This is a genomic window from Veronia nyctiphanis (assembly GCF_004116385.1).
Classification (GTDB): domain Bacteria; phylum Pseudomonadota; class Gammaproteobacteria; order Enterobacterales; family Vibrionaceae; genus Veronia; species Veronia nyctiphanis.
The window spans coordinates 1-42291 of the sequence record NZ_PEIB01000038.1 but is presented as its reverse complement, the minus strand read 5'-3'; the positions used below and the strand labels follow the sequence as shown (position 1 = coordinate 42291).

Genomic DNA, 42291 nt, shown 5'->3' with positions numbered 1-42291 from the left:
CACCACCCTCGGTGGGCAAAATATCTCCGACGATGGCACGGCCACCATCAACGATAGCGACGACACCCCGACCATAACCAGTATCGATGTTACCAATACAGGCGATCAAGTTGTCGAGGGAGGTATACTTAACTATGAAGTTACGATTACGGGAACTTCGTCTGTACCAACTACATTTGATCTCGAACTGAATGGTGACGCTGAACAAGGCACCGATTACGGTAACCTTACTTTTACTAACAATGTGACTTACAACCCTCAAACGGGCCAGATCACCGTTCCTGCAGGTGTAACAAGTTTTATTGTCAATGTACCGACTATTGATGACTTCTTCGCCGAAGAGACAGAATCAGTGATTCTTGAGATAGGTGGTCAGAGTGCGACAGGTAACATCGTTGATGACAATGATACCGTCAATGTATCACTCAGTGGACCGACCCAAATTATAGAAGGGCAAACTGCGACTTATACGATCACACTGGATCAACCCGCCACACCGGGCTCGATCATCAATATCAGTTACTCGTTCGCTGGCGGCGCGACAACAAGCGATATTATTGAAACGACTCAGGCCACTGTTGGTGCTAATGGCACAACGATTACCTTTGATGTTGTTACTGTTGATGACTCGCTAAATGAGGTTGGTGAGGAGTACACAGTATCCATAACCAGTATTGAGCTGAATGGCTCAGACCTCTTTGAGGACCTTGATGTATCGGGTGCGTCGGTTACCACCGCAATAATCGATGAGACAGGTAACTCACCGGTTGGTCCACTTGTCGACCGCGATTTCTCTATCGGTCCAGATCCAAGTAGTACGGGAGGTGCTAAAAATACCACCATTGCGGGTACGGATGGGCAGAATGTGGTTATAACAGGCTCTGTTATTTTTGATTTCAAAAACACGGCAGGGAGCACAATCGGCCTGACCCTCAAAGCGACAGACCCTGACAGCTCTGACACCGTCACTTATTCGTTAACTGACAGCTACAATGGCCTCTTTACTGTTGATCCAAACACTGGTGTTGTAACGCTGACAAGGCCTGCCACTGCAGCTGACATCAATAACCAAGAATGGGATGTAATAACCATTACGGGTCAAGCGACGTCGTCTGATGGCTCTACGTCAGAAGCGACGTTCAATATTACTATCTCTAACTGGGCAACTTTTAGTGGTCCAACAATCACGCCGCTAATTATCGATCTTGACGGCGATGGCGTGAACACCATCTCAATCAACGAAGGCATTGAATTCGATATTGATGCAGACGGGACGAAAGAGAGGGTTGGTTGGGCGAGTGCCGGCGATGCACTGCTTGCTATCGACCTCAATGGTGACGGTGTTATCAACGACGGCTCTGAGCTGTTCGGTGAAGCATCACCAAAACCTGTAGACGTCGAAGATGGTTTCCAAGCACTCAGTGTCTACGACGAGAACAACGATGGCGTTCTTGATGCCAATGACAGTGCCTATGATGACATTATCGTCTGGCAGGACAAAAACTCTGATGGCGTCTCGCAAGCAGATGAAATGGTCAGCCTCTCTGAAGCAGGCGTAGCAAGCATCGACTTAACACCAGAAGACTCGTTCATTGTCGACAACGGTAACCTGATTGGTCTCCAGTCTACGTGGACAGATAATGATGGGCAGACACATGCTGTTGATGATGTTTGGCTACAGGTTGATGAAATCATTGATACCAACGTCGTCACGCTCGGTGGCACAGCAGGCGTTGCTGGCTCGGCAGAAGCTGACCGCTTTGTTGTTGATGCTAACAGCAACACAACGAAAGTAACAATTGAAGACTTTACCATTGGTGAAGACCATATTGACCTTTCCGACTTGCTCGAAGGTGACCAGCTAAGCGCTATTTGGGTTAGCGAGGCGGATGACCAAGTCACCATCAACATCGACATGGACGGCGACCAGGTCAGTGATCACGAAATTGTCCTCGACAATATCAGTCTGTCAGATTTGAACAATCTAGGTGGTGTCATTAACACCTTATTCGACAGTGAAACCACTGCTCTCATCACCAGTGATGAAGCCAACGTAGTTGTCGATACAGCGTCTGTACTCGTAGAAATCGATAAAGATCCAGAATTATAACAATACTTAGGCTGGAACATGGCTTTGCCATGTTCTGGCTTTTTTGCCATCTGGGATTAACACTTTATGTGACCCAGATCGTTATGTGTTTCACAAGGAAAATGCGTGACCAACAAAAATATTGAGAGTCAGTGGAGTATTCCCGCTTCGGCTCAAGTGATGGCAGACCCTTTATTGGACAGTCTGGTGTTGCTTGCCGAATCGTATGGGAATCCTTGTTCTAGAGAAGCACTGATCGCAGGTTTGCCGCTCAACAAAGCCAATCTTACGCCGGATCTTTTTCCGGAGGCCGCTGCGCGCGCCGGATTTACCACTCGACTAATTCGAAAACCGTTAACGGCAATTTCACCTCTTCTGCTTCCTTGTGTATTGATGCTCGTTGATCAAAAAGCCTGTGTACTGCGTTCAGTCGATAAGGAAGAAGGCACGGTAACCGTTCAAATACCTGAGAGTGGTGGAGAATCCGAATTATCCATTTCAGAACTTGAAGAGGTCTATACCGGTTACTGCTTCCTGGTCAAAAGGCAATTTCGTGGTGATACTAACGCCAAACTCCACCAGCATGCCGAACAAGGCCACTGGTTGTGGTCGATGGTCAGAACAGCAAGCCCACTTTACAAAGATGCCCTTCTCGCTTCTATCGCAGTGAATTTCTTTGCCCTCGTTTCGCCGCTGTTTGTCATGAATGTTTATGACAAAATTGTACCGAACTTAGCCTTTGAATCTTTATGGGTTTTGGGTGTAGGTGCCGCAATTGCGTTTGCATTTGACTTTATCCTTCGTTCAGTGAGAAGCGCACTAACCGACATTGCAGGCAAGAAAATTGATATTGTGGTGTCAGCTCGCCTGTTTGCCAAAGCAATGGGCATACCACTGAGTCAACGCTTCCCAAGCGTTGGCGGTATGGCTAAGCAACTCAACGAATTTGATAGCGTACGTGAAACCCTCAGTGCCGCCACGGTGATGACACTGGTCGATTTGCCGTTTGCCATTTTGTTCTTGGTTGTTATCTACTTTGTGTCCGGCAACCTGGTTGTCGTGCCTGTCGTCGCAAGCGTTCTGATTTTACTGTATACACTCAGTATTCAACGCAAACTCAAGCGTGCTATCGATCAAAGCAACAAATTCGGCATTCAAAGAAACGGTCACCTGATAGAAAGCCTGACAGCCCTGGAATCCATAAAAGCACATGTGCAGAAGGCATTGTGCAAAGAGGTTGGCAACAGATGACGGCGCACACGGCTAACTGGCAGTTTGAGGTTAAACGCATTTCTCAGTCGGTGTCTTATATTGCGTCCTTTATTTCTCAGCTAACGACCGTTGCACTCGTTATCCTTGGTGTTTATGCCGTCTCTGAAGGTGATATCTCCATGGGAGGGATCATCGCCGCTGTCATGCTGTCTAGCCGTATTCTCTCGCCCATGAGTCAATTGGCCTCTTTGCTGGTGAAAACAAACCAGACCAAGAACGCCATCAGACAGCTTGATGACCTGATGAGCAAAGAAAGCGAGTTTGAAGACAAAGCTCACCTCGTTAAACGCACTCGTCTCAACGGTCATATTGATGCCGATAACATCAGCTTCGATTATGCAGGCGCTACCCAATCAGCGTTATATCCGATGTCCCTTTCTATCGAGGCGGGAGAAAAAGTGGCCATCATCGGGAAAAATGGCTCGGGTAAAACGACCTTACTCAAGTTGCTTGCAGGCCTTTATCATCCGTCAGAAGGTAACCTGCGCTTTGATGGTACCGAATGCCGTCAGATACATCCTGCTGATTTACGCCATAACATCGGTACATGCCTCAAGACATCATTTTGTTCAACGGCACGATTCGCGACAACATCATGTTTGGCTCCCGCCAAGTAACCGAACACCAGCTAAACCGTGCAACATCATTGGCAGGTGTCAACCTTTATGCCGAAGGTGACAGTGAAGGGTTGGACAAACAGGTGGGTGAACGCGGAGAAGCGCTTTCAAGAGGCCAACGTCAAACCGTAGCGCTAGGTAGAGCGATTCTCAATGATCCACCAATTCTTCTGATGGATGAACCCACCGCCAGTATGGATGCCACTACAGAGCGACAGTTCATCAATACAATGAAGCGCATTGGCCATAATCGAACCTTGGTATTGATTACACACAAAATGTCACTGATGAAATTAGTCGACAGGATCATCGTTCTTGAAAAAGGCCGAGTACTTGTTGATGGCACTCGCGATGAAATATTGGCAAGACTAGGCTTGATAAAACCCAATCGCGAGGTGATGAATAATGGCAAAGCATTCAAACCTCAACCAAGACGAGCTTGAGATGGTCGATGATGTGTATAACGCCATGTTGACCGACTCCCCGATAAAGTATCGCTTCGTCATTTGGATACTCGTTACATTTCTCGTGTGCTTCTTGCTGTGGTCCAGCCTGTCGTCACTTGAACAGGTCACCCGTGGTGAAGGGAAAATCATTCCTTCATCTCAGGTTCAAATCATTCAGAGCCTCGATGGCGGTATTCTTGAACAGATGTATATCAAAGAAGGCATGCTGGTTGAAGAAGGTCAACCTCTGGCCCGCATCGATGATACGCGCTTCCGGTCTGACGTTGCGCAGCAAGAAGTCGAATCTGACTCTTTGAAGGCTAACATCATCAGGCTACAAGCTGAGCTTAAAACGATAACTCTGGCACCTGTCACGAGAGACTGGCGCAAACAAATTTCACTGAAAAGGGTCATGATTCAATTTCCTGACGACCTAAAAGCAAGCAAGCCTGAGCTGATCGCTCGGCAGCAGAGAGAATATAACGGCAGAATCAACGATCTTGAGAACAAGTTGGCGATCCTTTCTCGTCAGGTTGATCAAAGACAATCAGAATTAAAGGAACTTAAGTCGAAGTTAATACCACTCAGGAGTAATTACTCCTCATTTAAGCGTGAACTTGAAATAACTCGTCCTTTGGCAAAACAGGGCGTGATACCTGAAGTTGAGATGCTCAAGCTTGAGCGCGAAGTCAACTCATTAAGCGGCGCAATTGAGGCGATTAAGGATTCTCAGAATAAGGTTATTGCTGCTCAAGGTGAAGCCATATTAAAACGCAGAGAAGCGGCTCTGGCGTTTAGTAGCGAGGCCCGCTCCGAGCTGAATAAAATGCAGTCCCTCTTGGCCCGTTTAGATCAGGCGCAATTGGGAACACAAGACAAGGTCAACAAGGCTGTCATCACATCGCCGGTTAAGGGCACCATCAAGACCATCCATGTGAATACGCTGGGAGGCGTAGTAAGGCCGGGTAATGACCTGATTGAAATCGTTCCGGCTGAAGATCAGCTGCTGATCGAAGCAAAAATATTGCCGAAGGATATCGCTTTTCTCTATCCCGGGTTACCCGCGGTCGTGAAAGTGACAGCCTATGACTTTACCCGATACGGCGGTCTTGACGGCATTCTGGAACATATCAGTGCAGATACGACCCAGGACGATAAAGGTAACAGCTTCTATTTAGTAAGAATTCGTACAAATGAATCAAGTTTGAAGAAGAAAAACGGGCAGACTTTGCCCATTATCCCGGGAATGTTGACGTCAGTTGACATCATTACCGGCAAACGAACTGTAATGGAATACATACTCAATCCAATTTTACGCGCTCGGGAAAACGCTCTACGAGAGCGATGAATTCAGTCGTAAAGCATGGGTAACGAATGACTAGGAGTAACCAAACATGTCAATAAAAGCCAACCACCGAAAGCGACTACTAGCCACTGCTATTAGTTGTTCTCTGTTGGTCTCTTCTGCCGTTGACGCGATGACTCTTGAGCAGGCTGTCAGTCAGACGTTAGTGACTGAGCCTGAAATTCAGCAAGCTTTCCAGCGTTATAGAGAGAGCGAAGAGCAGATTAACATCGCGAAATCTGATTACCTTCCATCTGTTGATTTGGCCGGAGGTTACGGGCGCGAAGTAACGGATAGCCCTGCGTCTCGCGCCAGTAACAATAACGAACGAGTCTCTCTTAATCGTCGTGAAGTTGGCATCAGCATTCGCCAAATTCTCTTCAATGGTTTCTTCACGATTAACGATGTTGAACGTGCCAGCCGCATTGCCAAATCACAACACTGGGATTTGATTAATATTGCTGAAGACAAAGCCTAGATGTTGTTGGCGTGTATACGCAATACCTTCGTGCAGAACAAGTTCACAAACTCTCACGACAAAACCTTGCGAACCACGAGCGTATTTTCAGGCAGATCAAAAAGAAAACGAATTCGGGTCTCGCATCCACGTCTGATTTATCACAAATTTCAGGTCGCCTTGCACGTGCAAAAGCGAACTTAGTCTCGGCGAACAACAACCTTCAAGACGCAACGGTTCAATTTAAACGCCTAATCAACAGCCGCCCTGACAACATGTTCAAACCAAAGCCTGACAGTCAGTCGTTGCCCGGCACACTGCAAAATGCTCTTCGCAAAGCAGCAGAAAACCACCCATCGCTTAAAGGTGCAGGAGAAGAGATAGAAGCGATCACGGCACAACGCAATCAGACTGAATCACAGTTCTACCCCAATGTCAGCCTTGAAGTTACCAGTAACTGGAATGAAAACCTTGATGGTGTTCGGGGCGAAAACAATGACCTGCAAGCGATGGTCAAGTTTGACTATAACCTGTTTTCCGGTGGTAGCGACATTGCAAGATTTCGCCAAAGCTCTCATCAGGTGAATCAAGCAAAAGAAAGCCGTGAGCAGATTTACCGTCAAATCGTTGAGGGAACCAGCCTAGCGTGGAATGCTCATGAAAACTTGCAAGAGCAAAGTGAATATGTTCGTCAGCACGTTGTGGCTGCAAAAGCGAGTCAACAAGCCTACGAAAAGCAATTCAGTATTGGCAGAAGAACACTGATTGAGCTTTTAGATTCAGAAAATGAGCTGTTTGAAGCGCGTATTGACTATATCAATATTGAGTTCGACACCTTGAATTCAGCATTCCGTTTGCTGCATTCAACCGGACAACTGCTGTCGTCAATGAATGTCGCGTTGCCATCAGTCTGGTCGAAATCAGAGGGCGAGTTCTGGGAGAAATTTATGGATTTGGGTGAAGGCGCGAACTTTACCTTCCTAGAGTAAACCCGACAGCGAATTAGATTCAGCTTATGTAGCAAAGAAGAGGCAGTCATGCCTCTTCTCGTTTCTTACACTTATGCAGTCGATAAATAATGATTGTGGAGCAACAGTAATGAGTGGAAAGGAATACAAAACATTTGCAGACTTTTACCCTTTCTATTTGTCTCAGCATACTGACCCCACCTGCCGCAGACTTCACTTTGTCGGAAGTGCATTACTTCTTTTTGTCTTGGGCTATTCTTTGGCTACCTCACAATTCCTTTTGCTGCTATCGCTCCCTGTTATCGGGTACGGCTTTGCTTGGGTAGGACACTTTTTCTTCGAGAAAAATCGTCCGGCGACCTTCACATACCCGATGTATTCTTTCATAGGTGACTGGGTGATGTTCAAGGACATGTTGGTAGGTAGAATTCGCTTTTAACTGTCAGCCCGTCTTATCGAACCGATAAAAACTAATCACCTGTAACGCTGACCCACTTTGTATTCACACATTTACTGCCGAAAAGTTGGCGAATATTAGTAATCAACCGCTACTCATGTTTTTTGACCGGAACTCATCTTTTTTCCCCGCTCGTTGTTCACATCCGTAAAGTAAAAAGCATCAAAGGAATGCAGCAACGAGGAAAATATGGAGTTTTTAACTGAAACTTATCAATCATTTATGAGTGCACTAGACGGCCTTGATCCTGTTTTCATGACCGTTGTCATCGTGTTGACGATAGTCGTGTGGTTCGTTCCCACCATCATTGCGATATTCTGTAACCGCAAACATCTTGGCAAGATTTTTATCGCCAATGTGCCAGCTGGCTTATCTTGGATTGCATGGTCTGCCCTAATTATCTGGGCTGCCACAGGCAAAATGAAAAGTAAAAAAACAAAAGACGAAGCCGCTTCAGCGTAACCCTATAACGTTCCGTTTCTTGTTCTTCTTTTGGCCGAATAAACTTCGGCCTTTTTTTGTGTTTTTTCTGTTACTCACCGAGCTTACAATAGCTCACGAGACTTCACTCTCTTCCTCTTCAAAGAGAGCGCGAGCGGGTGACGACGTTAACGTATTCAGACAACTGCAAAAAGGGGATTCAGTTGGCGTATTCCAGATAGAGTCTCGCGCACAAATGAATATGCTGCCAAGAATGAAGCCTGAGTCTTACTACGATCTGGTTATTCAAATTGCGATTGTCAGGCCAGGCCCTATTCAGGGCGATATGGTTCACCCTTACCTTAGACGCCGATGGGGAAAAGAACCCGTGAGGTATCCTTCTGATGAGGTTGCTGCTGTGTTGTCACGAACATTTGGGGTACCCATCTTTCAGGAACAGGTCATCCAGTTAGCCATGGTCGCAGCAGGCTTCAGTGGCGGAGAAGCAGACCAGCTCCGGCGAGCAATGGCTGCTTGGAAACGACACGGTAAATTAACCTCTTTCAGAGATAAACTTGTAAGCGGTATGGCAGAAAGAGGCTACAGTGATGCCTTTGCAAACAGGCTATTCAGACAAATCCAAGGGTTTGGAGAATATGGTTTTCCTGAATCTCACAGTGCTTCGTTCGCTCTTCTTGCATACGTGTCAGCATGGTTAAAAACATACTACCCTGCCGAGTTTTATTGTGGCTTACTTAACAGCCAACCAATGGGGTTTTACTCGCCTTCCCAATTACTTCTGGATGCCCAGAGGCATAATGTTGAATGTCTGCCTGTGTGCATCAATTCCAGCGCTCAAGAAAATACTTGCCACCGTTCTAACAAAGGCACAGCCATAAGGCTTGGGTTGTGCATCATAAAAGGGTTAAACCAAGAAACTATCAAGACTATACTCTCCCATCGACCTGATGGTGGATACATATCAGTTCATCAATTAAAAGTGCTAGGAGTCAGTCATCAACAGCTTGAAGCGCTGGCAAGTGCTAATGCTTTGCACAAAATATCTGGTGACAGATTTAATGCAAGATGGGAAATCATGGATAACAGTGAGACTCTCAGCATACTCACTGAAAGTAATTCATCAATCAGTACTGGGCGTTGCAAAATAACTCCGTCGTCGCTGATTGCTCCCACAGAGATTGAAGACACGCTTGAGGACTACAACGCAACGGGACTAACGTTGAACAAACACCCGATAGCGTTGCTTGATGAAGCGCATAAGCTTGGTAAACACATCTTGGCAAAAGACCTTCGCCACTGCCGTCATGGAAGTGTTGTAGCTGTCGCTGGGCTTGTAACAGGCAGACAGAGACCGGGTACAGCTTCAGGAGTGACTTTTATCACTCTGGAGGACCACACTGGAAACATTAACGTAGTCGTTTGGCTTAACACAGCGAGAGAACAGGCAAAGCCTTTCATCTCAGCGAAAATACTCAAAGTGAAAGGCATAATAGAAAAAGAAGGCGATGTTATTCATGTAGTCGCAGGAAGGCTGATTGACCTCACTCAAAGTCTCAACGAATATTGTTTGCAGCAAAAGTCTGCATTGCCGTTCAGGTGAAATCAATAAGTTATTTATCGCTTTGAAGCATAAGTCTGCATAGATTTTAAGCAAAAGCCTGCATAAAATTTGCCATATAAGTAACTACTTGCTTGACCTAATTAATGAATGCAAAAAAGATAGGTTGAAAGCTTCACTTAATTGAAACTAGTTTCGCCAAACAAACTGACACGAATTTGGGCGGTTTCGAGTTACGCCAGACGAACTGGCGCGGAATTGGACAAAATCCAGTTGGCAAGATGCCTTATCCGATTGTTTTTTTGATAATAAAAACTAATGGATTCTTGGCTTAGTGCTGCATGGTCTAGTTTTTGGGGGGCAGGTCACCAGATGAAGGCAGAAATCGTATTCGAGCACGGAAAGGGTTCGGATGACTGCATCGTTTTTGGAGCTCATGAACTTTCTGATGTTGTGAACAAACGATGCTTTCTTTGTTTGGTCAAACATATTGTGCATAGCCGTACGTTATCTAGTTAACTATAAACGTAGGCTATGCAGACTTACGATTCAATATGCAGACTTATGTTGCAAACATTAACGAACTTGAATTTCGGTCCAGACGCTTTCATTAACTCGGGCCCAACACTTCCTCAATGTCGATCACTTTTGACCTGTTGACTGTAATTTTCCAACGCTGAATCGTTTCTTTGCCGCAATGTTCTATTTGTCGGGTAATCAAATTGAACTGGTAGCGCTTCTCTACTGACTCTCTTTTTACCTGACCTTTACTCAGCGTATAAAGTTTCTCATTGGCCTGAGTCATCAATCTAGCGAAAGGGCGAAAGTCTAACTTCCAAATTTCACGTGTCATCTGATAGCCACTGAGAAAACGCGTCGTCGACATTTGGGTGGAGGTTTTTAGCTTGATCACCGATTCCTCACGTTGCCTGAGTTTGCCCCTTCGCAACTTTCTTATCTCAGGCGGAACTTTATCTAACGGGATAAAATCCAGCCATTCCAACTGACTGCCAATTTTCTTACCAGACGTTGGATCGATAAGCACCTTGCGCCACTTAGGCCTGCCCTTTCCAATCCAATCACCGATAATGTCACGCAAATCATCTTTAAATATCTCACGCAAGGCATACACACCGGCCATCGCCATTGCAAATGACATAGTTATCTCGCCCAACCAGCCTCGGGTTCTTACAATCAACAATGTCACAAAAATCATCACTAACCCCGCTGCGGCTCCTTTTGCCAATTTCGCAAGATTCCCCCCCAGACGTATCGCGTTTTGCCTGATAGTTATCGGGTATTCAATTAACCGTCTTGCCAAACGCATTTTGTTCGTCATTCGGATCGGGTCTTTCAACGATTTAGCGGAGTTGTAATTTCGTTGTTCCCTGTATTCCGATTCAGACTCACAAATCTCGATCAGCTTTTCTTTTGACGACTGAAACGACGCACCTTTTGGCATATGCGCGATAAGTGAGAGAAAACGTTGCTCTGTCAGCCATGAAAGGTAATTATCGATATTGCTGTAATATTTGGTGAGCTTTTCGTCTTTTGGCACGTTTCTTCTTAATCGCTTAAGAATGTCCACCGCCATTTCTGTGACATCCTCCAGCTGTTCGACCGCTTCCTCGTCTTCAACGTCTCCCATAAGATCAAAGAACTTATGGGTTGTTTTCTCAAGCGACAGTGCGTATTGAAAGGCATATAAGCTCAAAGAAACCCGATATTGCTCCGATGGCAGTTTATCCCGGCTAGCTAATCGTGAATGTACCAATGGCAAGTGATATTGAGACGTAAAATACGTTCTGCTATTGGTAAAAGCGGTTTTGTGAAACGCGTACTCATCAATGATATTCCTAGAGAAATTTAGCTCTCCAGGCACAAATAGGTAGTACTCAACTAAGTGAGACTTCACTTCTTCGTTGACGGTTGCAATACGGGATACCAAGCCGTCATATTTCTCTACGGTGATCAATCGTGACTTCCTCCACTAAGAAACGAAGTATCAGGTTTAGGCCTGATGACTTGATAGAAAACGTGGATTTAAATCGCCCCCACATGAATTCGAACCTATAAGCTGTGTTTACGAATGGCGAAACACTCACGCGATGCAAATATATCTTGTATTTATGTCTCTACGTCAATCAAAACAAGATGAAGGTATAAAGGCGTCTTTTGCAGTTCGTAGCTTGGGGGTTTGATTTGTAACACTTTAAGTTTAGCTGTTATTGATCAACTTATTGATTTTTATTCTTATCAGTAACAGAGAATAGACACAAAAAAAGCAGCCAACGCTGCTTTTTCTGTCAGTGCGTTATTCTACACAGCTTCCGCTTCCATCATGGAACGAATTCGTTTTTGGACGACATCGACCAGAAGATCAGGTTGGAACTTGGAAATCAGGATATTACAACCGACTTTCTTAACCATTGCCTCATTGAAACTGCCACTGAGTGATGTGTTCAGCGCCACATAAAGATCATTCATGCGTGGGTCGCTTCTTACTTCGGAGGTCAGTTTATAACCATCCATTTCAGGCATTTCTGCATCAGTGATCATCAACAGTATTTCATCTTTTACGTCTTTGCCTTCTTCACACCAGCCTTTAAGCCTGCGAAGCGCCTCTGCGCCATTTTTCATCTCAATACATTCGATACCAAGTTGTTCTACTGTTTCACGAACTTGGCGCCTTGCTGTTGAAGAATCATCAACAAGCATAATTTTTCGGCCAGACAAATGCGGCAAGAGACTTCTATCAAGTACATCTTCTGAGATGTTAATACGGTAAGAAATGATTTCAGCCAGCACTTTTTCTACATCGATGATTTCAACCAACTGGTGCTTGCCTGCTTCTTCCACACGTGTGATCGCGGTGAGGTAATGAGAGCGTCCCGCACCTTTTGGCGGCTCCGTGATTTCATCCCAGCCCATGTTCTTGATGTAAACAACCTTTCCAACCATAAACGCCTGAACTGAACGGTTGTACTCAGTAACAATCAGATTGCACTCAGACGTTCTGTCAATGGGTGTCATTCCAATAGACTGTCGAAGGTCAATGACGGGAATGGAGTTGCCACGAATGGTCGCAACACCACAAATCTTTGGGTGCGAGCCGGGTAGATGGTTCAACCGAGGAACCTTCATGACTTCCCGGACCTTAAATACATTGATTGCAAAAAGGTGGTGGGTGCCCAACTGGAACATCAAGAGTTCGAGACGATTTTGACCGACAAGGCGCGTCCTTGAGTCAACAGTTGCTAAAATACTTGTCATAACTTCACTAACCCACTAAATCTGGTTCCTGACTATTCTGGATACCGTATGGTATCGGCAAGTTAACCATAATCTTGTGGTAAGTTGATCAGATTGATGCAAAAAAAAGACTTGTGTCAAAAGTATTGAAATGATCACATCATTCCATTACCTATTTACAGCTATTTGCAGGCAAGATCTGGGGTTAATGGATTCAAAACCTTGGATTAGTCGAATCGCTAGATGCCAGAATATGTGCTGAAGAGACGTCAAACACTTCGTTGTAGTCGACGAATTGGTCGCCCCACCGTGTGTTAAACGCTACACTTAACCAATAAATGAGAAAATTATAAATAAGCGAAAGATTTGAATTATGAAAAGCAAAGCTAATCAATCGCAAGGCATGTTGATTTTTAGGATTACCCAAACACAGATGTTTGCTATTGGTACTCTTAAAGTGCGTGAAATAGTCCCTTTCTGCACCCTCACCGCATTACCCGGTTCACATCCCACCGTCGTTGGCACCGCAAATTTACGTGGAGTGACAACACCCGTCATTGATATGTCTATGGCAGTCGGTTATCGCCCTATACCGGTTGAAGAACGAAAAGACTGCTACATCATTGTCACGGACTGTCAGCGCAAAGTCGTTGGCTTTATGGTCCGGGGCATTGAGAAAATAAGTGAATGTGATTGGAAGTCGATTTCCCCGCCTCCTGATACCTTAAGCACAAAGGCATTATTGACGGGTGTAATGAATGTTGATGCCAAGCTAGTGCAGCTATTAGATGTAGAGTTTGTCATGGCGAATATCTTCCCGCTGCCCAATGATAAGCTTCATCCGATTCTTGCGGACATTGATCGTGAAAAGCTCAAGCCGATGAATATTTTATTGGTTGATGACTCTAAACTCGCCCGTAGACAGCTATCAGACGCCTTAGACAGCATCAATATCCCTTACAAGGTATGTAACAATGGTCTTGATGCATTGAAAGTCATGAAAGAGCAGGCAAGTGCTGGTCATCCTGTCGACGTACTTGTCAGTGACATAGAAATGCCAGCCTAGATGGCTATGAGCTTACGACAGAAGTCAGGGGACATGCTGGGCTTGTTGATTCGTATGTCATTCTACATACGTCTCTCTCGAGTGAAATCAGCGTCGAGAAAGCCAAGCAAGTTGGGGCACAAGAAGCTCTAACGAAGTTTGATGCTAACGAGCTCGTTCAGGCGATGCTTCGTGGTGCGCACAGAAAAGAAGAGATTGAAGAAGAGAAAGCCAAAAAGAAAGAAGCAGAAAGTCAGTAGTTTCATAAAAAACTATATTTCAAGCCAGATTGTCAGATCTGGCTTTTTTATGTCGTCAAAATCAGATATTCCTAAAAAAGTGTAACAAACCCATCCCATTTAATTTTTGTAGCGAAATAACTAATCAGCATTGATCGAAACGCCTGTTTCCCTCTCAGCGACTGTGGTTTAATGCCTATGTTGGATAGTTTGTAGTAATCAATAAGGATCCCCTTCATGAATAACGTATTCGAAATCGTTAAATTTTCCCGTCAAAAGAATAAGTTAAAGCGAGAGATTCAGGACAACGAGAAGAAAATCCGAGATAACCAAAAGCGCGTCACCCTTCTTGAAAACCTTCTGGACTACATTCACCCAGAGATGAGCCACGACGATATCGTCGAGATCATCAAAAACATGAAAGGTGATTACGAAGACAGAGTAGATGATCACATCATCAAAAGCGCTGAAATCTCAAAAGTTCGTCGTGAAATAAGCCGCCAAATCAAAGACCTGACGAAAAAAGAGAAAGAAGGCAAAAAATAACTGCTAGTTGCCAATGTGGCTGGAACCATAAAATGACATTTGGGACATAGTAAGTGTCATTTTGGACAGGTAAGTTGTCATGGTCTACTTTTATGTTGTAAATTTACAACTTCGGGTAGGCCATGTATCCACGCAACATCAAAAAGCCGCACGCTAAGAAAAATATCTTCAAATTCATTAGCGTGAAAAATAGCGCCATCATCATGTGCGAATCATCGCTCGAGTTTGACGCCTGTTTCCATCTTGAATACCACCCCAACGTCATTTCATTTGAAAGCCAACCCTTCTATCTGCGTTACCAATTAGAAGATGGGGCACACAGCTATACGCCCGACTTTCTCGTCACACTCAATAGTGGTCATAAGTCACTGCAAGAAATCAAAGATTCAAAGTTCTCCCTAACACCTGAATACCTCCATATTTTCGAAGCCATGAAAAAAGGTAGCGAAGCTATTGGGTTTCCTTTGCACCTAGTCACCGAGCGACAAATTCGTAAAGGATTCGTCTTAGACAACCTTAAATTGATTCATCGTTATGCAGGATCAAAACATATTTGTGATTTCAAAAAGTCAGTGATTGAAGTTATTCAGAATCAGGGGCTGTCGACCTCTGGCAAACTTGCCAGCGTTTTCGGTAAGTCCATTGGCTTTATGAACAGAGAGCTATTGGAACTCATGAGCCTTGGCTTAGTTAAAGCCCATCTTGAGGACTCCCTGTTTAATGAACACACGGAACTGTGGGTGAAAGAATGAGCGATAAAGGCCCATTCGATGACGAATCTCAACGTAAACTGCTAAGTAACAGCAAAAATCATATCGATGATGTTTCCAAGGAAGACCCAGATCTTTGTTACCGTCCTCTGAATGAAGTAACGGTTTATGAACGAGATTTAGACAGTTTCCCTGAAGAACGAAAAAATGAAGCCTTAGAGAGATTTAAGCTTCTGTCACTTATTGGAAAGGAACTTAACGGGCCTTGGCCGTTAGACCAAGTAAAAGCGTTAATCGAAAAGCATAAACATGACATCACGATTTCTACTCCAAGCCCAAGAACAGTTTTGCGCTGGAGGGAACGCTATGAAAAAAGCGACGGCGATTTGAAATCTCTAATCGTAAGAAATCATGCCAAGGGCAACCGTAAACCGAAGATCGAGGGCGATGAGTATTACTTCGATCTGGCCGTGCAAAGTTGGCTTCAGGCGGAAAGACCAAAGATTTCTAAAGCCTATGAACGCTACTCAGACTCTATTGATGTCGCCAATGAAAACATTATTGCCGGAAAAATACCCTGCGTCAGCTATAAAACGTTCTCAAGAAGGCTCAAACAACTCCCACCTTATGCTGTCGCCCTTCAAAGGCATGGCAAATACTTCGCAGATCTCTGGTATCGCCATAATGCTAAACATAAACCGCCGACGCGAGTGTTAGAACGCGTTGAAATCGATCATACACAACTCGATTTGATGCTGCTCCATGATGAGTACCTTGTCCCTATTGGGCGCCCTTGTTTGACCATGCTTATCGATGTCTTTAGCGGCTGCATCATTGGTTTCCATCTGGGTTTTCATGCACCTGGATATGCGACAGTTGCTAAGGCGTTACTAAATGCCATGAAGCCTAAAGACTACGTTAAAGACTTACCGATTGAGCTTAACAACCAGTGGCTTTGCGAGGGGAAAATCGAAAGGCTGGTGATGGACAATGGGGCTGAGTTTTGGTCCAAAAGTATCGATGATGCCTGTACAGAACTAAACATTGCGGTCCAATATAATCCTGTAAAAAAGCCTTGGTTAAAACCTTTCATTGAAAGGTCATTCGGTATTCTGAATCAAACGTTACTCGACACCATACCGGGAAAGACATTTTCAAATGTCCTTGAAAAAGGTGACTATGACGCTGCCAACAAGGCGGTTATGAAGTTCTCCACCTTTGTTGAAGAACTACATCGATGGATTATCGATGTTCACAACGCGAAGGCCAATTCAAGAAACAACCGCTTGCCCAATTTGTATTGGAGTCAAAGCGTGAAAACACTTCCTCCTCCCCGTCTGCCAGTGAAGGACAACAAGCAACTTTCTATTGTCATGGGGCTGTTAGATAAACGGAAACTAACAGAGAAAGGCATTCAATATGAAGACTTGTTCTATCGCAGCCAAGCCCTCGCTGACTACCGCGCGAGGTTTCCTCAGACTCAAGAATCAGCGATAAAAACCATCAAAGTCGACCCCGATGACATGTCGAGCATTTTCGTTTTTCTTGAGGAGTTCGATGGCTATATTGAAGTGCCATGTGATGATCCCGTCGGCTATACCAAGCATCTTTCGCTTCATGAACACCTCATTATCAAACGCGCTCACAAGTTATACATAAAAGGACATGTAGACACGCTTTCGCTGGCAAAAGCTCGTCTGGCATTGGCGGCCCGAATGGAAGATGAAACCGAAGATTTACGTACTTTTAAAAGAAAGCGTAAACCACCAAAAAATATGAAAAAGATGGCAGAGTTCTCAGGTATTAGCAGTGCAGCAATCGAATCCCAAAGAGCCAAACCCCAAAAAAGTACATCAAAGAAAAACAAAGGGGAAGAGCTCCAAAAGGCAGCAGACTTCCTAGAGGATTGGGAGGAAATACTTGGAGATCTCGATGAAGAATAACAGCGTGAGTGAAGTTGAATTTCTAGTGTCTAATTTCAATCAATCTTTCGCATTATTTCCGCCCTTTGATGCGATTCTTAATGACCTTGAAAAATTACGAAGTAAAAGTGCCAGAGCAGGTTTTAAACCTTCAATGTTGATTTTCGGTGATACAGGTGCGGGTAAATCTGCACTGCTTGAGCATTTCACCAAATCAAGCCAGACAAAAACTGGTCCAAAGGTACTAAGAACGAGAGTGAGACCATCACTGCAAGAAACACTTAGCTGGATTCTGCACGATTTAAATCCTCACCGCAGAAACAATCGATTTGTAAAGCAGGCCTCTGAAATCGGCTTAACGGATATGGTTATCCGAGAGTTGAAACAGTCTGATATCGGCATGGTAATTATTGATGAGTGTCAGGAGTTTGTGGAAATTCGTTCAAGCGACGACAAAAAAGACATCAGTAATCGATTAAAAATGATCAGTGAAGAAGCTTCGGTCTCGATGGTGTTTGTTGGTATGCCATGGTCAAAGGAGATTGCTAGGGATAGCCAGTGGGAGTCAAGAATACGCATCGTTCGGGAGCTTCCTTATTTTAGAGTTATCAACAATGACGGGACTAACAACAAAGAAGAGATGAAGCGGTTTGCGCAGAGTCTGAGAGCGCTATCTAAGTCAATGCCTTTTTCTAATCCCCCCGAGTTAGAGCTGCCCGAGTTCAGTCTCCCCCTTTTAGCTTATTCTCGGGGGGAAATGAGAGCGTTGAAAGATTTGCTAGCGGATGCTCTGGAAATTGCATTACTTAAAGGGGCTAACACACTGACTAGAAAACATTTAAAAGAAGCCGCCGACCTTACTGTGGATGGAAAGAATCCTTTTGATAACAAAGCAAACGTCATAGAAATTCAAACAATTCAGCAGTACACACGATTTGAACTGGATGACCAAACAGGAAAAAGGGAGAGATTTGATCGCGCCTTCACAGCATTGAAGTCAATTCCGATTAGGCAACTCATTAGTAAACGTTAACGCTCACTATCCAACTTCTCAATTAACGCGGCCTTGTCCTCATCGCTAAGCTTGTCCACCAAGCAGGCAAGCTCAGCACTTAACTCACTCTCACAGAAAAAGTAATTGAGCGGCACGCCAAGTTCATCGGCCATGCGCCGAAGCGTGCCAATATCTGGTGTGTGGCGGCCTTTTTCATAGTGGTTCATTCGCCCACTTGCAGAACTCGGCTCCATACCAATTCTTACACCCAGATCTTTCTGGGTGATACCGACTTTTTTACGGGCCTCTTTAAGCCTCGTTGGGATTGGATTGTCTTTTTGCACTGAGTCATATCTGGTTGACCTATGTCGACTTAGATTGTCTAAGTTTTACCGATTTCTGTATACTTAGCAATCCTAAGTTTTTATTGAGTGTTTAAGTCAAGATGAAGCAAACGGTACCCCTGAATCAATGGTTGTATAAAGCATTGATAGAGAATGAAATGGATGGCTTCTCGGTATTGGAGATCAGAAATGATTTACTCGAGGACACCGCGGAGCTTTTCGATAAGCAGGCACTAAGAAAGATTATCTACCGCCAAATCTACAAACTGGTAGATCGCGGTTTTCTCGAAAAACGTCAGGATGAAGCGCAGGGAAGCAACCGTTACTTCAAAACTGATCGCTTCAAAGCACTGCATTTCGTTTCCGCCAAACGCACAATTTTGCCGCCCAATAATGTTGAGTCGCAAAAAGAGCCCTTACGATCTTTTCTGGGGTATATCTGCGAAGAAAAAGCCCAATCTGAGGCTGAACTTCGTGTCATGCTGGGAGAAGCGGATGAATATAAGCGAGTACTGGCTCACTTTCCTGCACAGTCAACGTTTATCCACCCGCTCTACGAGAAATCAAAAGCATACTCGTCAGAGTTACTGGGAAGAATTAACGCTCTAAGTAAATTGGTTGCAGATGCCGTTAAGCGAGACCCAAGGTCACAAAGTGCTGACAACCAAACCATATTCAGAAATTACAAAGGGATACTCTTTGAAAGTCCAACCAATGACGCTGCCAGTTGGAGTAGCTACCAACCTCAGGACTTTTTAGTACTCGAAGACTTGAAACAGAGAGTTATTTCCCATCTCACGTAAGTCTATTGATGAATTAGCAATTTGAACCAACAACAACCTGATACCCAGAAGTTCAAACTCAGTTATAATGCCAACATCCAGTTAGTTGTACAGTTGGCACTATGACCTCTACCATCAACAAGTCTCAGCTCTCCGAAGCCGACATCATCAGCAAATTTATCCTGCCAAGCATTCAAGGTGCAGGCTGGAACCCAATGACTCAAATCCGGCAGGAAGTAAAACTGCGTGACGGCAAGGTCATTGTTCGCGGGCAAATTGCTGCGCGGAAGAAAGTGAAATCGGCAGACATCGTGCTTTACCACAAACCCAGCATGCCATTGGCAGTGGTAGAGGCTAAAGCCAACAAGCACGAAGTGGGTAAAGGAATGCAGCAAGGGCTGGGTTATGCTGATTTACTACAAGTCCCCTTTGTCTTTGCGACCAATGGTGATGGGTACATTTTTCACGACAAAACGAACCCATCAAAAATTGAGACTGAAATAAGGCTTGAAGACTTCCCCTCACCAGAAGCGCTATGGGAAAAGTATCGCAGCTGGAAAGGCTATAACGACGATCAAATGTCGTTAGTAACGCAAGATTACTATGATGATGGCAGCGGCAAGTCTCCACGTTATTATCAGATGCATGCCATCAATAAAACCATTGAAGCCGTATCTCGTGGGGACGACCGTATTCTCTTGGTCATGGCAACAGGGACAGGTAAAACCTATACCGCATTTCAAATCATTTGGCGGTTGTGGAAAGCTCAGGCCAAAAAACGCATCCTGTTTCTGGCTGACCGTAATATCCTTGTCGATCAAACCAAAAACAACGATTTCCAACCCTTTGGTACCGCGATGACCAAAATTGGCAATCGCACCATAGACCCCGCTTTCGAAATTCATCTCGGCCTTTATCAGGCGATGACAGGCCAAGAAGAAGACAAGAAAATCTTCAAAAAAGTCAGTCCCGATTTCTTTGATTTGATTGTTGTTGATGAGTGCCACCGGGGAAGCGCATCTGAAGATAGTGCCTGGCGCGAAATACTGGAATACTTCAGTTCAGCCACCCAAGTTGGCCTAACCGCGACACCCAAAGAGACCGATGAAGTTTCCAACATCGAATACTTCGGCGAGCCTGTGTATACCTATTCTCTCAAAGAAGGTATCGAAGATGGCTTCCTTGCTCCTTACAAAGTGGTGCGTGTGGATTTGGATGTTGATCTCCAAGGCTGGCGACCAACTAAAGGTCAGGTCGACAAACATGGCGAAATCATCACAGATCGCATATACAACCAGAGCGACTTTGACCGAACCATGGTGATTGACGAGCGTACTGAGCTTGTCGCCCAAACAATAACTAACTACCTAAAACGCACTGACCCGATGGCGAAAACCATCGTGTTCTGTAATGACATCGATCACGCAGAGCGTATGCGCCGAGCAATTGCCAACTGCAACACTGAGCAAATGGGAAAGAACGAAAAGTACGTCATGAAAATCACCGGCGATGATGAGAACGGCAAAGCGCAGCTTGATAACTTCATCAACCCGAAAAAGCGATACCCAGTGATTGCGACGACGTCTGAGCTGATGACTACAGGTGTTGATGCAAAAACCTGCAAATTAGTAGTGCTGGACTCCACCATTAAATCGATGACCAAGTTTAAGCAAATTATCGGCCGTGGTACTCGAATCGACGATAAATTTGGCAAGCTATGGTTCTCTATTCTCGATTTCAAAAAAGCCACAGAACTCTTTGCAGATGAACGCTTTGATGGCACTCCAGAGCGGGTAAAAGTCACCAAGCCGGAAGACTTCGATAATGAGGATGACCTCAACGATATAGTGAACGGTACTGATGGAACAGACGGCGATCAGGACTCACCATTTGGCGATGAAGATATCGACCCGGGCACAATTCAAGAGCCAGAAGTACCTTACGGTAACAGCGGGACTGAAGCTGGCACCGAAGGGAGTGGACAATCAGACCCCGACCCCGTGCAGGAAGAAGTGAAAAAATTCCATGTCAAAGGCGTACAAGTCACCAAAGTCGCAGAGCGTGTTCAATACTACGACAGCGATGGCAAGCTGGTAACCGAGTCATTCAAAGACTACACCCGCAAAGCCATGGCCCAGCAGTTTGACTCCTTGGATGACTTCACCAAAAAGTGGAATGACGCTGACCGCAAACAGGCCATCATTGATGAGCTTGCCCAGCAAGGCATTATTTGGGAAGCCTTAGAGCAAGAAGTTGGCAAAGACATGGACCCGTTCGATATGGTCTGCCACGTCGTTTACGATCAGCCCCCCCTCACCCGTAAAGAGCGTGCAGAAAACGTCAAGAAGCGTAATTACTTCACCAAGTATGGCGAAACAGCCCAACAGGTGCTCAATAACCTGCTTGATAAGTACGCCGATGAAGGTGTCAGTGAGATTGAAAACATTGCTGTGCTGAAAGTTGCTCCGTTTAGCGATATCGGCAGCCTTCCAGAAATTATCAAAAAAGGGTTTGGCGGAAAGCCGGAATATCTTGAGGCGGTCAATGAATTAGAAGCCGCGATTTACGAAAGCGCATAACATTCGAGTTTACAGGGTCAGCACCAGACTGACCCTGCTCCCACCATAAAACAGGCAATTCCGTGTATACTTTTTTGGTAGCCGCAACGTTAATACCTCTTGTCTTTTCCAGCAGTGACCGCGCCACCTTCAGACAATAATCAGTCTAAATCAAAGTCGAAAACGGCGAACTTCTGTTCAGTTATCATCAAACCCCGGTTAACCTCAGATAAATCGGGGTTATCGGTACTGAACTGAGAGACTATCTGGGCTATAATTCCGGCCAATTTTCCCCTCAGTTAGCCGAGAAATTATGTCTATCAGTTCAGTAATCAAGTCTATTCAGGACATCATGCGTAAGGATGCGGGTGTAGATGGCGATGCACAGCGCTTGGTCAGTTATCCTGGCTGTTATTCCTTAAAGTGTTTGATGCACAGGAGGAAGGGCTTGAGATGGAACAGGATGACTACACCTCGCCCATCCCTGAGAAGTTTCTCTGGCGCGACTGGGCGGCGAATGCCGAGGGGATGACGGGTGATCGCCTGCTTGAGTTCGTTAACGATGAGCTGTTTTACACCCTGAAAAGCATGTCCGCGCCAGTCGATACCAACCCACGCGGTTTTGTGGTCAAAGAAGCCTTCAGCGATGCTTTTAACTACATGAAAAACGGTACCCTGTTGCGTCAAGTGATCAACAAGCTCAACGAAATCGATTTTACCGATACCAACGAGCGTCACCTGTTTGGTGATATCTACGAGCAGATCTTGCGTGACCTGCAAAGTGCAGGCAATGCGGGTGAGTTTTATACCCCCCGCGCCGTCACCCGTTTTATTGTTGACCGCCTAGATCCTAAGCTGGGTGAAAACGTGTTTGACCCCTCCTGCGGTACAGGTGGCTTCCTGACCTGCTCGATCAATCACATTAAGAAAAACTACAAACCAACCAGAAGCGAACAATTCGACACCTTTCAAAAGCAGTTCCATGGCGTCGAGAAGAAACAGCTGCCGCACCTGTTATGTATTACCAATATGATGCTACATGGCATTGAGGTGCCGTCACAAATCAGACACGACAACACGCTGAACAAACCGCTGTCGAACTGGGACAGTGATATCAACGTGATCGCCACCAACCCACCATTTGGCGGCACCGAAGAAGACGGTATCGAAAAGAACTTCCCTGCTGAGCTTCAAACCCGTGAAACGGCAGATTTGTTCCTGCAATTGATCATCGAAGTGTTGGACCCGGGCTCTGAGACCAAGAGTGGCGGCCGCGCTGGGGTGGTACTGCCAGACGGCACCCTGTTTGGCGAAGGCGTAAAAACCAAAATCAAAAAGCTGCTGACCGAAGAATGTAACCTGCACACTATCGTGCGCCTGCCAAACGGGGTGTTTAACCCGTACACAAGCATTAAAACCAACATTCTGTTCTTCACCAAAGGCAAGCCGACCAAAGACGTGTGGTTTTACGAGCACCCTTACCCAGAGGGCGTGAAAAACTACAGCAAAACCAAACCGATGAAGTTTGATGAGTTCAAAGAAGAAATCGAGTGGTGGGGCAATGAAGAAGACGGCTTCGCAAGTCGTGTTGAAAACAACCATGCGTGGAAGGTCTCGATTGATGAGATCATCGCCCGCAACTTTAACCTTGATATCAAAAACCCGTATCAGGGCGAAGTGGTCAACCACGACCCGGACGAACTGCTTGCCGCCTATCAGCAACAACAACAAGAGATCACTGCGCTGCGCAACCAACTGAAAGGTATCCTTGGTGATGCGCTCAAAAGCTCCGTAGCTGGAGTGGTTGAACCCGTTGTGGAAGAGGTGAAGTAATGCCTGCGGAAAAATTGATCACAGACCATATCGACCTCTGGACGTCTGCCGTAAAGGCCAAGTCAGCGTCTGGCCGAGGCAGCAGCAAAAAGCGCGAGCTGTATGGCATTAAAAAACTACGGGAGCTGATTCTGGAATTGGCAGTGCGTGGGAAGTTGGTGCCACAGGATCCGAATGATGAGCCTGCTGAAAATTTACTTTCAAAGTCAATAGCGACAAAAGAGTCGCTACTTAGTCAAGGCAAAATCAAAAAGTCTCGGGCAAAAAAAAATATCAAAGATGAACATTTCTTTGAGTACCCACAGAGCTGGAAAACGGCAAAAATCGAAGACCTTATCCACGTTATTAATGGGCGGGCATATAAGAAAGCAGAGATGTTAGCAAGTGGTACCCCGATACTCAGAGTTGGAAATCTCTTCACATCAAATGACTGGTATTATTCTGACCTGAATTTAGAGGCCGACAAGTATATCGACAATGGCGATCTTATATATGCTTGGTCTGCTTCATTTGGTCCGTTTATCTGGGATGGTGGGAAAGTAATTTACCACTACCATATTTGGAAAATGGATATTTTCAGTGAAACTTCGCTTGATAAGCATTTCTCGAGACTGTTCCTCCAAGCGATCTCAGAGAGAATAAAAGCGAGTGGTAACGGTATAGCGATGATCCATATGACTAAGGAACGTATGGAGAAAGTTGTTCACCCTCTGCCACCTCTCAAAGAACAACACCGCATTGTCGCTAAAGTCGACGAACTGATGACGCTGTGCGACCAGTTAGAGCAGCACACCGAAGCCAGCCTTGATGCGCACAAAGTGTTGGTGGAAACCCTGCTCAACACCCTGACCAACAGCGCCGATGCTGATGAACTGATGCAAAACTGGGCGCGAATCAGCAAGCATTTCGACACCCTGTTCACCACAGAAGACAGCATCGACCAGCTCAAGCGAACCATCCTGCAACTGGCGGTGATGGGGAAACTGGTACCGCAAGACCCGACCGATGAGCCAGCCTCAGAACTGCTGGCCCGTATCGCGGAAGAAAAAGCACAGTTGGTGAAAGAGAAGAAGATCAAAAAACAAAAAGCCCTGCCACCGATAGCTGAGGACGAAAAGCCGTTTGAATTGCCGGAGGGCTGGGAGTGGTGTCGTTTACCTGATCTCGGCGAGCTAGCCCGCGGAAAATCAAAACACAGACCTCGGAATGACCCTCAGCTTTATGTTGACGGAGAGTATCCACTTGTTCAAACAGGAGATGTCGCTCGTTCCAACGGCTTCATAGAAACATATACGGCTAAATATAATGATATTGGGCTAGCACAAAGCCAGTTGTGGCCGAAGGGTACTTTGTGTATCACTATAGCTGCAAATATTGCTGACACTGGCATCTTGGGGTTTGATGCTTGTTTCCCTGATAGTGTTGTCGGCTTCACTCCATATGAGAAGTTGATACCAACTGTTTATTTTGATTACTTCATACAAACAGCAAAAGAAAACTTGGAGAAATATGCACCCTCTACAGCACAAAAGAACATTAATTTAGAAATTTTGAGTAACGTTTTAGTGCCATGCCCACCTACCCAAGAATTCAGACGTATTGTAAATAAAATCAATAGCCTGAATATATTATGTGATCAGCTAAAACAAAAACTAAATGATATTAATCAAACTCAATTATCACTGACAGATGCTATTGTCGGTGAGTTTGTTAGCCTTCCTGAAGATGAAGTGAAAGAACAAAATAATTCGGACAAAAGTATGTTGATTTCGACTATTCTGACTACCACCGATGCCAACATCGATAGTCTCTCGCCACTCGCATATTTAATACATCAACAAGATGGAAAAGCTGACGCTCGAGAAGTTTGGACCAAATCCAAACTTTCGCTACCTGAATTCTACAAACAACTGAAAAAAGAAATCGATGCTGGTTATATTGAAAAACCAGATCCAGCGGTAATCAAGTAATTAGTTAAGGGCTATCTTTTGAAGTTAAAAAGATTAGTGATTCCAAACCATAAAGGCTTTGTGGAATTCGAAACGACATTTGACACAACAACACCCATTACAACAGTAATAGGCGTAAATGGCGTGGGAAAATCAAATTTAATAGAAATAATCGTTTCTATTTTTCGTGCATTAGAATTAGGTGAATCCACGTCATTTGACTATACCTTGAGCTATGAGTGTCGAGGTCATAATATCGATGTGTCATATTCGACTACTGATAAGGCACGTAGCTCTGTCGTTATTGATAGTGTGAACCGCTCGTTTGCCCATCTTAAAAAAATGGCCAATGAGTATTTGCCTCTTAACATATTTACTTATTACTCTGGAACAAACGAGCGTGTTGAGCAGCTATTCACCAAGCACCAAACTCGATTTTACAATGCGTTGACAAACGGTGATAGCCAACTCATGCGTCGCTTTTTCTATTGTCGCGATGTACACAGTTTCTTCGTGTTATTGGCATTTCTTGTTGATGATGATCCTGCATGTAAAGAGATTCTTGGCCGTCTGGGGATAAAGTCTCTCGACTCGGTTCTATTTTGTCTAAAGAAGCCATACTGGTTCAAAAATAAACCATCCCAAATCATGCTCGATGACGGAGACCATCGCTTCTGGTACTCAAGAGGAGTTGTTAAAGATTTCCTCAGCACAATGTGGAAATATTCAATTGCCCCCATCGACAATAAAGAAAGAAAGACTGTCGATTTCAGAGGCCGTTCAGAGAATCAGGAAAGGCTTTACCTCTTTTTGCCCGATGATGACTCACTCAGGGGCCTTGCGAGTGAATATATCGATACTACTGAGTTCTTTATGAATATTGAGAGCACATATATTGCCGATTTGCTCGAAAGTGTTGAAGTAACGGTGACGTTAGAGAATGGGCAACAAGTTACCTTCGATCAACTTTCAGAAGGTGAGCGACAACTCCTCACTGTTCTTGGCCTAATGAAATTTACCCGAAATGATGAGTCACTTTTTCTTCTCGATGAACCAGACACTCACTTGAACCCTCGTTGGAAACTGAAATATTTTGATAGGATAAAGTCCATCCTTGATTTCAACATTGAAGGCTCAGATAAAACAGCACTGGACTCAAGCCAGGTATTACTGACGACGCATGACCCCCTGATGCTCACTGCTTTGAATGCAGAACAAATCAGGGTGCTCTCTTGGAATAAAGAAAGAACCAAAAAAACTTCTGAACTGCCAGAGATTGATCCAAACACCATGGGGGTTGAGGCGATAATACAGTCTGAGCTTTACGGCATACGAACCAGTCTAGATATGTCGATTCAAAATCTAATTGACGAAAGAAATGAACTATTGAATTCAATAGAGCTAGAGACTGACCCCGAGCGTAAGGAAGATCTTGTATCGTCACTGAAAGCTAAAAATATAGAGCTTGATAGCCTTGGACAGTCAATATCACATCCTGATCCTTATTTCTCTAATTTTGCAAAAGCAATGAGTCAGTCTGAATTGTTCCGTAGACCACATTATACACAAGACGAATACCGCAAACTCCAAGAGCTAGCTGTCAGAAAATTAAGTGAAGTATTGTCTAAGGAAGGTGGTAAGTGATTCATATTAACACACCTTTCTCAACCAATGACTTTAGGAGCCTCGAGACACTCGATTTACCTCAAACTATAAAAACCTGGTTAGCTAAAGCGCAAGAACATGAAAAAGTAATGTTGGACCCGAATATGTCACTCGAAAAGAAATACGAGTACATAGAGAGTAAGTCGAGTTGCTGGCAATCGAAGAAATTGATGAAATGGCTTCTGGGTCTTAGTCACAATAAGTGTTGGTACAGCGAAGCAAAGTTTGCTGGTGACTCTGCTGAGCTTGAGCATTGGCGCCCCAAAAAGAGGACTAATGACTTACAAAGAAATAAAATTCATGATGGTTATTACTGGCTTGCATTTAATTTAACCAACTATCGTATAACCAAAGGACGATTAAACCGTGTAAAAGGAAATTATTTTCCTTTAGTTAATGAACAATTTCGCAGTCAAAACGATTCAATGCCTCATACTGCAGAAAAGCCCTTATTTTTAGATCCAATCTCGCCGATGGATTATCAATGCCTGAGCTTTAATGAACTAGGTGAGGCTATAGCTAACTCAGGTGTTGTTATTCCAAAATCTGAAGAGAAGGCAAAGTTGACTATAAAACACTTTGGTTTAAACAGTTCTTGCTTAGTTTTGGAAAGAAAAACTCTTTGGACCGTAGTTAGACAACAATACCATGAGTACATTAAGTGCTTGCATATGGCTAGTAACGGCTGCCCTGTGTCTGAGCTAAAGGCTGAAACACACGCAAATGAAATTCTTTATTTAGTTCACGAATCTTCAGCTTTTTCGTCAACGGCAAAAGCTGCATTGAGAACTCTTGGGGAAGCAGCAGCTACAGCCTTCGCAAATAGTTCGGGAAAGCCACGAATAATAAAAAAAGCCGCTTAAAGTTTCTATTTTTCGGGATACGCAAAAATTGAGCCTCTACAACATCTCAAACAAAAACCTGACCGCATTAAACCACACCACTTTTGCAGCCGAAGGGCTGCAAGAGCGGCAGGATTTACAAGAGGCCCTTAAAGCTGCATCGACGCCATTGCACCTGATTGCTTGGTAATATCTGAAGAGTTTTCAGATTGGGAAGACAGCCGAAGACGTATTGATTTGCTGGCCATCGATCGAAATGCCAATCTTGTCGTGATTGAGCTGAAACGCGATGAAATTGGCGCACACATGGAGCTTCAAGCGCTTCGCTATGCGGCCATGATCTCTACCATGACGTTTGATAAGGCTTGTGAGTACTTCGAGCAATACATTGCCAAGGAAGAGCTGGAAATCAATGCCCGCGAAACCATTCTTGAGTTCGTCGATCTAGATGAAAACAGCCTCGATGATTTCGGTAATGACGTTCGTATCGTGCTCGCATCTGCGGATTTCGGTAAAGAACTGACTACGTCTGTTCTGTGGCTTCGCGACAAAGGCATTGATATCAGTTGTGTACGCCTCACACCCTATCGCTACAAAGAGGACATACTGATCAACGCAGAGCAGATCATCCCGGTACCTGAGGTTGAAGCCTACCAAGTTAAATTCCGCGAGAAGCAGGCAGAGCGGCGAACCAGCAAGAAGGGACAGCGCGACTATTCCAAGTATCGATTTAACGGCCAGGTTTATAACAAACGCAATCTGGCTTTAGCTGTGATTACTCATTGGCTCAATAACAAGCAACCAAAAAGCCTTGCTGAAGTTCAGCGTTATCTGAACATTTTCAACTTGCACAGAGTCGTGTCGCTCTTTGAACACATCCCTAAGAAGAGCTTAAACCGCTACCACTCATCAGAGAGCGACCTTCTCACCCTAATTTCCGGTGAGAAAATCGCCATTTCTAACCAGTGGGGCGGCAATATCTCGAAACTACTGCAGGCAATGGAGCCTTATGGCTATACCATTGAAAAGGTGGAGGGGTAATGACAACTGCAAACAAACAAAAACTTTCGGAAAAAGTTTGGGCGGAGAGCGTAACCGAAAAATTACATGACTTCATAACAAGGCTTGATTCAAATTTCGCTGCAGATACGTCGCAAAAATTAGCTTATTCCAATGAAATTAGACAATACGATGATGAAACTACATTGTCTGAAGAGAACAAATTTGAAACGGATATATTGATATACGAAAAGTCAGAAGGTAAGACTTGGAAACCTCGGCTAGTCATCGAAACCAAGATAAATAGCGTAAATACGCATGATTCAATCACCTATAGCCACAAAGCGCACTTGCACAAAACCGTTCACCCTTACCTCAGATATGGCATGTTTATTGGCGCAATGGGGGATGGGGGATTGCCTGCAAGAGTGTTAAGGCATGGAGAACAATTTGATTTTATGCTTGCTTGGCGTGACACTGATGGAAGTAAAAAGGAATGGGATGCGCTGTTTAGTATTGTCCGTCAGGAGCTAGCAATATCGCAACGGCTGGAAGAATCGCTTTATGAGAACCGGGCAAAAGGACGAAAACGTTTTTTTGCCTACCATCGTCCTCTGGTTCCATATCCGATAGATTGATACCTCATTTCGACTATTTATCTTGGTTTCATTGACAACACACCATTCTATACCACACTCATAAACTTAGTAATTCTAAGTTTATGAGTGTTCAATGGACTGGATTAACACACCGCCCCCCTACCCCGATGAAGCGCTTGAAAGTTATCTACTCCGCTTGACCAATCATCTTGGTTTCCCGGAGTATTCTGACTTCGCAGAAGAAATTTGGGCATTGCTTGTTGAGAGTACACCTGATGCTTTTGGCAATTATCCGCTATCTCTCCATCAAGCCAACATCTACCGCGCAAAAGTCGCCAGTAAACTGTGGGCGCAGGGACTATTGTTCGTAGGAAAGCAAAGGGGTGTCGAGGAGTCAGAGCTGCTTAAACTGGCTTTAATGCATTCCAAAACCGTGTATTCCCCAAACTACAAAGCAGTTTTCAGAAACGGTGTCGATTACCCCTTTGCGTTTCTGCGTAAAAATCACACGCCAGTCTGCCCCGAATGTATAGCTGAAAGCCCCTATATTCGCCAACACTGGCAATTCCTAACACATCAAGTCTGTCATCGACACAAAGTGCATTTACTCACCCATTGCCCTTCCTGTCACGCACAGCTCGACTATCAATCCTCTGGGTCCATAACCTACTGCGAATGTGGGTTTGACCTTACAACAGCCGAAACGACTGAAGCAGGACAATGTTTGATTGCGCTCAGCCAGTGGTTACTTGGGGAGAAGATTGCCGAACAGGGAATGTTTGCTTTGTCGCTCGATATACCAGCCCGTTTCGGGTTACTGCTTTGGTACACGCACCGCTATGGAGACAAGGAAAATGGTGATTTAACGCAATGCTTTACCTATTTCAAAACTTGGCCTGAGTCGCTTTATGACGAGCTAGATGAGGCTTTGCAGAAAGGTGATGCCGTGCGTATTCAACCTTGGAATAAAACGACGCTGTCAGCGGTGTTTGGCAACCTTGTTAAAGAGGCCCGTAGTCTACCGAGTCGCGATATGAGCCGAAACCCCATCCTGAAAGCCATTGCTGCTTACCTTTCATCGCTCGTTCATGGACATGCTGGGCAACACGCAGACAACCCTTCCAATATGCTCGTCAGCACTTTAGAGGCATCAACACTTTTAGGCTGTACGACAGATGAGGTGAACCGTTTGAACGATCATGGTTACCTTCAAACAGCTTTCCGACTCAAGCTGCATGAGAAGATTGAATCTCATAAGCCTATTTATCATTTGCGTGACGTGATGACGCTTGGGATCACACACATGCAATCCTCAACCGATGGTCTTAATATTTTTTTACCGGAGTGGTAAGCATGGAAACGCTGCAATCTCTGTTAGCTGAAAAAAATATGAAGGTGAGAAACGCTCAAATCAAAAGAGCATTCATGCCTTACACTGCCCCAATATGCGTTAATGGCTTTGAAGAGCAAACCATAGTGGTACTGCTCAATCTCGCTTTGTTAAACGCCAACTGTAAAGACTATTTAAACGCTGATACCGCTAGGGAGTTTCTGCAGAGCGAAGACAATATAAACAGGTCGCTCACTGCGATATCCTGGTTTCACACCCATAACCTCAAGTATCCGGACTGCCGAGTCAACAAGCAAAAACTTCTTTGTTTGGAATCCAGCAAATACCCAAACTTGGTCAGCCACTATTCATCCTCAACTGAGTTAGGCTGGGCCAACAACAGTAACCAATACCAATATCCTCTTTGGCTACTATCAAGCTTCGTCTGGCAAGGAAAAGTCACCTCTTTATTTAATTTTCTTATAGAAAACGATGCTACTTGGATGCCCTTACTGGCTAAATTTGGACTCACTAAAAAGAGGGCTTCTTTGATCAAAAAATCACTCAAGGAAGCGTTATCCAAATCGTCTTTTCCTGATTCAGTGCACCCGCTTTCAAAGAGGTTACGCTTTCCATGGAAAGGCGAAGAACTCACTATCACGCCGGTTGTAAATCATGGGTTTCAAACGGCGTTAGAACGCTATTTTCGCTCACCAGAGTGCAGATTCAACACTATCAGGTTGCTATTGCCCAACTCTGCCGCAATAGGCAGTCTCGCGGGTGCGCTGGGTGGAAACATGCGGCTGCTCAACTATCCCTTGAGCGTTCGTCCTCATTCAAAAAGAACCTTATCTTCGAGCCGGGAAAAAACACATCGCTTCTTTGATGATTTTGCCATGGTGAACAAAAAGACGTGCGGATTGCTCCGTCGCCTCTCAGGAGAGTCGCCTCTTGCTACGCCAAAAAAGCAAATGCAGGTTCGGCGATATCAAATACTCGCATTGCGGCGTCAGATCGGTGTTTGGTTGATGCATTAGTCGAGTTGCGAGATCACATCGAGGAGAGTGGTGAATCGTTCAATACGGAAAATACATTGGTGCAGGCATTCGTTTTAGGAGACCTTTCTGAACTAGAGACGTTCACCACTGGGTTAAACCAGCAGCTTCAACTGACGTTGCAGGAAAGCAAGTTTGGCTGGCGATATGCTTATCATTATAAGCTGATGCCACTAATGAAAAGACAGATGCGGTGGATACTTAAAAGGCTAATTCGAGCGCCGAATGATAACCATACAGCTGGCGATGAGCAGTATATTTATCTTTCAAAAATGCGTGTCTATGATGCGTCAATGATGGGCTCACCTTATCTCGCTGGGGCACCATCTCTTACTGCCATTTGGGGATTCATGCATGCATACCAGCATCGGTTTTTAGAGTTACTTGGGCCCGACCAAAGTTGCCTGTTTGAAAGCTTTGCAATTTTCTTTCGAAGCGAATCCCGACATTACACAGCGAAGCTACTGAGCTTTCTAAGCCCGTCCAAAAAAGAAACGTTTCTCCCATCAAACGAACAACCCTTCGCTCTGAGCATGTGCTGATCTTGAGTTTGATATGGTGATCAAAGTGAAATCTGAGGCACGGGTTTCAGATTTCATTAAGGCACTCAGAGCCGCTTTGCCCGTCAACTTTGCAGGTGGCGGCTTGTTCCCTCCAGAGCTAGATATTTCTCGGTACTGGCTTTCTACATATCCCGATAGAGCATCTCTTTTTCACTGCGTTAGCCGTTTACCGAGCAGCGGTTGTTGGCTTATACCCACCAAGGAAAGGCCACAGACACTGTCTGAACTGGATGCTTTCCTAAGCGCCGACCATACCCAACTTCCTTTGCATTGCGGATATGCGTTTTTGGAAAACCCCAAAGCGCGTTTAAATAGTCTGACAAAGCATCATTGCTATGCGGACAATGTGATTGGTTTAGGGAAGCGGTTGAACCCCATTGAGGTTCGTTGGGGCAAGCAGGATAACTTCTTTCGTCTTGCCTTCTGGACACTGACAGAAAACGACGCAGCTATTCTGATTGAAAGTGTAAAGGAGGACTAACTATGGAACGGTGTGACAATTTATCTTATACGCGATCACTTTCACCAGGAAAAGCTTATTTCTACCGACTTAGCGAGAAGGGAGAAATGTTACCTATCAACGTGGAGCAGACACGTATTCTTGGGCAAAATTCTGACTTCCAAAAGGGATACAAACCCGACTACAGCCCTAAACCAACCTCTGCGAAAGATTTTGGGTATGGTAATCCTCAGTTTATTGAAGCCTGCTATGTTCCCGTGGGGGCAGATGACATCTACTGCAGATTTTCTTTGCGCTTACAAGCTAACACCTTGAAACCAAATGCTTGCTCTAATGACTCAGTTCGACAGGTGCTTGAAACGCTCTCAAAACAATACAGCAAGTCTGGGGGCTTTAATGAACTGGCAGAGAGGTATGCCAAGAACCTTTTGATGGGAACATGGCTCTGGCGAAACCGTGATTTTCGGAATGTTGAAATCGAAGTGAAGTGCGGCGACGATTCCGTTCTTTCTGTCAAACGAGCACATCGACTAGAGTGGGATGAAAAGTGGCCGAAAGAGGCGCAAAGTGCCTTAAAAGCACTGACTGGGTATATCAGTAAAGGCCTAAGCGATAAGTCAGACAGTTACTACATGGATATAAGCGCAAAAATCTCTGTGGGATGGGGAGATGAACTTTACCCTAGTCAAGAATTCTTGGATGAAAAAGTAGAAGGAAAACCAACCAAGCAGTTAGCGAAAACCTTTCTCTCAGAGGGGCAGCAAACCGCCTCTTTCCATTCTCAAAAAATTGGTGCTGCCATTCAGAGTATTGATGATTGGTGGGCACCTGACGCAGATGTTGCCATACGCATCAACGAATATGGTGCACATCGTGAATACGGAACATCCCGCCGCCACCCAAGCACGCAGCAGGATTTCTATGCATTACTTAAAGACGCAGACCTGTGGCTGGAAAGGTTATCAGACGCCGACAAGATCCCTGATGAAGTTCACTACTTGTTAGCAGTGATGGCCAAAGGTGGTTTGTTTAGTAACGGCCAGACAAAGACAAAGGGGTAGGATCATGAGTAACCGATACTTCTTCACTATAAAGTTTCTTCCTGCTCAGGCTGACTGCGCTCTTCTTGCCGGACGGTGCATTAAGACTCTGCATGGGTTTATGGCAGTCAATGACGCTGTGGCAAATAAAGTTGGTATTTGTTTCCCCAAGTGGAATGAGAGAAATATTGGGAGTGCAATCGGGTTTGTCTGCTACGATGAAACGACGCTAACAGGGCTTTCCTATCAACCCTACTTCACGCTGATGCGCTCAGAGGGATTGTTCGAAGTATCGACAGTTAAAACCGTTCCCGAAACAGCTCCTGAGGTCAGGTTTGTCAGAAACCAAACTATCGACAAAAGCTTTCTAGACTCAAAAAGACGTCGTTTAAGACGCGCTGAAAAACGAGCATTAGAGGCAGGCAGAGATTTCACACCCGCCTCCGAAGAAGAAAGAACGTTCCTGCCATTTCACAGCATCCCAATGGGCAGCAAATCATCGGGAAGAGACTTCGTTCTCCAGGTTCAGGTTGAAGGTGAGGAGAGTCCGCGCGATGGTGGCTATAACATGTATGGCCTCGCCACCAACGTCGATTGGCGAGGAACAGTGCCGCTAATCGAGTTATGACCCTTTTCTTTGAAGGCAAACTCCAGCCTATTAAAATCAGTAGGTTAGAGAGGTGTCTCAAAAAAGGGTTTTCTAACAAAAATTGCCCTCACGCCAGAGAGGACAAGATATCTTAGTCTATCTTTAACGGTGAACCGCCGTATAGGCAGCTAGGAATTTGAAGGTTTGGATAATTAGGGTCAGGACAATGTGAACCGCCGTATAGGCAGCTAGGAATAGCTCACACTCTAGAAGCAAAAGAGATGGCACGTGAACCGCCGTATAGGCAGCTAGGAATAATATTGACAATGAGATGTTATGCAGAGTCATGTGAACCGCCGTATAGGCAGCTTGTAAACTCTTGAGGAATGTTAATTCAGCATTAGTATCAGAGAACCGCCGAAAAGGCAGCTAGGAATAAGGTCCGCCGTGAAATAAGCCGTCAAATTAACGGAACCGCCGAAAAGGCAGAGAAACAACAAAACCACCGAAAATGGTGGTTTTGTTGTTTTTTATGTTTTACAGCACTTCGAACATCTGGCCAATGCCATACCAAATTAGCTTTGAGTAAAAATTTGCCGAAGCTCGCGTGAAGCGGTTCATGCTGGAACGGTTCTGCCCCAAATCGCGTTAGATTATTTGCACACTTTAACCTTCTACACTAACGAGAAGTATTAGATAAATTCATCCAAACTGGCAACTAAAAATCGCCCCAAAATGGTTTAGCGTGATGCCATAAACTGTCTTTACCTCTTTATCAATTTTGTCCAACAAAATCCCGTTCGGAGACAGCACGAATTTGCCTAAATAAAACTATTTGCACTGGCTTTTAATTTTAAACTTGAGTGCGACAGTGTATCGGCTTTGAGAGCAGATACGTGTTGGCAGTGTTCCTAAGTGTTCAAGTTCACCACAAAAGATAACGAATCTCCCAGGCTTGGGCGAGATTGCATATTTCGACTCGCCATATTCGTAGAAGATCGTTTCCCCTCCCCACTCTTTATTCCATGACATCATGGGGTAGTATAATACTGTTACTGCCCCTTCTCCCAATTCACAATCCCTGTGTGGATACTCCATGTCGCCATAGTGACATAGGTTCACGTAGCTCTTTGAAGATAAAAGTCCGCTTTAAAATAAGAGTGCACTAGCTCAGTAGCTATGATACCAACATTGTCACATGAACTAATTTCTTCCGGTTCAAAATCGAAACTAAATATCGGATATTCATCTTGGTCAGAATCTCGTTCTTGTCGGAAAAATGCCTGACTTGATATATTCGTATAAAAATTCTCTATGGATATCTCATCCATTAAGCCGTCAACCACAAATACAGTATAATCTTCGACAAGCAGCTCTTTTACTTTCATGTGAATACCTTTGGTTCTCGGTCTTTGATGAATGAGGAAATATCTTCATCAAAGTTAGCTTTGACAAAATTACCGAAGCTCGATAGTTTCTCCGGCCTAATGAAGTTTTGTGTGATGCTTATGGTAGCCTCAAGATTTTCCACGCTGTGCCACCAGTTCGCCGGTGTATATATAAGGTCGCCCGGGTTTTGTATACAAATAGTTGGTTTGTCTCTATCTGATTCTGGGTTGAATTCTGGACAAAAGAAACTCCATGATTTTCTTCCATAAAGAGAGACATTCCATGCGGATGTGTCTGCCACATCTTGGTGAAGTGTTGTGTGGCTACCTTTCAGTCCTATAAATGCCCAGCTTAATAGCAAGGAGCCTTCTAAAGCGATATGTTCATTGAGAGAAAATTCATCTAGAAAACACCTAAATTGTTTGGGTACAACAAATGTATCCGCTAGTTCAGGTAAATCGAGTAAGAACTGCCAGTTCTGTATGTACGTATTTTTATCGGCTCTATTTCGCTCAAAAAACTCTCTTATATTGGCCCAAAAAACGGTCTTATCCACCATATCAGTTTGAGGCACTACCACATTTTTGAATACACTTTGTAGATTTTCAAAGGTGAGAATATCTCTTATTAACCAATGAGCCCCATAAGATCTGACAATAAAGGGAATGTCCAAATTTACGTTGTCAGGATCGAAGTCTGATACGTTATATTCAATCATACTTATCTAGCGCCTTTAGCAATCCAATTTTAACTTCTGTATAAATACAAACGAGTTCCTCTTCCGTAATTTTTTTAAACGCTTTGCGAACGCCTGATTCTGTGATACCGCTTATTTGTAACAGTGCACTCCTGAAGTCTCTACCAAAGTTCAGATAATGGTGGTCGAAATTATTTATTGCTGATGTACAGTAGTCACAAAGTTTAAACCTCAAGGGAAAGAGCTCTTGCGTTCTAACGAAACTCAACAAAGCGTCCAAATTCTCAGACTGAATAACTATTCGATCTGTAAAAAAATCGAACCATATATCAAAATTGTAACCCTTTCCGCTTAGCCGAATATCATACTGATAATTGACAACTAGAATTCGTAATAATAAGCCCAACTTATATTTGTCAACGTTTCCACAAAGCCTGCCATATGTAGTATCGGTTTCGTCGCTTACTATTGGATAACCTTTAAAGTCAGGATTGCGTCGAATAAAGGTATCCCCTTCAATCATATGGTGAGTGTTAACAAGGTCAATTACGTTTATTCTTCGCTCCAAATCGGAGGTGTTTGAGCTCTTTAATCCTAAGAATAAATTTGTGTTTTGGCATAGAAGCATAACTCCACTACACCAAGAATTAGGTTCGTATGCATAACTCATAAGCTCCCCTACATCTTCTTGAACTTCGATGTGCACGTTTAGGGCTACTTCATTAGAAACCACTCCTGCTTGATCGAATCTGGAGGGCATCGACAAGGTTGCATTTTTATGCGTGGGTAGTTTTGGCAGCGATGTTGACACCATAGATATTGATTCATCACAACCCAGGTTCTCGATGTTTTCGAACAGTGCTTTTGCGACATCGCTTTGAGTTAGACCAGGTTTAAAGGTGTGGGAACATCCCGTGTACTCAATGTGATAAGAGTCTAAAAAGCGAATTAGATGCTCCCATACTGTGTACTTAGTTGGTGAGGCAAGTTTTCTAAGTGTGTCGATCTGGTAATAATAACTAGAGCAACTAACTGTTTTTTGCAACATGTACTCTAGATCAGAGATATTTAGAAAATGCAACCGCATTGACATAAAGTACCTTTCAATGGAGGTCATCAAGGTTTGTACTAGTCTATGGGTATAGTTGTCGAAATAACTGTTGACTATTAAAGTCAGTTTTCCTGCAGTTTCACTAACAACTTCGATCTCGCAGTTGGGGACTGCGTCATGTAATGCGTTGCTTATAACGTTTTCTAGAATCAGAGATGTAACTTCGTCAAGCGAGTTGTACACGACTTTATAGGCGCTAAAGTGAAGGGCATTCTCACCAGCCCACGATTCCACATGAGCTGCGGCATAGTGATTGGAATAATCGAAATCTGTTTCCTCTGATCCAACCCTTTGGGGCGTGGAGCCGTCAACCGAGAAGTTTCCAAACGTTAGGAATCTATCGGGTGTGCCACCAAATGCTGATTCAAAACTGCAGCCGACATCAAAGATTGACATTCTTGATAACGTAACCAGGTCGCCACTTGGCTCTGTTATGCGTCCGCTAAACAGCTTATCAATAAATATACTACGAGGTCTTTGCTTTGGGTCTGAGAGGGTATCTATAAGTTCATTGAATATTACACCTTGCACATCCAAATTTTTACCTAGTCCTATGACCTCAGCATGGATGAACTCTTGATCAATTTTTATAGTCTCAGTGCTTTCTAACAAGTGTCTGTATGCATTCTCCGCACTCTCAATACTATCAGAGGAAAAGCTGAATGAAGTGCACCTTGGGCCAGTTATTGCATTAAAATATGTGCATCTATTCTCTTTCGGCACATCAAGATAAGTCCTCGAATTTTTATTTTTAGAATGCCCAATAAATAGATGCTCATGAATATGAGGTAATCCACTTAACCCAATAGCATTTCGGTATTCAAAAATGAATCCATGACTCCCACCATCATTTTCTAGATGAAACTTTTCCATTAGAATTGGATTCTTCTTAAAGCTTGGTCTTCACTAATCTCTCCGGCTATAAACTGGATAATCAAGTCAGATATATAACCTGAAACAATAGAATTCGTAGGGCCATAAGATGCTGAAAATACGCTACCTATTTCGCCTAAGGTATCTAACAACTGTTGCGTGTTTGCTAATTGTTCCAGTTTGCTGTCTTCTGAGATTAATAGTGGACCACAGTTACCCTGATTTAGACCAACACCTCCAAAAACGATAGGAGTATCGCTGTGTAAGCTTTCCGTTAACAGATATCGCGCTATAGCTAGTGGTGGAGAGTCGGCTGCACAAACGATCAGGTCAACTTCTGGGATATCAGGCTCATTCACAAACGGAAAGTCAGATTCAATCTTCATCGTTTTCTGAGAGATAATCGTAGACGGGTTGAAATCCTTCAACTGAAGAGCGAGTTGTTGCACTTTTGGCTTACCAACATGTGCTCTCTATATAAGTACTGCCTGTTGAGGTTATGCAAATCTACAGTGTCGTAATCAACCAAAACAAGCTCACTCACACCCGCAGCAGCCAGATGAAGCGCTACTTCTGCGCCAACTCCACCGCACCCCACTAAGAGAATTTTTGCTTTTTGAATGTTATCTAATGAATTTTTGTTGAACTTCGAATCAATGTAATCACTAAGTTTTTGATACCTTGTTTGAGTAAATCGAGCAGGTTTGTGTGGGACTAGAAAATTTAGTTCGCGCAACTCGCTAGTTTGTTCTTGAGATAATATGTTGCTATTTATGGGCAGCCTTGTACCGACTAGGCTAAGTAACTCACGACATGCGTCGTCAAAAGAAACTGTTAAGTCATCTAAAGTGATTGATGTGACCCCATTATGGTGTGAATATAGGCATCCTAGATTAAACATGAACATAAGTGGTTGACCTCTTCTCGATGTAAATAACTACAAGCACAAATAGTATGGCGATAAAAAGGTATGTGAAAGCTGTATACAACGTTGTATCAACTGAATACATTGTGAACATCCAACCAAATACCAGATAGTTTAGGGTAGTGATCAGGCTAGTGAGCATGGACTTAAAGGAGAGTAATGTTGCCCTTTTTTCTTCGGGAAGAAATTTCTGAAAATAGTCTTCTAAAGGAAGGCAAATGATCTCAGGAACCATTATCAGCATCAGGAAGAGAGTGACAGCGAGTAAACCCGTACTTTCGATAAAGCAAACATAGATAATACTCGTAAGTAGTAAGCTAGTGATAACGACTGGACGGAATCCAAATCTATTAGTTAGGAAGTTACTAGATAGATATACACCCGCTGCTAAGAACTGCAGAATAGAGTAAGTTAGAGCTATATATTCTGTAGATATTCCCTTAGTTGGAAGAACAAACTGACCATAAATGAAGATCATTGTCATAGATGCTTCTACTATGATTAGCCCTATCATTAGCATAAAGATATTTAGTGTTAAACCTCCATTTGACAAAACCTTAATAATTGAAATGGACTCTTGTTTCTCTCTCTCTTCAATGACGCCACCCGATTCATATTGGAATGCCCAAATAGCAAAAAAGGAGATTGAAACGCAGATTATCGTTGCTATATAAACCAATTCGAAATTTATTTTTTGAAGCCATCCACCAAGCCCGATAGCTAATCCCATAGCTACTGATGATATTGCAGAAATTCTGCTACGATGTTTTAAATATTCATCTTCCTGTCCATTTTCCTTTAAAAAACTAAACAGCAGTGCTTCTCCAGCACCAGAGTTAAATGAAAGTGCTAATGCTTCCAAAATAAACACTAGTGCAAAAAAATAAAATTGATCAGAAAAAAGCATTCCTACCGCTGATAAAATCAGCAATATAGAAGACGCCATCAGAGACTTTTTCCGACCGTATCGGTCCGCAAAATATCCAGATGGCACCTCAACCACAACCATAGTCCAAAATAAGAGTGATTGTAAAACTCCTACTTGTGTCATATCTAAACCGTTATCTAACAGATAGATAATGAATATCCCCCTGTAAAATAGCGCGCTAGATAAGGCGTTATAGATATATAATAAAGGGAGTCTAATCATACTTGATACCTCTTAAATCAAATGCTTTTAATTCTGTAAATAAGTTCATAACAGCCGTCTTTAAAGATTCCCGATATAATACTTTTGTTGTTAACCATTCACCTTGTACTAAGGATTCATATACCGTTCTATTTAACTCACTATCACTCCACTCAAAGGTCTCAACTTGATCACTAAGATAGTTCAAATAGGAGTCCCACATTATGTCTCGGGTGCCTTCGTCAAAGTAAGTAATGTTTTCAAACTCAAATGGCACTCCTTGAACTACAGGTGATGGATAGACAAATGCACCACAGACCTCATCTCTAGGAGCCATATACTCAACTTGCTTTAACTTTGCCTTCGGCCCAAATACTTCACATACAGACTTCGCAAACAAATAATTTGGATAGTATGGGTTGTATGAGATAACGCAGTTCCCAGAGTAGCGATCAGTCATTGTTGGGATGCATCTGTTCAATGCCTGAATAACTGACCGTTTTGAGTGAGGTATACCAAAGGTATGAGCTGCATCCTAAGGGGAGTCTGTATTATTAAACTGCTACCAGAGCTAGTATCAATGTCAAATTGATAAGGACATGTGAGGTCTATTTCGCCATTATTGAACATAGCTAAAACTTTTTTTGCACTTTGTTCAATCACCAGATGTATGGTGAATGGTTCAATCGAAGACCAGCAGACGTGATCTGTATTTGGCACCAGAACTAAGCCAGATATGTTAAATGGGCCAAGCCCTTTAGCATATATTGCGAACTTAGCAGATCTCAAAAGATTAAAAAACGGTGTCATTTCGATAGGAACAAACATGCTAATACTGTCAGATTTTGGTTCCTCAAATTCTATAAAAAATGTATCTAACAAAGATTTATTTAACTCTAGAATGTGGTAAACATCTTCAATAGTAAGGACTGATTTAACTGACTCTTTGATGAATAGTTCATGTTTGGATTCTGATGTTCTAAAATCGACGACCGAATATAGACTAGTGCCTGCAAGCTTGATTACCTCAAGCGTGAACTTATCCTGTCTATTTCTGAGGGTCGAATCGAAATAGTCTGTTTGAAGGTTGATGTTTTTCATATTGAAAAGTGAGGGGATTGAGGCCCCTCACTAATTGTTAATTATGTACGTTGTGTCAATGCAGTGCGTTGTGTCAATGCAGTGCGTTGTGTCAATGCAG

34 protein-coding genes and 6 pseudogenes are annotated in these 42291 nt (G+C 43.9%); 28 read left to right on the top strand and 12 right to left on the bottom strand.

The window, feature by feature from the left end; translation table 11 throughout:
- The 9 genes and pseudogenes from CS022_RS24980 to CS022_RS21150 all read left to right on the top strand — a co-directional run.
- A partial coding sequence (locus CS022_RS24980; protein ID WP_161569699.1) for a cadherin repeat domain-containing protein occupies positions 1–2110 on the top strand: 2110 nt, incomplete at its 5' end.
- A 105-nt stretch (positions 2111–2215) separates the two neighbouring features.
- Positions 2216–3340, top strand: coding sequence for an ABC transporter transmembrane domain-containing protein (locus CS022_RS28290; RefSeq protein WP_408057289.1), 1125 nt, complete (start codon positions 2216–2218; stop codon positions 3338–3340).
- Positions 3337–4421, top strand: a pseudogene (locus tag CS022_RS28285) (ATP-binding cassette domain-containing protein). The gene CS022_RS28290 and the pseudogene CS022_RS28285 overlap by 4 nt, the downstream one beginning before the upstream one ends.
- Positions 4384–5772, top strand: a complete 1389-nt coding sequence (locus tag CS022_RS21175; protein WP_129123926.1) for an HlyD family type I secretion periplasmic adaptor subunit — start codon at positions 4384–4386, stop codon at positions 5770–5772. Before CS022_RS28285 ends, CS022_RS21175 begins: the two are co-directional and overlap by 38 nt.
- Positions 5773–5818: 46 nt before the next feature.
- Positions 5819–6247 carry a TolC family protein gene (locus CS022_RS27500; protein ID WP_129123925.1) on the top strand — a complete coding sequence of 143 codons (429 nt, stop codon included), beginning with the start codon at positions 5819–5821 and terminating at the stop codon, positions 6245–6247.
- Between the two features lie 11 nt (positions 6248–6258).
- Positions 6259–7215 carry a TolC family protein gene (locus CS022_RS21165; protein ID WP_129123924.1) on the top strand — a complete coding sequence of 319 codons (957 nt, stop codon included), beginning with the start codon at positions 6259–6261 and terminating at the stop codon, positions 7213–7215.
- 109 nt (positions 7216–7324) lie between these two features.
- Positions 7325–7633, top strand: a complete 309-nt coding sequence (locus tag CS022_RS21160) for a DUF962 domain-containing protein (protein WP_129123923.1) — start codon at positions 7325–7327, stop codon at positions 7631–7633.
- Between the two features lie 207 nt (positions 7634–7840).
- Positions 7841–8113: a superinfection immunity protein gene (locus CS022_RS21155; protein ID WP_129123922.1), complete on the top strand. Its 273-nt coding sequence runs from the start codon at positions 7841–7843 to the stop codon at positions 8111–8113.
- Positions 8114–8243: 130 nt separating this feature from the next.
- A pseudogene (locus CS022_RS21150) lies at positions 8244–9692 on the top strand (helix-hairpin-helix domain-containing protein); the annotation flags it as partial.
- A gap of 568 nt (positions 9693–10260) precedes the next feature.
- Here CS022_RS21150 and CS022_RS21140 read toward each other — a convergent pair.
- Positions 10261–11625, bottom strand: a complete 1365-nt coding sequence (locus CS022_RS21140; protein WP_129123920.1) for a hypothetical protein — start codon at positions 11623–11625, stop codon at positions 10261–10263.
- Positions 11626–11969: 344 nt separating this feature from the next.
- Positions 11970–12923: a chemotaxis protein CheV gene (locus CS022_RS21135; RefSeq protein WP_129123919.1), complete on the bottom strand. Its 954-nt coding sequence runs from the start codon at positions 12921–12923 to the stop codon at positions 11970–11972.
- A 352-nt stretch (positions 12924–13275) separates the two neighbouring features.
- Here CS022_RS21135 and CS022_RS21130 point away from each other — a divergent pair.
- From CS022_RS21130 to CS022_RS21110, 5 genes and pseudogenes are all read left to right on the top strand, one after another.
- Positions 13276–14207 (top strand): annotated as a pseudogene (locus CS022_RS21130) (chemotaxis protein).
- A gap of 216 nt (positions 14208–14423) precedes the next feature.
- A complete protein-coding gene (locus CS022_RS21125; protein WP_129123918.1) occupies positions 14424–14732 on the top strand; it encodes a DUF496 family protein in 309 nt (102 codons plus the stop codon).
- A gap of 122 nt (positions 14733–14854) precedes the next feature.
- On the top strand, positions 14855–15484 hold the full coding sequence (locus CS022_RS21120) for a TnsA endonuclease N-terminal domain-containing protein (RefSeq protein WP_129123917.1): 630 nt from the start codon (positions 14855–14857) through the stop codon (positions 15482–15484).
- The gene (locus tag CS022_RS21115; RefSeq protein WP_129123916.1) at positions 15481–17385 is read left to right on the top strand and encodes a Mu transposase C-terminal domain-containing protein; all 1905 of its coding nucleotides are present in this window, start codon (positions 15481–15483) and stop codon (positions 17383–17385) included. The genes CS022_RS21120 and CS022_RS21115 overlap by 4 nt, the downstream gene beginning before the upstream one ends.
- A complete protein-coding gene (locus CS022_RS21110) occupies positions 17375–18397 on the top strand; it encodes a TniB family NTP-binding protein (RefSeq protein WP_129123915.1) in 1023 nt (340 codons plus the stop codon). The genes CS022_RS21115 and CS022_RS21110 overlap by 11 nt, the downstream gene beginning before the upstream one ends.
- Here the strand turns inward: CS022_RS21110 and CS022_RS21105 are convergent.
- On the bottom strand, positions 18394–18702 hold the full coding sequence (locus CS022_RS21105) for a helix-turn-helix domain-containing protein (RefSeq protein ID WP_129123914.1): 309 nt from the start codon (positions 18700–18702) through the stop codon (positions 18394–18396). The genes CS022_RS21110 and CS022_RS21105 overlap by 4 nt on opposite strands.
- Before the next feature lie 101 nt (positions 18703–18803).
- Between CS022_RS21105 and CS022_RS21100 the strand changes: the two genes are divergently transcribed.
- Together CS022_RS21100 and hsdR are read left to right on the top strand one after the other, a co-directional pair.
- Entirely contained in the window at positions 18804–19505 is a 702-nt protein-coding gene (locus CS022_RS21100) for a hypothetical protein (RefSeq protein WP_129123913.1), read from the top strand.
- Between the two features lie 101 nt (positions 19506–19606).
- Entirely contained in the window at positions 19607–22063 is a 2457-nt protein-coding gene (gene hsdR, locus CS022_RS21095; protein WP_129123912.1) for an EcoAI/FtnUII family type I restriction enzme subunit R, read from the top strand.
- 140 nt (positions 22064–22203) lie between these two features.
- On the opposite strand, the gene CS022_RS27495 is transcribed toward hsdR, so the two are convergent.
- On the bottom strand, positions 22204–22329 hold the full coding sequence (locus CS022_RS27495; protein WP_268967923.1) for a hypothetical protein: 126 nt from the start codon (positions 22327–22329) through the stop codon (positions 22204–22206).
- Positions 22330–22355: 26 nt separating this feature from the next.
- Here CS022_RS27495 and CS022_RS21090 point away from each other — a divergent pair.
- The 12 genes and pseudogenes from CS022_RS21090 to cas6f all read left to right on the top strand — a co-directional run bounded on the left by CS022_RS21090 (position 22356) and on the right by cas6f (position 35005).
- Positions 22356–23875, top strand: a pseudogene (locus CS022_RS21090) (N-6 DNA methylase).
- On the top strand, positions 23875–25845 hold the full coding sequence (locus CS022_RS21085; protein ID WP_129123911.1) for a restriction endonuclease subunit S: 1971 nt from the start codon (positions 23875–23877) through the stop codon (positions 25843–25845). Before CS022_RS21090 ends, CS022_RS21085 begins: the two are co-directional and overlap by 1 nt.
- A 123-nt stretch (positions 25846–25968) precedes the next feature.
- A complete protein-coding gene (locus CS022_RS21080; RefSeq protein WP_129123910.1) occupies positions 25969–27468 on the top strand; it encodes an AAA family ATPase in 1500 nt (499 codons plus the stop codon).
- A complete protein-coding gene (locus CS022_RS21075) occupies positions 27465–28352 on the top strand; it encodes a hypothetical protein (RefSeq protein WP_129123909.1) in 888 nt (295 codons plus the stop codon). The genes CS022_RS21080 and CS022_RS21075 overlap by 4 nt, the downstream gene beginning before the upstream one ends.
- A 28-nt stretch (positions 28353–28380) precedes the next feature.
- Positions 28381–29372, top strand: a pseudogene (locus tag CS022_RS21070) (hypothetical protein).
- Complete coding sequence (locus CS022_RS21065; RefSeq protein WP_129123908.1) at positions 29372–29968, top strand: hypothetical protein; 597 nt, start codon at positions 29372–29374, stop codon at positions 29966–29968. Before CS022_RS21070 ends, CS022_RS21065 begins: the two are co-directional and overlap by 1 nt.
- A 94-nt stretch (positions 29969–30062) precedes the next feature.
- The gene (locus CS022_RS21060) at positions 30063–31280 is read left to right on the top strand and encodes a TniQ family protein (protein WP_129123907.1); all 1218 of its coding nucleotides are present in this window, start codon (positions 30063–30065) and stop codon (positions 31278–31280) included.
- A gap of 2 nt (positions 31281–31282) precedes the next feature.
- Complete coding sequence (locus tag CS022_RS21055; RefSeq protein WP_129123906.1) at positions 31283–32296, top strand: hypothetical protein; 1014 nt, start codon at positions 31283–31285, stop codon at positions 32294–32296.
- Entirely contained in the window at positions 32281–32856 is a 576-nt protein-coding gene (locus tag CS022_RS21050) for a hypothetical protein (RefSeq protein WP_129123905.1), read from the top strand. The genes CS022_RS21055 and CS022_RS21050 overlap by 16 nt, the downstream gene beginning before the upstream one ends.
- Positions 32857–32881: 25 nt before the next feature.
- Positions 32882–33358, top strand: a complete 477-nt coding sequence (locus CS022_RS21045; RefSeq protein WP_129123904.1) for a hypothetical protein — start codon at positions 32882–32884, stop codon at positions 33356–33358.
- 2 nt (positions 33359–33360) lie between these two features.
- On the top strand, positions 33361–34398 hold the full coding sequence (gene csy3, locus CS022_RS21040; RefSeq protein ID WP_129123903.1) for a type I-F CRISPR-associated protein Csy3: 1038 nt from the start codon (positions 33361–33363) through the stop codon (positions 34396–34398).
- 4 nt (positions 34399–34402) lie between these two features.
- Positions 34403–35005, top strand: coding sequence for a type I-F CRISPR-associated endoribonuclease Cas6/Csy4 (gene cas6f, locus CS022_RS21035; RefSeq protein WP_129123902.1), 603 nt, complete (start codon positions 34403–34405; stop codon positions 35003–35005).
- Positions 35006–35797: 792 nt separating this feature from the next.
- Here the strand turns inward: cas6f and CS022_RS28280 are convergent.
- The 8 genes and pseudogenes from CS022_RS28280 to CS022_RS20990 all read right to left on the bottom strand — a co-directional run bounded on the left by CS022_RS28280 (position 35798) and on the right by CS022_RS20990 (position 42191).
- A complete protein-coding gene (locus CS022_RS28280) occupies positions 35798–36088 on the bottom strand; it encodes a 2OG-Fe(II) oxygenase (RefSeq protein WP_129123901.1) in 291 nt (96 codons plus the stop codon).
- Entirely contained in the window at positions 36085–36354 is a 270-nt protein-coding gene (locus CS022_RS21025) for a hypothetical protein (protein ID WP_129123900.1), read from the bottom strand. Before CS022_RS21025 ends, CS022_RS28280 begins: the two co-directional genes overlap by 4 nt.
- On the bottom strand, positions 36351–37073 hold the full coding sequence (locus CS022_RS21020; protein ID WP_129123899.1) for a cupin domain-containing protein: 723 nt from the start codon (positions 37071–37073) through the stop codon (positions 36351–36353). The genes CS022_RS21025 and CS022_RS21020 overlap by 4 nt, the downstream gene beginning before the upstream one ends.
- The gene (locus tag CS022_RS21015; protein WP_129123898.1) at positions 37066–39036 is read right to left on the bottom strand and encodes a hypothetical protein; all 1971 of its coding nucleotides are present in this window, start codon (positions 39034–39036) and stop codon (positions 37066–37068) included. Before CS022_RS21015 ends, CS022_RS21020 begins: the two co-directional genes overlap by 8 nt.
- Positions 39036–39937: pseudogene (locus CS022_RS26830) on the bottom strand (ThiF family adenylyltransferase). Before CS022_RS26830 ends, CS022_RS21015 begins: the two are co-directional and overlap by 1 nt.
- Positions 39930–41111, bottom strand: a complete 1182-nt coding sequence (locus tag CS022_RS21000; RefSeq protein WP_129123896.1) for an MFS transporter — start codon at positions 41109–41111, stop codon at positions 39930–39932. Before CS022_RS21000 ends, CS022_RS26830 begins: the two are co-directional and overlap by 8 nt.
- Positions 41104–41550, bottom strand: a complete 447-nt coding sequence (locus tag CS022_RS20995; RefSeq protein WP_129123895.1) for a hypothetical protein — start codon at positions 41548–41550, stop codon at positions 41104–41106. The genes CS022_RS21000 and CS022_RS20995 overlap by 8 nt, the downstream gene beginning before the upstream one ends.
- Before the next feature lie 17 nt (positions 41551–41567).
- Complete coding sequence (locus CS022_RS20990) at positions 41568–42191, bottom strand: hypothetical protein (protein ID WP_129123894.1); 624 nt, start codon at positions 42189–42191, stop codon at positions 41568–41570.
- Positions 42192–42291 lie beyond the last annotated feature (100 nt).

Bases quoted from the DNA above. Each gene is read 5' to 3' on its own strand.
- CS022_RS21175 (WP_129123926.1), top strand. From the start codon at position 4,384: ATGGCAAAGCATTCAAACCTCAACCAAGACGAGCTTGAGATGGTCGAT.
- CS022_RS27500 (WP_129123925.1), top strand. From the start codon at position 5,819: ATGTCAATAAAAGCCAACCACCGAAAGCGACTACTAGCCACTGCTATT.
- CS022_RS21160 (WP_129123923.1), top strand. From the start codon at position 7,325: ATGAGTGGAAAGGAATACAAAACATTTGCAGACTTTTACCCTTTCTAT.
- CS022_RS21155 (WP_129123922.1), top strand. From the start codon at position 7,841: ATGGAGTTTTTAACTGAAACTTATCAATCATTTATGAGTGCACTAGAC.
- CS022_RS21135 (WP_129123919.1), bottom strand. From the start codon at position 12,923: ATGACAAGTATTTTAGCAACTGTTGACTCAAGGACGCGCCTTGTCGGT.
- CS022_RS21125 (WP_129123918.1), top strand. From the start codon at position 14,424: ATGAATAACGTATTCGAAATCGTTAAATTTTCCCGTCAAAAGAATAAG.
- CS022_RS21120 (WP_129123917.1), top strand. From the start codon at position 14,855: ATGTATCCACGCAACATCAAAAAGCCGCACGCTAAGAAAAATATCTTC.
- CS022_RS21115 (WP_129123916.1), top strand. From the start codon at position 15,481: ATGAGCGATAAAGGCCCATTCGATGACGAATCTCAACGTAAACTGCTA.
- CS022_RS21110 (WP_129123915.1), top strand. From the start codon at position 17,375: ATGAAGAATAACAGCGTGAGTGAAGTTGAATTTCTAGTGTCTAATTTC.
- CS022_RS21100 (WP_129123913.1), top strand. From the start codon at position 18,804: ATGAAGCAAACGGTACCCCTGAATCAATGGTTGTATAAAGCATTGATA.
- hsdR (WP_129123912.1), top strand. From the start codon at position 19,607: ATGACCTCTACCATCAACAAGTCTCAGCTCTCCGAAGCCGACATCATC.
- CS022_RS21085 (WP_129123911.1), top strand. From the start codon at position 23,875: ATGCCTGCGGAAAAATTGATCACAGACCATATCGACCTCTGGACGTCT.
- CS022_RS21065 (WP_129123908.1), top strand. From the start codon at position 29,372: ATGACAACTGCAAACAAACAAAAACTTTCGGAAAAAGTTTGGGCGGAG.
- CS022_RS21060 (WP_129123907.1), top strand. From the start codon at position 30,063: ATGGACTGGATTAACACACCGCCCCCCTACCCCGATGAAGCGCTTGAA.
- CS022_RS21055 (WP_129123906.1), top strand. From the start codon at position 31,283: ATGGAAACGCTGCAATCTCTGTTAGCTGAAAAAAATATGAAGGTGAGA.
- csy3 (WP_129123903.1), top strand. From the start codon at position 33,361: ATGGAACGGTGTGACAATTTATCTTATACGCGATCACTTTCACCAGGA.
- cas6f (WP_129123902.1), top strand. From the start codon at position 34,403: ATGAGTAACCGATACTTCTTCACTATAAAGTTTCTTCCTGCTCAGGCT.
- CS022_RS21025 (WP_129123900.1), bottom strand. From the start codon at position 36,354: ATGAAAGTAAAAGAGCTGCTTGTCGAAGATTATACTGTATTTGTGGTT.
- CS022_RS21020 (WP_129123899.1), bottom strand. From the start codon at position 37,073: ATGATTGAATATAACGTATCAGACTTCGATCCTGACAACGTAAATTTG.
- CS022_RS21015 (WP_129123898.1), bottom strand. From the start codon at position 39,036: ATGGAAAAGTTTCATCTAGAAAATGATGGTGGGAGTCATGGATTCATT.
- CS022_RS21000 (WP_129123896.1), bottom strand. From the start codon at position 41,111: ATGATTAGACTCCCTTTATTATATATCTATAACGCCTTATCTAGCGCG.
- CS022_RS20995 (WP_129123895.1), bottom strand. From the start codon at position 41,550: ATGACTGATCGCTACTCTGGGAACTGCGTTATCTCATACAACCCATAC.
- CS022_RS20990 (WP_129123894.1), bottom strand. From the start codon at position 42,191: ATGAAAAACATCAACCTTCAAACAGACTATTTCGATTCGACCCTCAGA.